Below are 52,643 nucleotides of genomic sequence, written 5' to 3'. Positions count from 1 at the left end.
GCCGCGCTAACGTTTGCACTCCATCCAGATTGGAGCCGCGTCTCCGACATTCCGTTCTAGGGGAAACCTTATGACCATCTCAGATACTGCTCAAATAATTGCTGCTCTAACTCGACAAACTGAATTGCTGAGCGCAATCGTTAACCACCTCAAACAGCCGCAGTTAGGACTGACTGAAGCGCCTGCACTCATGCGGATTTATGCAAACCGATCGAACAACTGCTTGTGGTACATCGTTCATAATGGCGAAGTTGTTCCTGTCACTGCCACAGCTTTGACGGGATACCTGCAAGAGTTACGCTTTGAGACGGTGGATCGACGCGGTAAGCCGGTGGTCAAACTCCAGGCTTATTTAAAGGGCGATCGCCCCTACTGTGTGGAGTCTGGCTATGACTCGCATTTCAGCAAAGGCCTCTTATCGGCGGTTGCCGCCTTGGAACCACAGCAGCTCCAGCAACCCATCACCTTGTCCCCACAACCTGGCACTGACGAATCAGTTCTGTTCTGCCGGATGTATGCGATGGGCAATCCGGTGAAAGCACCCTACGATGACCAGACGAACTGGAAGATGGTTGCTCGACGGGCGATCGCCAATGTAGAGGCGGCAACAGGGGAGGCGTTCTAGGGGACATAGCTAGCTGATGAGGGGGCGATCGAACGAATGGGTATCGAATGGGTTGATAGTCATTACTTCAGTTGCTGGGAACTTAGGCTCAGTCAATTAGAAGACCTATGCATCACTTCACTCGCCGTGCAGATGTTGCGATTGTTGTTGCACTGCTCTTTAATCTGAGCATTACGTCCGAAAGCAGATCAAAAATACCTTCGCAGCTTATATCGTCTGTAGAACATTATCGAAGGTCCAGCTCAGGGTAGTCTTCAGGATTGGACAGAAGTTCTTTGTGTTTCCAATACCAATCTTCTAATTCGTGTAACACATCACCTAAAGTGGGCCATTTCTCAGCCCCTACCCACAGTGGACTTTCAGATAATTCATTTCCCGTACACCAATCGAAAGTATGCTTGTGGTGCGGATCAGCATGTCCAAGACGAAAGTTAAAGTCTTCATCCTGGTTGTCATATCTAAAGATATTGTGATTGTTGCGAAGTGAAGCATTATAGGCATACCATTCAGTTTGTACTAAAGGCTCCTGAGGATCTTGGCTAACAATTCGTATCAACTTCTCTACTCTTATAACAAGACCCCCTAAGCAACCTATTTCTCCATCAAGCAAGAAACAGCAATTAGAGGGTCGAAATTCCAGGGTGTCGTTACCAACAAATCGCCGGGACTTGAACTGCTCAAGAACCGTCTCGTGGGTCTTAAAGTAATTTTGAAAGCGATTGGGTTGGTGTCTCATCAGGTCGCATCTTAAGGTTGTTTTTCACTTTCAAAAGCAACAACCAGGAACAAATTTCAGCTGTTTCCTTAATCAACCCTTGAGAAAGTTGCTGTTTCATTGCATCGGACGACATTTCGTAGCGACACTCAAACTCTTTAATCCGAGCATCCACTTCATTACACTGTTGCTCGAGATGTTGTTTGTCTGGGTTTAGGGCTGCATTGATTAAGCTGTCTATCTCAGATGCCTTTTGTTCTGGTGAAGTTGCTGCAAGCTGCGATAGCTTGATGCCTTTAGTTAGAATTGCCATAACCACCACTGCTAGTGTTTTTGCTAGATTCTGCACACAAGCAAATTCTTGCCTGTGTACAAAAGATAACGCAGTGGCAATTGCATAGCGCTATCCCACATGAAAGTTTTACGGGATAGTTAGGGCAGTCAAAAACTCTGTATTGCTTTTTTGACGTATTTTTTGGTGCTGTTTGACTTCTTGCTATGTAGAGCAAAAATTTAGAGACAGTTGGCAGGAAAAGATGCCCCCTCCAATTTGGAGCTTGGTATGTAGGCCTAGAACCACGCATCCCCAAGAAACAAATCAGTGGAAGAAAGTCACCGCTCTATGTTGTCTGTGTCAGTTTCACCAACGAGAAATCGCGTTACTCGATCGAAAGAGTTAAGCCATTTCTCTTGAAATTGTTCTGGCCAGTTTTGATTGAATGTGGGAAGTTTTTCCATGATTTCCATGAGCTGTTCAGCTGGAGTCAGGGACTTGGCTTGCTCTGTCAAATGCTGAGCGTTAGAGGAGTTTTCAGAGAGAGGCATATCTGCTACCAGTTGAATTGTTTTCGGCTCGGTGTCTTTAAGTTGAGTGCTGATTACAGGCGAATCTTGATGAGCATCTTCATAGAAAAGCTTTTCAACTAAGCCTTTATCCAAGCCTGGACAAAGAAAGTAGTGATACTCTCCAGATCGTTTTTCTCGACAACTCAATCCGAGACCCCGAACCCGTTCTAGCTGAGCATTACTTGTAGAAGGCCTCTTTCCAGTTCTCTTGGAAACCTCTTTAGCTGTAGTATCGCCAGACTCAGCTATCCACTTCAATATCTGAATGTGAGCGGCTCTGTAGGGTGGGTTAATAGCTAGAAGAACGCTTCTCAGCTCTTCTAGCGTGTTGGGAACTTTATTTGATTGCAGAACTGTATGAGTAGTGCTGAATTGCCCTTTCTGGTCAACCCTTTCGTCATCCTGCTTGTTTCCAGGGCCATTCCCTGCCAATATCAATCGAAATTGTTCCACGTCAACCCAATCAGCAAAGCTATAAAAGTGTGTAGCTTGCATATTGGGGTAGCGTGAATTTAGTCTTGAATTAACGACTACTGTGCCTTTTTTTTCAAAAGGCTTCACTCGATTCTTTGCTTCTGTGTAAGATAAGCCTGTTTTTTGTCTTAGATCTTTTAAGGTGAATTCACCTTGATCTTGAGACAACTGCATCATTCCTAACAAAGCTTGAATACCCTTCTCATCTAATTCTTGGACTAAAGCTTGATAGTCCACGTCAGAAGAGTTGTTGTCAGGAGGTTGAGAAACCACATCAATCTCCTTACCTAGCAGAATTAATGGCTCCCTGCTGGGCGGTGAAGCTGTCCCTGAACGGTGCTTACCATTCAAAATTGCTGTATAATTAGACATACTGAGATGTTCTCCCAATTGGGAGTTCAAATTAGTTAGCATTGAAGCGGCTATTTCCTTTGTCCGAGGGTAGTCGCTTCTGGTCTTTAAATTAACACAAATTCTTTTTACGAGATCTGCAAAGATCTTAGCTTAGAAAATCAAGCCAGAAGCAATTGCCCATCCTACAGCAACAACAAAGCTTTTTCTTCAATCATGTCTAAGCGATAGGGTTCCAGCATCACATCAAAGTCACCCATTCTTGTCGCTGTGGTTTTACATTCAGTTTTGCTTCAAAAGCGCATTAGTAAGGGGCGATCGCCTTCTACCCCACCAGCCGCCTAACTGAAATAAAAGCATCAGGGAATGCTAACGGAGCAACATCACCTTGGGTTAGCGTGTTCTCTGATGTGTAATCCCCATTTGCAGGCGATCGAAAGACAATCAGTTGTTTGTTTCGCAGATCAGCAACCCAATATTCTTGAATTTGGGCACTAGCGTAAATCTTGGTTTTATCTTCTAGATCCTTAGTCAAGCTGGTGTTTGAAAATTCAATCAACCAGAACACATCCTCCGCATGGGGATGACGCTCTGCATACACCTCTCCTAACGGCTGAACGATAGAAATGTCTGGCTCTGGCTCTGAGTCGTTAGGCAGGGTGATTGGCTTCCCTTCACGCACCTTTGCCCGATCGCCTAGTAGTCGCTCTAGGTAGTCGGCAGTTTCATCGCTGAAATAAGCATGAGGTGGTCCCTCTGGCGGCATTTCAATAATTTCCCCATTCAGCAGCTCGACCTGGCGACCTTCCAAGATACCAGCAGCAATCATGCGGTGATAGTCTTTAACTGTCCATTTTGCAGCAATCAGCGCCATAGCGATCGCTCCTCCGTTACTGCTGTAAAGCTGGCAAGCTGTCATACAGTAATTATGTCCCACGGGTTAACCTGTAGGTCAACATGCGTCTCCGCGTTGTTCCAACTGATGAAGAGAAGCATCAATAAGGGCTAGAGCCGATTTTCTAACAACGTAATCAGCACTGCGACATGTTCAGCTTAGATGGGTGGCAGCATCATCCATGCACAATTCGATCGCCAAACGCCGCGTTCCTACCCCATCGGGTCAGGCCGACCAATGCCTAATTGCTGAAGAGTTTGCCTGATGTCGCTATGGTTTTCACCACAGAAGTAGTAGCTTTTCTTTCGTAAGTTCGCGAGATAGTAACCAGGCTTGCCGCCATTGATGCGGAACAACTCAATGATGACTTTAGCTGGAGTGAGGTGGTAGCAATACAGCCGATCTTCCATAGTGGCCGCTACAGGTAGGTTCAGAGGGTTGTAGAACGGCGTGCCCATACTAAAATGCCAAGTCCTTCCTTCCCGCCGGACGATGAGGTAATAAATGGGATGAATGAGGCTGTCCGACATGGGGTGAAACAAAGTCTTCTAACAGCGGCGTTCTAAGGAATATATTACCAGGCTGATTGGAGGGCGATCGAACCCTCATTGGCACCGATTGCGCTCTGTTCAAGATGGGCGATGGGCGATCGCTAGAATGGGTTGAGACTTTAGTGAAAAGGTGCTAAATGGAGCGTTTTATTGAAGCTATTGAAAGTGCTTTGGAAAGCAAAAACTGGTATGCAGCATTATCCCTTGCACTGCTTCTTCCAGATATATGTGGAAAGCTCCAATTTCCAGCGCAGGCGACAGGCCCAAGATATAAAGCATGGTTTGATAAGTATGTTTGCCCCACCTATACCATTGGATCTCATGTATTTTTAGGTTCTGGCGATTGCTATGCACTTCGATGCTCATTTTTGCACGAAGGTGGAGATGATATTACAGCCCAACGTGCCAGGGTAGCGTTGGATAAATTCCGCTTTACCGTCCCTGATTCTCAGGGTAATCGTCGGCATTGTAATCATCTCGACAATGTTCTGGAATTAGAAGTAGGCGAGTTCTGTCGTGATATGTGCAAAGGAGCAAGGGTTTGGGAAGTAGATGTAGCTGAAGACAACGACGTGCAGGAGAGGAAATCTACACTACTGTCTATTCAAACAGTTAATACTCACCCTTTTTCTTGGGAGCCACCTCGATTCAACTAATCTAGCTGGATGCTGTCTTCAATGTAGTGCGCTAACCAGTTTAAACAGTAGCAACGCTTCAAGAGACAACCAGAATCCGTAGCACGATCGCAGCATCCAGGCGTTAACCGGGCGGAATGCCGGGAATACATCTTTAAGCCAGGTCAAAATAGCGTGAGTCACTCGGTTGAGAGGCACAATATCGCGCATCGGCAGTTCATGCCCCAGATTTCGATAAGTCAGGTGCTCAGCGTGGTGAGCTGGCAACAATGGGCAAACACAGTCACGCCCAAACAGCAGAACAAAACAAAGCCATCGGCGGAACATCCATGATGGCGATCGCCCTTCAACATGCTCCCGATATGCCGGCGAGAACTGCTTTACCTTGCTGCGTTGAGCAGTGCGGCTGCGTCGTCTTCCCATTTGTCGTACTCCCTTGGAAACGCGGAATTCTGCACTTTCTGAGCTGCGGCTCCAAGTGATTTGGCTGCGCGATCGCCATCCTGCTGGAGCGCATTAAAAAACAGTTTGGAGCTGCATGAGGGTTCCATGCGGCATTCTTTAGACCCCCATGAATCGCGCTGCTGGAACAAACCAACCGAGTCGGACTTACCCCAGCCCATCTTCTGAAACCACCAATCATCACCGTGATCCAGATTCTTCAACGACGACTCTTGCAGCGCCGCCATGAGTGCGATCTGGATATCGCGATCGCTCATGCCCATTGCAGTCCCCGTTGAGATGATGGCAGCCGCATTTTGCCGCTGTTCTGCACTCAATCCTGAAACTTCCCCGTCGATCGCAACATTTCGAATTTGGCGAACAGTTTCGGCAGATGGCGCGAAGCTGGTCACAATGACAGTCCCGGCTAGCAGGAATAAAAGGCTATCTAAACTGACGTAGTGGCGACGTTCCATACTCCTCCTAATTGCTACGGGCGATCGCTGGCTCTGGCAGTTTGCCGGTGAGCGATGCCCAAATTGCCCACTTGGGTGGGGGCAATTTCTCGCCATTTTGGATTTGCTCAATGTGGAAATGTGCCCCTGTCCCTATGCCGGAACTGCCCGACTGAGCAATGATGCTGCCCACTCGCTGTGTTCCTGCGGCACATCGGCTCAGGTGAAGGTATTGCCACGTTGACCCCATTGAGTCATACGTGGCGACATTGCCACCTCCATTTCCATCCCACCAACATTTCACTTCAACCGTTTTTCCAGGTTCGCCAACGGCATAAAGTTGGGTACCTGTTGGGGTACCCAGGTCAACGCCTTTATGCTCCTCAGAGCAGGTAGGGCAGGGGCGATCGCGCTTCCCAAACGGACTGGTGACGCGATACCCGGCAATGATTTCTCCCACCTTGGGAGTCGCTTTGAGATCTGGCGCAAAATAATTAATGACGCTGCCAGCGGTGTCAACCGCTTGACCTGCAATTCCAGCCGCTTGCGCTCCTACATCCCATGCCGCCTGGAGCGCTCCGCTGAAGGGCGGAACCAGATAGACAGTCGAGACCACTACCCCAACGGTGAGAGTGATTAAATTCCAACGTTGCTCAGCCGTCAGGGATTTATCTAAATATTCTCTGGTCTTGAGCCGCAGCTCCGCTTGACGCAATCGCACCCATTCTGGGGTCTCTTCTGCTTCTCCCGAATCGTAGGAATCAGAGGCTAATTCGTTGGCTTGTTTCGTCTTGGATGGAGGCTTCGCTTTAAATCCGAATCTAGAGCGACTTGCTTCAAAGATGCGTTGCGCCTCCATGTCGGGCAATTGCATCGTTCTGCCGAGAACGTGTCCGCCAAGCGAGGTGTAAAAAACTCTCCCGGTTGGATCTTCAGCAAACAGTTCTTTGTAGGTTACCTCTAGCTGTTCTCGCTGAAACCGGTTGGGAATCAGATCAGCATCGGCGATCGCACTCTCAACACTGGAATTGTTACCAGCACCACCCAGCGCAATCACACCAAAATTGTTTCGCAAGTCGCCATCTAGATGCAGCGTCTTACAATGATGGCCCTGTGCCCAGAGCCAGATAAATACACGGTCTTGCCGTCCTTTGAGAGCGATCGTCTCAACCAAGTCAATCAGCTCTTGATAAGCTTCTTTGCTATGGCGTTTGGCTACTTTGAGCAGAATCAGCCATTCATCCAAAACAACATAAATTGGCTTGGGGTTGACCGTTTTCCCCCGTCTGCTTTTGTCCAGCCGTTGTTGCTCTCGTTTCTCTTGCAGAGCAATGGCGAACCGTAACCGCGCTAGTAGCGGCTCAATCGATTCAGGCTTGGAGGTTGAAGCGGTGAGGACGCGACTGAGGCCGTCCTCACCGATCTGATCCTCTAATCCCATCCAGAATGAGGCTTTGCCAGAGCCACACAGCCAAACTGCTTGACCATTGGTGAGGTGATCAATGGCCGCGATCGCCGCCAGCATGGTTGTGGTTTTGCCGCTCCCAGTCATGGAAGCGCCAATGATGTGCCCATCGTGAGCGGCAATCCGTTCAATCAGGTCGAGCGTTCTAGGGGGAGCAGCGGTAGTCATGAGAGCTTCTTATTTTGACTGTTTTGCAGATTTGCCGTTTTGATACACATTATTGATGGGCACTGCGTTATATCCATTCACTCCATCAATACGCTGATGTCCTGTTGCCTCGGTGTGCAAATCAGCGTCTCCGTCCTGCGAAACGAATAAGGTTTTGTAGTTCTTAGTCATGGCTCAATCTCCCTGAGTTGAAACGAAACTGGGTTGTAGTAAAGCTCTAGAAATGCCGACAGCCAGAGTTCAACAGTTACCGTCCCTCGTCTTCTTCATCAAGAAGGCTGTCATCGTCATCGTCGTCAACATCGTCAGACCAGACTGGTTCATCTGGAGGCGGCTCATGATACACATCGTCAGACCACACAGGATGCCAGGTCTCCAGACGCATCACTTTCTGTCGTCCGAATAAATTTCTCAACAGATTCACTGTTCAACTTCCCTTAACTGAAATGAAACTGGACTGTAATAAACTTCCAAAAACTGACTAGCGCCAACCAGCCAAATATCCGCTCCGGTTACAACTTGGCAGTAGGGTTGCTCTAATCGGGCGATCGCATCCTCTCGGCTTACTGGCGGATTGGATAGCAGAGAGGACAGTTCCCCCGTTTGCAAGACCTGGCTGGATTGTGGAGCGGTGACACATTCTGATGAACGAGGCTCGATCGGGTCATAACCGTATCGCTGCTGCGATGCCCGATCAAGTTGCTGCGCCACCTCTGTCTGCTTCTGCCACAGACCTTGACCTCCCGCCGTTAACTGCTGCCAACTCTTAGAGGCAATCTGCCAGTTGAGCCGGTAGGCCCCCTCTGCCGTTGCGGTCATAAATAACAGCAGTAGGAACAGACACATCCAGCCGATATGTCGCCACCGCAACCCTTGAATCATTGCTCAACTACACCAGGGCGCAGGGAATCACGCTGCTCATCTTGCGTTCCGCCAGTTATCCCAGGCCGGAATCCGGTGCCGGATGCACCGTTTAGCAGCGATTCTCCGACTGGACGAGTTTCGTTGATAAATGCACCTCCAGCTCTACGGCCAGAGATGCCGAGGACGCTGAATAAGTTGTCTGGGTTGTAGATGCCCCAGACAACGGCAACCATAAACGGGATGCCAACCATCAACCATCCAGCAATTTTCCAAGACGCTTCAATTGGATTGAGAAGGTTGATACTGAATACGTCAAATTTGGTGCGATCGTTCTGCTGACTCATGAGATTCTCCTGTAGATTGGTTGAAATTTATGCCCACACATCACTCAGCGGCTCTGGATTAAATCGTCCTTGAACCACATTGGATGGGGCTTGACGAGCAAACAGACGTTGTTGCTTGATACCGGGCAAATGCGGAACTTCTAGAACCTCATGCCCGTGCAAGTTGCTGTAGATAATCGTCGTTTCTGGGCTAGCTTCTGCAACCCGCTCCGCCTCTTGCAAAATCTCCCTGCCACGCGGTTGACCAACGATAGCCGTCCTCCCCGTGAGTGCTTGCTCCATCCCTTGCATCGACCCAAGCCGACCGGGAACTACAATCCCAAAGGATTTTTGGTAGCCCGTATTGATTTTGGCGTTTTGGACTTGATGATCCTGCCCAAACAGCCAGACTGCAAATTCATCCTCCCGACCCATGAGCAGAAAGGTCTCAACTAGCGCAATCAGCTCATCTTCCGCTCGAAGCCTGGGTTCGTCGTCGCTGTTGCCGGAGTTGAGGCGATCGAATTTTTGAGCCAGCGCTAAAGTCTTGTTCCACTCATCCAGCACGATCAGCGTGCGGACTTTGGGAACATACACTTGCCCTGCTTGCTCAGCTCGATCGCGCTCTTGTTGAGCTGCAACCAGCTTGCGCTCAAGCCAACGCAGCCGTTCCAACAGTTTGATGATTTGATGTGGGGCATCAATCGTCAGTTTCAAAACGTGTGGCTTGCCGTCGCCAGCTTTTAGATCCTCCAAACCCAACCAGGGGCTAGGCTTGACCGTGGAGCCGTACACCTCCAGCTCTCCGCCTGTGCGGTGCCAGAAGTATTCGATCGCCCCTAACAAAAACGTCGTCTTCCCCGCGCCCGTTTCGGCAGGCACTAACAGATGACGTTTGCGATGGTTGAATAATCGCTCAAACAGAACCGACTCTTCAGGAACAGAGGCTGTCGGCTGCTCTTTGGCAATGGACTGCGATCGAGCCGAGCGCGCCGGGGTAACCCGTTCTAGGGGAACTGCTAAATCCTCTTCATCGAACGACTGCCTGATAGCAGGAGCCGTTTTGACTGGCAATGCCGTTTCGCTACTTTGAGCAGAATCCCCCCGCATCCCCATCCATAAACAACCAGCGGTGCTGCCAGCCGCGACCAGGCTGAGTAGCTTACCCTGGGCTGGATTGGGTTGGGCAAACTCCACCACGATTTTGCCTGGATGCGATTTATCGACCGCATCCGGGATATTCATATGAAGCGATCGCGCACCGAAAAACCCAGCAACGGCGATCGAACCACCCGCAACAAACCAAGGTAAACGTGTCATTGCAGGCACCCAGGATCTAAAACTCGTTCCTCTTCTGGCATCGACAAGCACCGCTCGGTTCGAGCGGATTTCTCCTGCGAACCGTTTAGAATTTGCTGCCGCTGGTCACGCACACCCCCTAGCAGATTGGCGAGGGTTTCGGGTCGAGGCTGCATTTCTTCCGGTGGGATGCCGGAAGCCAGTAGCGGATAACGCAAATCCAACTCATCCTGCATCCATTGAGGACGCGAGGTGGAGGGGATTTCCAGGATTACCGCCAGGCGCAGCCCTTCAACTTTGTCGGCCTCTGCCGCTTTGGTTAACAGCGGAAGGAGGACGTTGTTGGGGTTGGCATCTACGGCTGACCAATTTCGAGAGGACAGCGATCGCAGTTCCGCTATCCGGTTTGGCTCAAACGTCCTCAGGCATTCCAGCACCGTCCGACCATTGCAGGGATGGCCGCCGCTGGAGATGTACATCGTGGCAAGCGCTCGGTAGGCTTGGGCAAGCGCAATCAGGGTGCGCTGCCGTTCCTCATGTAGGAATGCCGAAAGATTACGCTCCCTCTGCTCCAGCGCACCCATTTGCTCAACGATGAGCTGAGACTCGTTGTAAGCCGGAATCACCCGTGCATCAGTCGGGTTGTCTAACTGTCGGGGCGATTGCTGTTTTTGCCACTGCGATGTGTACACCAGCATCAACACAGAGAACCCAGCACCAACGGCATAGGAGCGCCAGTGGCGTTGAAGGTGGCGTGAGACATTCAGTGCGGCCACCGCTTTGGGATTGGCGATCGGCTGAGTTTCCCGGCGAACAGGCTTGCTCTCACCTAACGGAATCTCGTAATCGACGGGCACCGATTCTGCCTGCCTCATCACTGTCCCTCCTTATCGGGTTGATGGTCATTGGCAATGTTGAAAAGTCCAACCTCAAATCGCAGCTCATCAACCTTGAAATTGAGCTGAGAGAGCAAGTCTTTCAATTCAGTTGAACCGGTTGATGGAGGCTGAGGAGTTCGCAACAGCGATACACCATAGGCGATCGCAGTTGCGCCAACCAACCCAACAGCTAATCCAGTAAACACCCCATCTCTGGCCGTAGACAACATGGTTTGCTGGGCATCCTCCCCGATGGGTGACAGCATCCCGTTCAACCCCTGGCGATCGATTAAGTCCTGAGATTCTTCAAGGGCGTGATGCCTGATTGATAGAACAGACCCCCCAGCTAAAAGCAGAGGGACGGCGATCGCAATGGCAGCTTTGATGATTCGGCTCATGGTCATGGTCTGTACCTCGTTGTGACATAAACAACTCTGGGTTCAGGTGCGGACGCTTGAGCCAACCCGCCGAGCATCGCAGCGGTGAGGACGATCGCTGGTGGGAATAGCACATTGGCGATCGTGCCAACCGCGATGACAACACTAGAAGCAATCATTCCGCCCTGAAGAAATCTGTGGAACATCAGTAATTTGCCCTGCTTTACTCGTTGGTCAATTCGTTGGTTGATGCTGCCGATAAGCTCAGTTGTGGCTGCATCGAGGGCAGCGCAGATCTCATCTGAAGCCCCGTAGTCAGCAAGTTCTTCCCGTCGCCCGCAGTCGTCTCCTTCAATCTCCGCCGCAATGTGGCAAATCCCTTTTTTAGGTGGGAGTTGTCCCCACTCAGCTCTTTATTGAAATGAATAGCGAATAGGGGTGCAGCAATCTGGGCAGCTTCTTGTGCCTTCCCTTTCATCAGATCGTTGACGGTTTCAAAAATCTCCATGTCTAACCCAGTTGCAGCATCTTCTTCAGAGGAGTTGGTGTAAGCATCTGCACTTTGGGTGTCAGCGGTTTGATGGTGAACCTGCTTCGCTTGCGGCTGATAGTGCTTGCGAACTTCGTCATAACCACCCTCAGCGACCAATTGCTGAGCGTGTTCAAACTTGGGCAAAAACTCGTCAGGGTAGCTCGACTTATTGCTAACCCCCATTGCTTTGCAAATGTTGTAAACGGTATTGGGGTGAATCTCGTACAACTTCGCCAAATCTTGCTTGGAATAGGGCATTTTTCCTCCAGTTTTGGGGTGTTGTGTACACAGGTTGGGTACAACGTTGTACCCATGTTGTGTTGTTGTATAGGCAAAACATAGCATATCTCCGTTCTAACGGTGATAGAACGGAGACTTAAAGGAGTAAAATTTTTCTATCGTGTCAAGGATTCCGGTAATATGAGTGCGATAGAACACCCTTCTAACGTAGATTCGATGTCTCCACAGACCAACACACCCAAAATGATCGAGGTGAGAACGTCGTTACCTCCTCAGTTTTTAGAGCAGATGCAGGAGATCGCGGATGCGGACGGGTGGAAGGATGCAGAATTCATCAGGCTGTGCATTGTTCTTGGATTTCATGCTTATTCCAGCGGCAGCAACAGTGTGCTAGTCAACAAGAAGGTAAGGACTCGCCTCAAGAAGTGGGAGGAGTCAGGTGAGCTGGCAGACGACAAAGAGTGAATCTCTTTGAGATAGGTAGCAGTTGAGACAGGTAGCAATGCCGCTCTAGTTCTCAGGGCGGCATTTTGTTGGGTAAAATCATCCGCTCCACTAAACTAGTGTGGACGTGCTCGCGAACGTGTCCATGAGTGCAGAAGTGATTGATAAAATCCCCGTCGCCAGCCTCTACCCCGATCGCTACACCCTTGGCAAAACCAAGGTGTACGAATACATGGGCATCCTGAACATCAAGCCGTTCAGGGTTGGTAAAGCAGCATTTATCACCTTTGAGCAGCTAAAAGCGCTAGATGAGTACTGTCGGCTCTTGGCTGAGAACCCAGCAGCGGCAGCAGAGTTTGCAGTAAGTTATGCTCAATCCAGTTCTCAAGGTGAACAAGTTCGTGAACGCAACGCACCCGTCCATGAACTTGTTCACACGTCGGCTGATTTGTCCACATCCCCAGCCTGGCTCCTATTTGTAGAAGCGATCGCCGCCCGCCTCCAACCTCCGGCTTCTGATCCCCTTGCTCCACAACGTCAGCTCCAGGAAATTTGCGAACAGGGTTGGACTGTCAGCAGTTCGCAGCTCCGCCAGATTCTGGGCATTGCCCCAAAAGCAGGCGATCGCTATGGGTTCACCTTTACCAAGGCAGGTCGGGTTGGCAGGCAGTTAGCGTGGCGAATTGGCAAAATCACGTTCTAGGGGGAAGGAAATGCAAGATTATTCGCCCAAGGCAATCGCATCTCTAATTGAGCAAGTTCGATCGCACACCCTGCTGTCAGAGGGACGGCTGAAAAATTTAATTCGGATTTGCCAATACTTGAATAATCAGAGGATTGAAGGCGACATTGTCGAATGCGGTGCGTTTAAAGGAGGATCGGCGGCAGTCTTGTCGCAATTTATGGGCGATCGCCGCCTCTGGCTGTATGAAGGGTTCCAGGGGATGCCCCAGACCACAGAGAGAGATGGAGAGGACGCTAAACAGTACATCGGTGAGTGTGCTGCCAGTCCCAATGACGTGCATGAAGTAATGCAGCGCGTCGGCACATCATCTGAGCGCTACATCATTAAAGCAGGATGGTTTAGTGACACATTTCAGGAAGATGGTCCAACCAAAGTTGCACTCCTGCACTGTGATGCGGACTGGTACTCTTCCGTAACAGAAGTACTGGAAAAGTTTTACCCGTTGGTTCCCAATGGCGGCTGTACCGTTCTAGACGATTTTGGTTATTGGGAGGGATGTAGAGAGGCTTTCTACGATTTTTGTGTCAGGCATAGTGAAAAGCCACTGCTTGAACGCATCGAGACAGATCAAGCCTATTGGGTGAAAGGAAAAACGAGCAACCGGCAAGCGATCGCTGAATTTTATCAATCTCTAGATGCTCCAAATCCCGTAACAGCAGAAGTAGAGCAGATGCATCGTGAATTGAAGCAGGTGCGTAATCGCCTCAAGCGCGCCGAATCCAGAGTTGATGCGATGGAATCTAGCAAGTTCTGGTGGCTACGCAGCCAATGGATGCGGTTAAAATCACGGTTTTCTAGTTAATCAGAAGCACCACTTTACGGGAACTACACAGTATCTTTTGCAACTCAATATGAAGAGTTTCCGTTGAATCACTAGTACTACTAAATTTAGGACAGGGCAGATTGTAAATACGCCTTTCATTGGTTCTGCTCAGACGGCGATCGCCTTCTCTTCGGTCTGTAGCGAGAAATGACGGCCCCCACCCAACTCGCCACAGATTCATCATGAATGCCGCCATAGCCGATCGCGCCTGCCTATTATTTCTTCGGGGTTGGACTGTCAGAGCGCTGGAAAAGCATCTTCAAACTCCCCGCTCCACGATTCACTACAACCTAAAAAAACGGCTTGGCACTAAAAGTAAAAGCCGCTCTACCCGCCAGGGAGCATTGCGAATTGTCGAAGAGCATCTCAAAGATGGGCAGATGTCGTCTCGACAGAAGGCTGAAGTTCGGCGATGGATGGCGGCGAATATGCAGCGGATCATCGAAATTGACGAAGCACACGACACCCGTCTGCTGACTGCCAAAGCAGAGAAAGAACTGGCTCGCCAAGAATGTGGTTCCCGTTCCGATTTCCGCGCCAACCTCTTCAGTATTGATGGAGGCGGACATGCTTGAAACCCTCACCCTGGAAGATGCCTTCGTCTCGGTTTCAGATGCGATCGACGAGATTGATACGGTCACAAGCTACGCTGACCTGGCTGAACTGGAAGATTGCCTAGCTAAATTTTGGGCAGGAACACTCGACGAGGTCTACGATCTCTCCCGTCTGTACCTTCCCCTAGAACAACTCATTCCTGGTCGCCCATTAGAGAGCCAACTCGACAGCGACACGATGCGGAAGGCACTCTATCGGCTGCCAGAACCCTACAGCAGCGCGATCGCCCAACACTTCGAGCCAGACTGCCCGGAGCTGGGTCAACTGATGGCACATTACTTTGCCCATTCAACCCTGACTGATAGCTTTGAGCGTTACTTGCAAGAGACGTACTACGAAGCCTTGTTGCGGTTGGCTGAAATTGTCAGAACCCTACTCTAATTGGACGCGCCCCATAGATAGAGAATTACTGCCGCCATGTTGACCAACGAAGATTTTAGTAAGTTGGAGCGATCGCGCTTCAGCCGGTTTGCTGATGACATTCTGCAAGTGGGCAAAGTCGGTCTGTACCGGGATGCGGACAACCAAATCCAAATTCACTGCTTCGATCTAGAACAGGTGAACGAGTTAATGGTAAGACTGGAGCACATTCGCCGCATGGCATTTTTGGTGCTGGGAGGCGATCGATTGCTAATTTGCTTTGCGAAAGCGGTTCATTGGCAAGGCTCTACCCTTGAGGGTGGTCTAGAATCAGAGTCATCGTTTGATGAAGATGAACTGGAGTCACCAGCAATGGCAACTGCAACGATTGACCAGACCGTAGATCAGGTAATTGACCAGGAAGTAGATAAGGCGGTGAACGAAGCAATTGATCAAGCCCTATCCCAGCGGATGAAAGACGGTTCGCTTGAGCAGCGGGTTCGTGAGCGGGTTGGCGCTCGAATTACGACATTCATAAACACACAGCCTCAAGTTCAAAACGGCGCGACAACGGCAGTTGCAGAACCACCTGTCTCCGAACCTGAATCTGATACGGAAGCATCAAAGCCAAAGGCGAGAAAGTCCAGCAAAATGAAGCTGCCTAAGAACTTTGAGTTTCAGGTGATCAATCGTTACCGCATTTGCCTGGAGCGCCTGATTCCGGAGAAAGATCGTTCAGAGTACCTTGATGAAATTGCAGCTCAAAGCGACCAGGCTCAAGCTTGGCTGACTAAGGTGGCACAGGCGATCGCCCTCAAATACAAGAAAGAGGAGGCCAAGGTTTACAACGGATTGCTGACTGAAGCTCAAAAAATGCACAAATCCTTGCAACCTGCATGATTTCGTAATTTCTCCCCTTCTCAACTCACACAAACCCCGTCATTGGCGGGGTTTTTTATTGCCATTACACGGCGATCGCTGAAACGCATATATATCAAGCATTTCTAACTAACGAAAACGCCCATTATCATTAGCTTCCCCATGAGTGCGATCGCCCCTTCTTCCTCGTCTCCCTTCTTTCTCGATTTGGTAGAGGAGCGAGATCTCATCCAAGAATTACTGGCAGACAAGCGGAGCGAGAGCACCCGTCGCACTTATGCCAGGGGATTAAAGGATTTCTTTGAAGTCATCAGTGGCAAAGAGCCTGACCCGGCACTTGTCGCGCATTTCCTTCAGTTGGAGCGTGCCACTGCCATCAAACTGGTGTTGCACTATAAAGCTCAACTGATTAAACGAGAGCTGAGCGAATCCACCGTCAATGTACGGCTGTCTGCAATTAAGTCACTCGTTGCCTTTGCACAGAAAGTAGGCAAATGTGTTTGGAGCTTAGAAGAAATTGAACTGGAGAAAACCGAGACCTATCGGGATACCACGGGCATTACTCCAGAGGAATTCAAGCTGCTGTTTCAAGTCGTCGATCGCTCAACGCTTAAGGGTAAGCGTGACTACGCCCTCCTACGGCTGCTCTGGGATAATGTGCTGCGGCGTAATGAGATTTGTTCTGCCAACGTTGCAGACTTTAATCCTGAAGCCAAAACTCTAGCCATCCTGGGGAAGGGGAGGGGCACCCAGAAAGAATCGGTTAGCCTGAGCAGTGCCGCAGTTGAAGCCCTCCAGGTGTGGCTGGAAGCAAGGGGCGATCGCGCGCCCAAGTCACCGCTATTTATTGCAGTCGATCGCGCCCACTTTGGTCAACGCTTGACTGGAGACGGACTCTATCACTTAGTTCGGTTTCAGTTGGCAGAGAAGGCGGGTATCAAAAAGCGGTTCTCACCCCACCGCTGCCGCCACAGCGGGATTACGGCGGCGTTGGATGCCAGCAATGGCAATATTCGGGAAACCATGAAGCTGAGCCGTCACCGCAAGCCTGAGGTTCTCATGCGTTACGACGACAATCGCGTCAATGCCCAGGGCAAGGTGACGGAGATGCTAGCAGATCTGATGGATGTTTGAGGTTCTGGACAAATCCCATAGGTGAGAGCGTTTTTGTCCCCTATGTCCAAATCTAAAACCGTCTTTTCTGCTGAAATCGAGTGGCGTCACCCTGACAGCCTCACTCCCTACGCTAACAATGTCAAAAAGCATCCCACCAGCCAGATCGACAAGATTGCAGGAGCGATCGCAGAATTCGGTTTCGACCAACCCATCGTAGTGGATGAGCAGGGCATCATCCTGAAGGGGCATGGACGACGAGAAGCCTCTCTTAGACTGGGTCTAGACCGCGTACCCGTCATCGTCCGAGCTGACCTATCAGAAGCTCAGAAGAAGGCGGCACGGTTAGCAGACAATCGGTCTGCCGAGTCAGGCTATGACTATGAAGCTCTCTCTATCGAACTCGAAGATCTAGATAGCCTGGATTTTGATTTAGGGCTGACAGGCTTCGATCCCGCAGAAATTGACAAGTTCCTTGAAGACGAGGGGGTTGAATTCCAGTCATCCCAGGTGATTGGCGATGGAGATGACAGTGATAGCGATCGCTCTGTTCTAGGGGAAGGAGAACAGGAAGGGGAGGATGATACCGCTGTCTCCAAATCGCCGCAGGAGAAATATCCGTTGGCGATCGTGCTGTCCTCCGCTCAAAAGAAGATGTGGGAAGGTTTCAAGGTCGTGTTGGAGACAAAGGACGACACAAAAACGCTCCTCAAAATAATGGAACTAGGGGTACGGCTGAATGGCGAGTAAGGGCGGCTCTTGGAAGAGCGGGAAATTTGCTGCGGCCACCTCAAAAAGTGGTGGGGCTGAAGCCTTAAATGGCGATCGCCCTCCAACTGACAGCCAAGTTTCCTCATTTGCTGAGCAGACTATTGCAGAGGTGAAGGCGCTACAAAGCACTCCATTCGATCAGCGATCGGGAGAAGTGCAGGAATTGGGCGGCCCAACCACTCGACTGGAGCAAGGATTGCAATATCTAAAAAATCCAGACACTTTTGACCGACTGTCTGCTGAAGGCAAGGCGGATGTCGTCATCGCAGTCATCAGTAATCAAAGTATTCAGGCGATCGCCTCCTCAGATGCGGGTTTGGGGGTTCGTGTCAGCGCTGGGGCGCAGGCGATCGCAGAATCCCTGTACAACCGAATGTCTACCGCTGAAAGAAACAACGAAAGAGTTGTTCAGACGTTCCGATCTGAACTGGTTGGGCGATCGGGCAGGAACCCATCCTTCACAAGGATGGAGCGAGATGCACGGCAAAGAAACGATGCCTTGCAGCAGCGACAGGAAGCTGAACGCAGAGCTGCCAAAGCTGCTCGTCGGGCAGCGGAACAGGGCTAACGGGAGGCGCGAAGCCAAGCCTGTATAAAAGTTTTAGCAAAGGAAAACAATGGCTGGAGATAGCATCAGCGTTTACTATGGGGAGCTTTTGATCTCACCGCTCCCCCTCGAAGCCTCATTCAATTGGTGTAGTCACAATTGTCACTATTGCTTCGCCAACCTTAACCAGCCCGATCGCCGCGCTGACATTAAAGCGACAATGCGGCTGCTCTCTGACTATCACAACCGCCAGACCTTAGAAGCAAAACTACTGCAACAAGGCTACGGTGTGCTCATCTCCAACCGTGTTGATCCGTTCGCTACCTCCAACTTCCAGCAGTCCATCCCAGTCATGCGGACTATGACTGAGCTAGGCATCCCGATCGCTCTCCAGACCAAAGGGGGACGAGGGATTGAGGAAGCGCTAGAATTCCTGCCGCCGAGCTGCTGGTATGTGTCAATTGCCATGCTCGACGATGACCTTCGAGCCAGACTTGAGCCAGGTGCACCGTCGATTGGCGATCGCCTCTCCCTACTCGAAACGCTCACCAGCAGAGGCCACACCGTTAACGTCGGGCTGAACCCGTGGACTCCAGAATGGCTTCCCCTAGAACAAGCGCCTAAATTGCTGAAGCGGTTGAAAGATTGTGGTGTGCATGGCGTCTGGACGGAAACCATCCACTTCAACTACAAACAACTCCGCAATATGCCGCAACGGGGGAGGGAGGCGATCGGGGAGAGCATCATCAAACGGGCGCAGAAACGTAACCCTGACCCGGATGAGTTTCAGCAGTGGCTGGAGCTGCGGCAGATGGTCACCGACGTGGGGTTAGAAGTGTTCAGCGCAGGACAACCCAACCGCTCCAACTACTTCGAGCCGTATCACCAGCTCTATCCCAAAACATTTGGAGTACTTCAGGACTTTGTGAATTGGTGCCATGATCGCCAACTTCAGACCACAGACCTGATCAGCTTCAACGAATTTGCAGACTTTCTCTGCCCCAAATTCCCCAAAGGCAAATTGTGCATCGGGCATTACGTTGGGGCGACAGCTCACCAGGTGTGCCGAGAAGCAGAGAACTGGTCGAACTGGATGACCTATCGAGATCTGCTGCAAATGGTTTGGAGTGATGCCCGAATCAAAGCTTCTCCGGCACGAGCTGCCTGCTTTGCATATGCTGCCAAACGTGACAGCAGCGGGGGCTGGATTCAACTGGTTGACGACCACAATCTGCCCTATCTGGCGTTCAACCCGGACGGGTTTAGTGACTATTACGCCGAGGTTTAAATGGCAAGCAAAGGCGGCAGTTGGAAAAGCGGGACGTTTGCTCCCGTGAAAATGCAAGCTGCCCCCACCCAGACTGCTTCCACCGAGGAATTACGCCAAACCTATCTCAAGAGCATGGAGGGAGGCGGTGCCAGGGAGAGGATGCTGAAGCGGTACATGAGAGAGGGGCGATCGAAGGATTTAGGCAACCTCAACCTGGAAGAGTACGCCGCCCTCCGCTACTACACGACCTATGGCTACAGCAACATCAACACTCTGCTTAGAGGGGGCGACTTGAGCTATCTCAGCGATCGCGCCCGTCGCAACTTTGAGCTAGATGGTCGTTTTGCTGCATCGGCTTTACAAAAGCTGCCACCTCATACAGGAACTGTTTATCGAGGGATAGGGGTTTCTCAAAGTGTGATTTCGTCGATTAGGGTTGGCGAAACCTACACCGACAAGGGATTCATGAGCACATCTGCCAGGGCTGATCGGCGGCGATCGGGTAACTTGCAGTTTGAGATCAATGCAACTGGCAAGAATGCTAGAGACCTCAGCCGTCTTAGCTCCTACAGAGGGGAGCGAGAAGTCCTTTATCCTCCAGGGTCTCGGTTTACGGTGACCGGGAAGAGAACTGAGGGGCGATCGACCATTGTTCAATTAATGGAAATTTAGGCAAATCTGATGGCAAGCAAAGGCGGCTCTTGGAAAAGCGGGAAGTTTGCGCTTGCCGTCAAAAGTTCTAGCGAGGTTAAGGGCGGTCGCCAGCCCAAATTACCAGATGGGGTAACTGCCGAAAAAATAGGTGGCTTTCAAACCTATGAGTTTAAGTCTGGCGACAACAAAGTTAGCTTAAACATCTTGCCTGACTTCTTCGATCCAGATTCACATTCGGTTTCATTTAGCGTCAATGGCAGTTCGACTGCCGGAGCGTTAAAGGGACGAGAGGCGGATTTAGCCGCTCTCAAAATCCGTCGAATCATAACTCACGATGCCTCCACTCGCCCTGATGGATTTAAATATGAATGCAATGCCGTCATTGGAGACAGTCGAGGTGCAACCCGTGCCGTGGCTTATGAGTCTGCTGGCTTTTCTCGACCTGTTGCAGGGCGGGCAGGAGGTACCCAGTACGCGATCGTCCGCAACGGCAAGCTAACGCCCGACAATGCAACGTTGAGGCAATATGAAACAAACACCCCTGCCGGGCAGGTTGCTGAAGGAAATTATCGGCAGCTTCGACGACAGCGCGATCGCGAACGTGCTATCAATCGATAAATTCCCGCTTATCAAAGGCCAGCAGGATTGTTAATACTGGATTAGTGTTTGAATCGCACCATGAACGAAGAGTTATCGCCTCAAGAATCTGAACAGCTTCAGCGGCTGGTTGAGTTTGTAGACAACCAGCCCGACCTGTCAGAAGACGAGTTATTGGATCAAATGGAGCAGCAGTTTCCTCGACGAGTCATCGACGCTTTTACGGGCGCAATGACCGGATTTGCGCCGCCTGAAACGGCCTCATAACAATCCCCTAGAACATGAATAAATCGAGCGACGCGGAACTGGAGCAGCGAGTTCACGCTGTCTATCTTCTGCTGCTCAGGCGCGAACCCAGACAACACATCCTGCGGTATGCCGCTAGTGAGTGGGGACTCTCCACTCGGCAAACGGATGAATATATCTCCCGTGCCAGAGAGCGGATGACCCAGGATATTGCGGTCGATCGTGAGATTGCCCGCGCAGAGCATGTCGCCATCCGGCGAGATCTCTACAACAAAGCTTACAAAAACGAGAAATGGGGCGCTGCTTTCCAAATTGCACAGGACGAGGCAAAGCTACTTGGGCTTTATTTCGACCTGGAAGACCATCTGAAGGCAGTAATGACGGCGGGCTATGACGTTATCGACCCTACCATTGAGGACGAAGAGCCTATCGCCGAAGCTGAAGGCGAAGATCAAGCGTCCGCTTACAGCGAAGCAGCTTAAACTCCCTCCCACAGACTTTCATGAGAATCAGCAACTAGTCTTTGACTATTCGGCCAAGGTTAAACTTGTATTGGCTGGTCGTGGCTGGGGTAAATCAGTACTGCTTCAGACCACTGCGATTCAGTTTTGCCTGGGGTACAAAGGCAAGATCAACCCACGATCGCCACAAGTTGCAGTCATCTTGATGCCGTGGATGAAGCAAGCAATTGATATCCATTGGCAAGCGCTGCTTAATGCTTTTGATGTTGGCGGTTCGCTGCGACACTGGGTTAAAAAGCTCGATAAGTCGCGCTATCGAATTGACTTTATTGGCGATCGCCCATCGCTTATGCTGCGAGGCGTTCACAACGGTGAGGCACTGCGAGGCATTAACCCAGTTTGGGCAGGCTGTGACGAGTTCCAAGACTTTGGGCATGGATTTTGGGATACCGTGCTTTTGCCTGCGCTGGGGCGAAACAGGAACTATTCAGCTACAGTAATCGGCACACCCAAGGGCAAGGGATCTTATTTCCACAAATTCTGCACCGAGGCTCAAGAAGATCCAGACTTCTTCTACCTGCATCAAACTACCGCAGACAACCCACATTTCCCAAAGGAAAACATTGAAAGCGCCCGTCGTAGAATGCCGAAAAAACTCTTTCAGCAGGAGTTTGAGGCAAGCTGGGAGAGCTTCAGCGGGCAAATCTTTGAGCATTTACAAGACCATCACATTGCAGATGAGCTGCCTAAGGCATTCAGAACAACCTGGATGGCTTGTGACTGGGGTGATACACACCCCGCTTTGGTCGTGGTTGGTCAGAGTGCAGATGGAATTTACTACGTGCTAGACGCTTGGCACAGCACAACTGGCTTGACCGTGCCAATTGATGATCACGTCAGCAAAGCGGTTGAATTGGCACGCAAGTGGAATGTCAGGCGTGTTTTTTGCGACCCGTCTAGACCCGCTTCAATTCTGGAATTTCGTAAAGCAGGCAAAAAGCACAGCATTGAAGGATTACAGCGTTCGGTCAAAGCATTTAACCGAATCAAGGAAGGAATTCAGGTTGTAAACAGCTTTTTCTATCAAGACAAGTTGTATATCAGTTCTGAACTCAGCAATGAAGCCGAAGAAGTGAGTTTTGTGGACGAGTTGCGTAGCTATCACAGAGCAGTTGATAAAGATGGAAATGTGAAAGATGAAGTAGCGCCAGGGCAGGTTGACCATAGAAGTGATAGTCTGCGTTACTGTTTGGCCAGCCTGCAATTCAACCATTTAACAGGAGATGGCCACAACCCTTGATGATGATACATTCCAGCCCTTATACAAGTTAAAATGATGATGGGCTAGGGTCGCTCCCGAAAAGGTGGTTGACTACCACTCTGCCCGTTCAAGAAAGGTCGCTGACTTGTCATCAGCAGGAATTATGGATCTCAAACAATGCAATAAATGTAAGCAGTTTCTTGCTTTAAACTGCTTCACGAACGATCGCTCGAAAAAAGATGGATTGCGAACCATTTGCCGCACTTGCCATGCCGATTGGCGGCAAAGCAACCCGGACAAAGTAAAAGCCCAGAAAAAGCGCAATTATTTGCGGCACCGAGAGGAGAAGCTTGAGAAGTCAATCCACTACTACCGGGAGAATTGCGAAGCCCGATTGCAGTACGAGAAGATGCGCTACCAGCGAGATCGTGAGAAGCGGCTAGCCGCAGTCCGTGATTACAATCAGCGAAATCGTGAGAAGCGAAAAACTCAAGCGAGAAACTATTATCAGCGCAATAGAGCAACCTTTTTGTTCAAGCGATCGCTATATCGTGTTGAAAATGCGGAAGCCGTAAGAGCCTCAAATCGTAAGTATCGCCTCAAAAACCGGGATCGAATTGCGGCGTGGATGAAGCAGTATGTTCAAGATAGCCGCAGTCGCATACACAGGCTGAGCAAGACTCGCTACAACACTTTTCGGCAGTCAATTCCTGGTTGGGCTGACTTTGAAGCTATCCAAGCGGTTTACATTGCGGCAGCGCAACAACGAAGCATGGGATTTGAAGTTCATGTCGATCACATCGATCCTCTCGTCAGTCCATTGATTTGTGGAATGCACGTTCACAGCAATTTGCAAATTATTGAGGCTCAGCAAAACCAACAAAAATCCAACTATTTCGTTCCTTATGGCATTGATGCTAACGGCGATCGCTACGATCTCTCATTCAACAAAGTTGAGCTTAGGAATCTGGTGAAGGCATTTAAGTCTCAACAGTTGCAATGAAAACGGCTACACCGACCCATTTTTTCAGGAAGGTCACTGGTGGGCATTTCCGCCAAATGGCGTAATCCCAGTGCATATCCGATCGCTACCTGAATGAGATATGGCATTTGCAGCGTCCACGACACGCGCAACGATGCCCGATCGCCACCACTTCATCAATTCCCACCCAGCCAAACGTCTGATACTCAACGCATTGCTTGCAACTGCGAGCAAGTGCATTCAGCCGTCTCCAGGCTTGAGTGTGGCCTTGTGATTGGCGAGTGAGAATGGTTGCCCTTGAGTAGGTCAACGCCAAGGCGGCAGCGTATAGCCCTGCTCTTTCTAGCGCAGTGTAGCGAACCGGGCTAACTTCTTCGTCATACTGCCCACTGGCAAGGTCATCGGCGAACTTGCTCAAATAATCCAACTCTTCCGCTAACACCTCATCCACGATCGCCTCATACGGCGGTGTCAGCGTTCCATCAGCGGCAATTTCAGCGGCACTCAGATGGGCTGCTCTGAGCGTGTCGGTGAAGCGGGATTGCCATTGTTCTAGGGGAAGGCGATCGGTTCTTAGTTCCGACGTGAGACGACGGAGTTTTACCGTCGTTTGAGCAGTTTCACGCTGGAGTGAGCTGGATGTAAGCATTTAGCGATCGTCCCCTAGCCACTGGGTCAACCTATCAATTACATCCTTCGATGTGTGCCCATCCCATTCAGGAGCAAGCTCAACCTCGTGGCATCGGCACAAGTTCCACATCCTGTCTGGCAGATGGTAGGTCACGGCTCCGCTTGGGAGTATTAGCCCTGCAATAAACCAACCTTCAAATACGCTGCCATCATGATGTTTCCTGGATTTCCAGGACTGGTGGGGGTGCGATCGCATCAGTGCCAGAAACAGCAAGCATCGATGCTCATACAACTCATCAAAAGTATGGTAGCCATCTGACACTTTTCCAGTCTCACACGGAATGATTAGGCTGCCCGTGAATTCCTGCTCTGTCATTGATGCCATCCTCAACTGGACATTTCCAACTATTAGGCTACCCAGACACCGAGGCTGACCGTGGATTTTCCTGATTTTCTCCCGCTTAAAACCCTGGAAACACAGCATCCAGACTATATGGCGATCGCTCCTACCCTGACTCGCATTGATGACCTCGCAGCCGGGGGCCATCAACTTGAAGCAAAAAAGCGGCAATATCTCAAGCCGAGAACAGGTGAGGAGCAGGAACTGTATGAACTGCGGTTGCAGAAATTCACCTACACCAATGTTCTAGGGGGCGCGATCGCCCAACAAGCCTCAAAACTGAGCAGCAGTAGCCTTTCTGTCACCGGACTGGAATCCCACGATAAGTTCTGGCAAAAATTTCGAGAGAATAATAATCGTAAGGGACGCAGTGAAAAGCAACTGCTCACAGAAACGTTCAGGGACGCGCTCAAATTCAAACGGGTATATCTACACGTTGAAAAACCCTATTTAGAAGTCTCCCCTAGAACAAAGCAGGAAGAGGAGGCATTAGGGGCAAGTCCATACATCTGCCTCTACACGCCACTGCACGTCACGAATTGGGGAGAAGGGGATACAACCGCGCTGGATTGGATCAAAATCCGGCAGGTAACCACGGTTACCAGTCCGTTTGCGAAACCTGCCCTCAAAGCAACCTGGACATTCATAACTGGCACCCATACTGCCAAATACGAAGCGTTTGTCAAGCTGGGGAAGGGTGGGGCGATCGCCGAACTCGTTAACCAGAAAGGCGACACGCTGGAGACAGGTGAAGATGCCAAAGTTTCCCTCTTGCGGGCAGTGCCCCATCGGGCGGGGAAGCTGCCTGTGGTGATGATGGAGGTACCAGACGACCTGTGGGTGACCAACCAGGCGTATCTCAAAGCGTTAGAACATCTGAGGCTGGAAAATTCCAGGTCAGATACCGCAGAGATGGTGGGCTATGTTCAGCGCACCTGGAAGCCACATGTCGTGGCAGACACCGACCTTGACCACACCTTTGTCGATACAGAAGAGGAGCTAAAGACCGGGAATCAGTACGTCATCAAGGGAGATTTTTCGTTCAGCGAAGCTCAGGGAACCTCCCTTGCCTCAGTTGGAGGCGTACTTCAGGAAATTCGCGATGTCATTCAGGACATGATTGGCATGGCACGCGCATCAGCGACCAAGGGAGCAGTTGAGCAATCGGGTATCAGCAAGAAGCTCGACTACGTGGTGCAGGAGCTGATTCTCAAAAGCTACGGCTCACTGGTTTGTGATGCTTATCAAGACCTCCTACAACTGGTGGCGATCGTTGCGGGTCATCGCAAAGAGGAAGCTGAAACCATTTCGGTTACAGGGCTTGACTCATTCGATGTTGATTCACTAGAGACCATGCTGGCGATCGCGATTGAAATCACCCAGATTGAAGATCACCTCCCGATCACGGTGCTAAAACTGTTCTACCAGCAGCTCTCTAACTTGCTGGTGAAAAATGCCTCAGCCGAGCAGCAGGCACAGATTGCAGAAGAAATTGAGCAACTGTTCGATCGCTCTGCCCTGCTGAAAGACGCGGTGGAAGCAGTGAAGATGAAGCAAATTCAGCAGGCAGGAGACGATCCCCTGCCTGCTGCGGCATAGACTACGCTACCACCTCAGCCTTACGAGGTCTGCCGCGCTTGCCCTTGGGTTGAGCTGGAGCCGCCTCCGCTTTGCGGGATCTGCTGCGCTTGCTCTTGGGTTGAACGAGTTCCGCTGCGGCTGGCAAGAGCAACAGAGGTTGAGGAGAGGGTTGAGGAGAGGGTTGAGGAGAGGGTTGAGGAGAGGGTTGAGGAGAGGGTTGAGGCTGAACGATCGCCTCTTCGATCACAGCCTGTTCTAGGGGAAGACTCCAGGGATCAGAGACGGTAAACCCACGGCCCATCATGGCTTGAGCCAAGGCGTTCTGCTCTGCTCTAACTTGCGCCGCTCTTTCGGGCGAAGCCGCAATGGTGTACCCGTTCAGCAGCATTACGAACTCGCAACGCTCATGGGGTTCGCTTACCTGTTGAGGCTCTACTACCTCGATCGCAGGCTGCTCCAGGCACGATTCAACGTAGGCATCAGCCCATTGCCGGAAGACCCGGACAGCTTCACGGATAGACGAGCCAAGAGCGATCGCCGTCAGTCCAGCGATTTGAAGCGCTAACCCAATGCAGCGGTAGGTTTTGATAGCGCTTGGGCTTTTCAAAATGCGGTAGGTTGAGCGGGTGAAGCGGCCAACCTTAGCTGCATCTTTGCGGGCTTGGCGATCGCAGATGAGTAGCGTTGACCAGGCAGACTGAGCGGTGATTTGAAATGAAGCGATGGTGGATTGCATGGATTGAATTCTCCGTAGTGGTTTGCAGATGCGGCGTTGTAGCGAGGCCGCGTGGACTCCCCTCTCTCTTTATCCAGACTTGGGACTGGCACCGTACCGTTGCGCGGTGGTGAGATTAGAGCCTCAACCAAGGGGTTGAACCTGTCCCCATCTCCTGGCTGGGGCTACCGGAAGGCTTTTTTAATGGGGTGCCGCTCCCCAACTGAATCAGTTATAACTACTCACTAGTTTCTATGTCAAGAGGGACAATCAAAAAACTTTTTCCCGCCAAGTCAGACACCTGCCCTCTCTTCGCTATGAGATCCAGCAACCCTCCAATATTGCCACCTTCACCATATTTTAAGCCGACTGAGCGAGCGATCGCATGAAGGCGATCAGGCGTTTCAGGAGCAACATTGGCTTTGAATTCCCTTCGGTCTAGCTTTTTGCGTCCCATGTTTCTACTCACTAGTTTTTATCTCAGTCTACCAGTTGAGCACTCTTTTGCAAGAAGCGCTCAAATTAATTTGGACAAAGCCAATAGATAGATTCTTCAAATTTCCCTTTGGCGATCGCCCCTTCCTACTTCTGTATGGGCGATCGCTTTTTCAATGCCAACCGGGAAGGCGTAAACCGGAGAAGCCCGAACCCCAGGGATGTTCTAGGGGATATCCAGCAAGGAATTTAAACAATTTATGGATGAAGCACAGATCCGCGCGTTGGTGCAGCAAATGCTGGAAGCCAACAACACGACCCTAAGCACAACCTTGATGAATCAGGTCAATACTGCGAACAGTGGCCTTGCCGCCAGTTTGGAACGGCAAATTAAAAAGCTAGGTGAAACCCCACCTGCACCTCAACCGCAACCGCAGCCACCCCAACCTGACCCTACCAACCCAACTTCTGAAACCGACAAAGGTAGGCTCAGCCTCAAAGCGCTCGAAACCCAGTTACAGGAGCAGGCAAAGCAGTTTGAAACACTGCAAAGTCAGCTCAAAGAGAAGGAAGTTCAGGCATTCGAAGCTCGGAAACGCAGCTCTGTGTCGGAGGCGATCGCCAAAGCTGGAACTATCAATCAAGGGCTGTTGCACACAGCATTTCTAGCTCGCAACGGCGGGCAGCTCACTGAGGAGAACGGCATTTGGTATGTCAAAAATGGCGAACAGGTTGCCACCTTGGATGATGCGATGAAGGGTTATTTGGGGACTGACGAGGGCAAGGTATTTGTCCCTGCCAGCACAACCCAGGGCGCGGGGTCTACTGAATCCAAAACCACCACTCCCACTCCAGAGCCAACTACGAAGGCTGGAGAGGCATTAGCTGCCGCATTCTAGCGATCGGCAATTTCAACGAATCTAATCCGGGGCAGGAGTCCCGGTTTTTTCGTGCCCACTTTTTATTTCATCAACAAACATGTCAACTCTTGCTCCCGTTGAGGCACTTAGCCTCCTGATCGAAGAAGAAATCGAGAAAGTTGAGTTTCGTCCTTTTACGCTACTCAGCAACTTGCTCAAAGAAGACGAATACCAGTCCCAGGTGAAGTGGGACGTAACGCTAGGAGGCGGGCAAGCTCACGGACGAGCAACGACTGCTGATGCTTCCACCGATAATGCAGATGCAACCAAGCAAGCAAACCTACCCATCGGCGATCGCGTTCTAGGGCATGGATTTCAGGTGCTTCGCAACAAAATTGCAGAGGCAAAGCGTACTGGTCCAGGCGCTTTGAAGGCTCTGTTTGGTATGCACATCGAACGGGCATTTGAGATTATCCCGTTTGAACTGAATAAAGCTATCTACACCGGAGACGGTACGGCAGCATCGCACGGAATCTATGGCCTAAACAACGTCTTGACCAACCCTGCCTATGCAGGTATTGCGACGGCAACCTACCCTGATTGGGCGGCAACCGTAATGGCAAATGGCGGCACGGGTCGCAACCTGTCTAAGGCACTGATGGATGGGGTTGATACAGCGGTGAAGCGTCGCGGCATGACCTACACCCACATCTACACCACCCCTGAAATCATCAAAAAGTACGAAGATACGTTCAATGCCGAGCGATCGCTCACGGTGAACCAGCTCAACGGTATTGCTGACGTGGGTTTTAGCGGTCACGCTTATCGGCGTGTGCCCATCATCGAAGATACTGCCTGCCCTGATGGGACGGTGTTCTTCCTCGACTTCCGCAAGCTCAAGCTCAAGACCTATGCGTTGGGCGAAGTGAAGGACGAAAATGGGCGGGTAGTCGGCGCAATGACCAATGCTCAAAAGACGATGGGCATGAACTTCCTGGTTGCTGAACTGAAAAATCGTAACCCTCATCTACTTGAGATGGAGATTTCGCTCCAGGCTCAATTCCAGATTCGCCAGCCCAAGTGCGTAGCAGCCCTGAAGGATATCAACCAGTAGCCGCGCTATGCTCTGGATAACGATTTCAGAGCATAGACATGGCTACACCACGCACAGAATCCGCCCAACCTCAAACTGAAGTTGCTCAACCTAACAGCGATCGCCAGCAGCTAGAGCAACGGATTTTTGTTGAGGTTTTGGCACAGCTCGCCGCTAGAGGAGTTCCAGCTTCAGAGGCGGCAGAGCAAGCCAAAGCCTATGCTGCACAAGGCATCACCTATTACTACCCCGACTAATGGCAACGTTTACCCCAGATCAGATTGACACCCTCAAGATTGTTCTGGGGTATGCGTCAATGCCCAATTTGCTCACTACTGAACTCTCAGAAGCGCGATCGCCAGCCATCATTGACCGGGCGATCGCGCTTCTGGATGAGCTGGGTGAAATTGATGGGCAGCTATCGGCGGCTCGTCAAGACAGCATGGCTAAGCAAGTTGGGCAGTTGAGCCTGTCCTACTCTCAACACGTCAGCCACCTTAAATCAGAAGGTTCACGCCTGATGAAGGAATTGAGCCATCTGTTAGGTATCAGCATCGCCTACAACAAATACGGCGGGCGATCGATCTCTGTCGCGAACTATTGGTAATGGATTTTAAAGGACGAGTTCGGCTTGAAGGGCTACTGTTTGAAGCAGGAGCTGTGGAGCAGGCGATCGTGCAGGCCACAAAAGAGACCTTGGAGCCTGGAAAGGAAATTGCTCAACGTTATACACCAGTTCGCACGGCCTACCTCCAGTCCAACTGGGAAGACAATGATCGAAACACCATCTTCAACGCCACTCCCTATTCGGCTTGGGTAGAGGAGGGCACCTCCAAAATGGAGGGGCGCTTCTACGCAGAGAAGTCCGTTCCTGAAATTGGTGAACTCTACGAAGAGTCACTCTCTCGGCACCTGAGGAGTTTGGGCTGATGGCACTAATCGACCGCATGACAGCGCTCAACGCCCGTCTTACATCCATTCCCGTCAGACTTGGGGTTCCTCAGCACAAAACGCTTTTGATCCGACATGTTGAGCTAGATGACGATCTTCTGGCAACATCCCATACGGATGCTCTGATTGAACCCAAACCCTATATCACGCAGGTTCCAGCCAAGCTTGTCGGCTTAGAAATTGGCAGCAGCGGTGCATTTCAATCATCGAGTGGCATCACCATTAGCCAGGAAGATTACCAGGTCACGGGTATCCCCCGGAGTTACAGCCTCCAGTTCCTTCAAGAAAATGTTGATGTGTATGTGATTGACCCGCCAATGGATGCTCTGGGAGCGATCGCCTATGACAGCAAAGGGAATCCGGCTAGCGGCGACTTTTGTAAGCTGCTGACCGTGATGGATAAGGAGTTGCTGACCTGGACGCTGATTCTGCGGAAGGTTCGCGACCACTACGTTGACCAAACTGTGACGGTGAATTATTAGCCCCTAGAACATGAGCATCCGCCAACTGAGAACAGGAATTCGATCGTGGATTGAAAGCACGGTCAGGGTTGACGCTTGGGATCTAGATGTCCCTGCCAACGTGCCCACCATCATCAATGAGCAGCGCTATCCATCCAATTGCGCGGTTGAATTGCCTATCAAAGACTTTGGTGTTCGCAAAGCAAACGGATATCTTGAAGCCTCAGGCCGCTTTATGTATGGCATCCTCTATCGATATACTGCCCGAGCTGCCAAGGAACAGTTGCCTGTCAAACTGGTTGAAAACCTGATTCATTATTTGGCTGAGCAGGCGGTTGCCTATCCCCAAACCCTGTTTGACGACATCGTTACCCTTGATATCGATTCGATCGCCAATCCCGTCTCGATCGCCCGGATTGAGGGGGAAGACAAAGACTGGCTATTGATTGGTCGAATTGAACTCAATATTGAGTTTGTCAGCAACGCTGAGGCTGATTTTGGATCGCTTCAGCCTGGAACCGACTCCGAAGAACCCTTTACACCTACGTCAATCCAAGTTGGGCTGAACCGTTCCTACTACCCAGTAAACCCGATTGATCCGGGCAGTTACACGCTCGATCGCCTCCTGAATATTTCTTTAGAACAATAAAGGTAACCAGAATGGCATCAAAAGGAGGGAGCTGGAAGGGCGGCAAATTCAAACCCACCGGGAAAACCGTTGAGCGCCTGACCGGGGATAACAACATCGTCCCGTTCACGGTTCGAGAACGTAAGCGTCTGCTGGGGCAACTTCAGTCTCGCATGGACGAGTTGCAGGGATTGGGGGCGCAGGCAACAAAGGCGATCGATCGCCAAAACGCCAAAAATGTCATCGAATCAACGCTTGGCTCAACCAGGCAAAGCCGAGAGAGGCAACGCCAACTGTTTCGTGAAAGCCTGGAGCAATCGCTGAATCCAAGACGGGTTGGACGGACGGAGGCGAAGATTGCCGCCATCAACAAACAAATATTCGAAACGGCAAATCCTCGAAAGTTAGTGCGAGTTCCCAGGGGAACTACCCAACGGGAATACGCCGAAATTGTTAGCCGCCTGGCGAGTGGCGATCGCGCTGCGATCCGGCAGTACACAGTCCCTAGACCAAAAGGCTATCGAACAGCGGGCGATCGACGAATGCAGCGCGATCGCCGAAATTCTAGCCAATAAGCGGCCACCCAATTCTTCTCCTATCAACCCGCCCTGAGCGGGTTTTTTATTGCCAATGGTACTACTCAATATCAACGCCAACCTTGCTCCAGGCGTTTACGTTACTGAAGACACAGCAGGATACATCCCCACGGAACTGTCCTCATTCAACACAACCTACATGGTTGGCAGCTCTGCTACGGGAGCGGAAAACGAACCAGTGCAAGTGGTCAGCGTTGAAGACTTCACCAACGTTTTCGGCACCTCTGCCAGTCTTAACCCGGTCAAGCTTTACTTTGCTAACAACCCCAATGGGGTGCTGTTCTTTGTCCGGATTACAGCCGTGGATGACGCAGCCCCAACCGCAGCGGAGTTTGTTGCCGCAATCCAAAACAGCTTTGACGAGGAAATGCCTCAGGGCTTCCTGATTGCGCCACAGGCATTCAGCCAGCTCACAGTGCAGGGCGATCGCACCTCTGTCGCAACCGCAATGGAGAATTTAGCCTCCAAAGAAGGGTTTGACTGGATGGCACTCGTCGATTCTGGCCCCAGCGGAACAATCGATACTCATGCTGAAGCCGTGACAGAAGGGCAGCTTTACACCTCAGAACGGGGGCATCTAGCTTACTTTTTCCCGTATGTGATTGACCTGTTAGACAACGTAGTGCCCCCATCGGCAGCGATCGCAGGTTTGGCGATTCGTCGCTACAAAAAGCAAGGCTTCCAGGAACCACCAGCCGGGGCAAAATTCCCGCTCAAGGGAGTGAAGGATGTGGCCGTGAAGGTGACAAAAGCTCATCAGGAAATCGGCAATCCACTTGGTATCAACGCCATTCGCAAGCTGCCCAACAAAGGCGTGGTGTGCTGGGGGTCTCGCACTCGCAGCAGTAGTGAGTATTACCGCTTTGTCACCACTCGCGTGATTTTCAACGTGCTGTCCGGTACAGCTCGCGGGGCATTTGACAGCGAAGTGTTCAGCTCTGTCGATGGACAAGGCGAATACTACACCCGCATCAAAGAAACACTGAACCAGATTGGCTTCTTGATGTGGCGTGGTAAGGCGTTGTACGGTCAAACGCCCAAGGATGCCTATGAGGTCAAATGCGACCACGAACTGAATCAGGGCATCACACTAGAAGCCGGAGCCGTTATTGCGGCAATGTGGGCAGCTCCTTCCCCAGTGAGCGAACGCATCTTCATACAGCTTTACAGGACAACGATCGGGCAAGTTCAGGTAGCAGCAGGCTCTGTAGAGGGTTAAACAAGCAATGGCAAAGGTACTTCGACCAATTACTAAGAGTGCGTATTTAATTACGATCGCCGGCATTAAGGGCACTTGGAGCAAGTGTGCTGGCGGTGAAGAGGAGTTTGAGACGGGTGATTACGTTGACCCGAACGATCGCAAGAAAAAGACCGTTCGAGGCGTGAGCAAGGTTGGCAACCTGAAGCTCGCAAAACCTTACCATCCCGAAGAGGATGCCCCCATCGTTGATTGGTGGCAAAACTACCGGGATAACGGTGAGCCAGGGGATGTGTCAGTCACAGTTCAGTCGATCAAGCAGGACAAACAAAGAACGCAGTTTGGTAAGCCACGCACCTATTACGGCTGCCAGGTTATCAAATTCAAAGACCCGGAAGCCGACTTGGATTCGAGTGATGCGGCAATGCTGGAAGTTGAATTGTCCGTCGATCACCTCGAACGTGCCTGATATCGGGTAGGAGCCTGCCCAAATCTGCAACGGTTGCGAAATCAACTTGCCACTTTCTCTTTAAACAGCTTTCCGGCTGAAAAGGCTGGAATCTTTGTTGCAGGAATTTGCATGACTTCTCCGGTTTTGGGGTTCCGTCCCTCACGCTCCTTGCGCTCGCGGGATTCAAACGAACCGAAGCCAACAAGCGTCACTTTTTCGCCCGTCGAAACCGCTTCCATTATGGAGTCGATCGCAGCCGTTACGACCGCATCAGCCTGCTTCTTTGTAACGCTGGCTGTTTCTGCCACCTTGTCGATCAGTTCACCTTTGTTCATATAAATCCCCGCAAACTCGCAAAGGCATTGTAGCAGGGAACTTCAGAACCCTAAAAATCCCCGCAGCCAGAACTGCGGGGATTTTTTTATTGGACGTTTCCCATAGTTGAGGGCGATCGCGTGATGTGGCAGACCGATCGCTCTTACCTGCCACCTCTGCCCTCAGAAATCTATGAAAGTTAAACCAGTTGAAACCAACGGCACTGCTGATGCGATCGCTACTCCTCAGCAATCAGCAACGATGGAAATTTCTGTGAACGATGACGGCTCGATCGCCTTCTTCCTGGAAGACGGGCAAGAATGTGTATTTCGTGAGCCGACGGGAGAAGACGTCACCCGAATCGAATCGTTCGTACTTCAGCGGCAGCAACGAGAAGAAAGTACCGGGATGAATGCCTTGATCTACAAGGCGGTCGAAATCTTGTGCGTGCAGCATGGCGATCGCCCTGGCATCACCTACAAAGATTTAACTTCAATGCCGCTGTCAAAACTGGTTCCAAACCAGCGACGCTACAAGGCAGCCCTGGACTTTTTTCGGTTTTTCGATTCGGTTACCCAGCTCGGACAGCTTTACGGAGTCTGATCCGGTCTTTGCTCTGCAAGGACGCGTATTTCGGGTCGGTGAGCTGACAAAAGCAGTTCTAGCCATGTGTGGAGGGCATTACAACAGCTTCTTTTCTGAGGCTCAGCGTAAGCCCCTTGCTGAAGTTTTGTACCTATTTGAGACCTGGCTGGAGTTCCACCAGGAAAAGAAGGATAGCTAATGGCTAGAACCAACCGTGTCACCGTCATCCTGGATGCGATCGACGAGCTGACTCCTGCTCTTAAAGAAGCCACTGGCAAGTTCGTTGGGCTGGGGGCCGTTACCACAGGAATTGGCGCAACAATTAGTGCGGCGCTGGGGATGTCAGCCAATGCTGCTATGACCTTTGAGTCTGCAATGGCAGATGTTAACAAGGTTCTAGGGGTTGAGGAAGTTCAGGCGTATAAAGTCGATGACGCCTTACTCAAACTCAGCCGCACGATTCCCAATACAGCGGTTGATCTGGCTAACATCGCGGCATCAGGCGGACAACTCGGCATCGCAGCGGGTGACATCACTGCCTTCACCGAGCAGACTGCCAAAATGGGCATTGCCTTTGATATGGCAGCAGGGCAGGCGGGTGAGTCTACCGCCAAACTGATGAACGTGTTCTCACTCTCGGTTGACGGAGCGGGAACCGTTGCAGACGCAATCAACCACCTGAGCAACAACAGCGCCTCCACGGCAGCGGACATCGTCAACACGATGACCCGGATCGGGGGTGTGGCGCGATCGTTTGGCCTGAGCAGCACCGAATCTGCGGCGCTCTCCAGCTCAATTATTGCGTTGGGGAACGCCCCAGAAGTTGCTGCAACAGCGATCTCCAGCATGTTGCCCAAATTGCAAACCGCCACCAGCCAGATGCCCAAATTCCAGGCAGCGCTGGATGATATCGGCATCTCTGCGGCAGGTATGGAACAGGCAGTACAGCAGGATGCAGCCGGAGCGATCGTTCTACTGACTCAGCAGCTCAATCGGTTGGAACCAACCATGAGAGCATCTGCCATCAATCGCTTGTTTGGCGATGGGGGTGATGCGCGGGTGATGGCAACATTAGCCAACGATGCTACCGGCTTAACCAAAGCGCTGGAAATGGTTGCAGATGAGTCGCAGTACGCAGGCTCGATGCAGGCCGAATTTGAAGCACGGGTGGGAACATCCGCCAACGGCATCGCCCAGCTAAGGAATGCATTTCAGGAAATTCAAATCCACGTCGGCAGAGCACTGCTCCCCAGCATGAACTCTCTAGTGGGCACATTTGTGCCGTTGGTGCAGGGAATTGCCAGTTTTGCCGCTGAACATCCTGGCGTCACTCGCATGGCAGCGGCGATCGCCGCTGTTGCTGGGGGAGTTCTAACATTCGTGGGCAGTGCAACGCTGGCAGTTGCCGCCATTACGCCACTGTTGCCAGCCCTCACAACCGTGGTTGGATTCGTTGCAGGCATTTCGTTTGCCCCCATCCTGTTGGGGCTAGGCGCAATTGCCGCGATCGGAGTCGTCATCTACAAAAACTGGGCCACCATAAAAGAATTCTTTACTGGCTTTGCTGAAGGCTTCAAGACTGGAGTTGAGCCAATCATCACGGAAATGATGCCGCTGATCGTCTGGTCTGGTGAGCAGATTCAGCAGACTCTGCAAATGATCAGCAGTTGGTTTGGGCAGGGTGAAGCGGCAGCCGGTGCCAGAAATATTGGGGAGGCATTCGGGTTGATGGCTGCTTCTGTTATCGGCTCAGTCGTTCACCTTCCCGGCCATTTGACTCAGATTTTCACCTCGATTGGGGCGATCGCTGGCAGTTGGATAACGAACATCAAAATGATGTTTGTCGATGTAGGGCTAAATATTCGCATGATTTTCACCTCGATTGGGGCGATCGCTGGCAGTTGGGTAACGAGCATCAAGATGCTGTTTGTCAACCTGGGACTAGACATTCGCATGACCTGGCTGGAGACAAAAGCGGCTGTCGTCTCAGCGATCGAAGGGGTTATCTCGACGGTCACAGCGATGGGAGACAGCATCCTTGCCACCATTCAAAACGTTGGCTCTCGTATGTTCCAGGCTGGGGCAGATCTAATTGGAAATCTCACCAAGGGCATTCAGTCTGGAGTAGGGGGCGCTTCGGCCGCGATTGGCGGGTTTATGTCTCGCATTCCAGTGGCGGGAGGTCTCTTTGGCGGAGGGGTTCCCATTGCAGGCGTAGCCGGAAATGCAGCAGGCGGCTCTTTAGGTAGCTTGCTGGGTGCAGCGATCGCCGAAACGCGCCGGATGCCTAGCGGCTCTCGCTTAGTCGTTGCCAACAGCTCGGAAGCGATTTTGAACCAGGGTCAGCAACGGGCAGTTGCCGCATCAATGGGCGGTCGTGGAGGTGGCACGTTCGCTCCGCAAATCAATCTCTACCAGCAGCCTGGAGAGAATATGGACTCTTTACTCGATCGGCTGATGGCGCGGATGGACGAGCAATATCAAGCGTATGAGGCCGGGTTCCTAACATGACCTCATTTAACAATCCGGCTGTTCTAGGGGAGTTGCCTGAGGTTCCTAAAAGTGGCGATCGCATCTGGGCATCGCTGATTCTGGAATCACAACTTACTGGCACGGGTCAGGGTGAGCAAACGTCGTTCACCTTCCTTGCCAATCCTGAGGAGCTGAACTTTGACCAGCAGGCGGTGTACTCCAAGGCAACCGCCGCCGCGACGAACGTGCAGGATCAGCAGTGGTATTACACCGACGGGGAAACCTTGCAACTCAATGACCTGCTGCTGGAGACCTGGTTTGCCCGCCGCAGCCTGCAACCCATCATCAACAAGTTGCGATCGCTCCTTTCGCGTGACTACCAGTCTCAAAACCTCAACCCACCGGTACTCTACTTTGTGTGGGGTTCAAGGCAGTTTGGACCATGTGTTCTGACCAGCATCAAACGGCGAGAGTCAGCATGGCTTAGTGACGGACAGCCTGCCAGCATTCGGCTTTCACTAACCCTGGTCGAAATTCCTAAAGAGCGTCCTCCCTCACGGCCAGAACCAGAGGGTGACGGCGAGAAGTTAGCAAGCCCTTTGACCGATCGCCAACTCGAAGAGGCCGGAGCCGAGGCGCGAAACTGGCTACAGGCCAACCTCAGTAAACTACCGGCTGCGCTACAAGATCGGATCAGGGCAAGCCGTTATCGATTTTCGAGCGACCGGGAGACGGGGGCTGTGAGAATCACAGATGAGCAGGGAGAGGCAATTGGCACAGTTGGCACATGGGACGGGCGCACGTTCGATGTTAGCGAGCAATCGCTTGACTAAGGTGCGTCTATGGTGCGAGCGAATTCCACGCCCGCTGCCATTTCGTCACACCCTTGAAATCGTAGGAACTGAGTACGGACTGATTTATGGAATAGAGTTTCTGGCTGTTGACCCGGATGCGGCGATCGCCATAGCTAGAAAGCATGGGGTCAATCCCCAAATGATTGAGTTTAAAGGCGGAGTTGGCTTAATAACGAAGTGGGTATATGGCGCGTTCTGCGAGATTTGAACTGGGAGAAAGCTTGGCAACGATCGCCCATCGGGAACTGGGTATCGTCGATCGTTGGCGTGATTTGGCAGATCTGAACAGCATAGACATCTTCTCTAACATCCCCATCGGCACCGAGCTGCAAATCCCGTCAGTGCAAGATATTGAACGATTGGCACGCGATCGCATTGGATCTGTTCTAGGGGAAGCAGATTTGAGCAGCCTCGCCCGTGGCGTGAATGGGCAAAGCCTCAACCAGGCCATCAAGTTAATTAGCTTTTTGTATTAGGGCGCTCCAAACCTAAGCCATGCCACAACTTCAGAGCCTCAACAATGCCGCAGGGCTGCGGCTAATTTGCCCATTCGTTAAATGCAAAATTGGCAATGATCTGTTCTCCAGTGGCGATGGCTATTTGATGGCAGCCAGCGTGAGCTTGGGAGAGGGAGAGCGATCGAGCCGTTGCAATTTCGAGATTTACGATCCGCTCCAGAAATGGGCAGATCAGTATATGACTGCTTCCTTTAATCAGGGTGGGTTGACCGGGCTTCCCTCACCCGTGAACCAGGGTGCAGTAGCGGGTTTGTCGGGCTTTGGCGGAGGTAACAGCGATGCTACAGCAAAGGCCATCGTCGGCGAATGCTTGCGCCAAGGGGTAACCGATCGCGCTCAGATTGCCTACATTCTGGCAACGGCTCAACACGAATCCAACATGGGGCAACTCATGACGGAGATTGCCAGCGGTGCTGCGTATGAGGGAAGGGTTAACGATCTGGGTAACACCCAGCCTGGAGATGGGCAACGCTTTAAAGGGCGAGGCTATGTGCAGATCACCGGACGGCGCAACTATACCCGCTATAGCGAACTGACCGGAGTTGACCTGGTTTCCAATCCGACAAGAGCAGCAGACCCCGATATCGCTCTGTACACCCTTGTTCATGGAATGAGCAACGGCGTCTTTACTGGCGCAAGGCTCGATCGTTATGTGGGCGGGAATCGACGCGACTTTCGTAATGCTCGGCGGGTGGTGAACGGCACCGATCGCGCGGATTTGATTGCTGGCTATGCTCAGCAATGGTTGGGGCAAATTGATGGGCTGATGCAAGGCCAGCCTACATCGCCACCCGCTCAACCCCCAACAACAGAAGCACCGACCCTGATAGAAATTGCCGACAAGGGGGCACAAATCACGATTTGGATGGGCTATGAACCCGACCAACTAGCTGAGTTTTCGTTCATTCACACGGGCACCCGATTCAAAGGGATGGATCTCAGTACCACAACCTTTGAGGGGCAGAGCGTTCGCTGGACAATGACGCGGCGACTGAAGAACTCAACCTATCAAAACCTCACTTTAAAGCAGCTCGCGCAGCGGGTAGCTAACGCTTATGGTCTAACACTCCAGATGGAAGCGGACGGCCCCACTTACGAGCATTTGGATCAAACCGGTATTTCAGACTACGCACTGCTGCGGCGGGAGTGCGATCGTATTGGATACCGCATTTACGATGAGGGGCCGAAGCTTTGCATTGAACCCCGCAAAAACCGTCCATTGGGGTTTGTGCTGGAATACGGAGTCAACATGGACTCGTTCGAGGTGAACGACCAGGCGCAAACCGATCAGGGCGGAGGGGCGATCGCTTCACAACCAACGACCGCCAGCACAAGCGGAGAGCTGAAAACAACGATTGACCCGCTTACGGGGCAGATCAACGAAGAGCAACCCGAAAATCAGGGAGCAACGGGCACTGCCACAGCAGGAACGGTTGCTACTACCGGAGCCGCAACGCCTCCCCTATCCCCTAGAACAACTGGAGAAACCGACGTTGCCGATGGTGCAAATCGAGATGCGGCGCTGCGAGTCAAAGGGTTTCCCGGTTCAGCGACGTTTACCACCACCCCTGCTGCTTTGCTACTCACACCCGACACACCGTTTATCACAGCGGGACATCATGCTGATTTCTTGAACCGAGCATGGGCGATCGAAACCGTCAGCCATGACTACCAGCAGGGAGGTCTCAAATCCAGCATTCGCTTCTACGCGCCAATGGCACCCAAAATCGGAGAGGCGATCGGTGAAGCTGGAGCAGGTGGAACGGTTGATCCAGCCAGCCCCTGCGCTCAACGCCTTTATCAGGCAGCAATATCAATGCAAGGATTCAGCACGGCCAATGGCCCAGGCAATGGCAACATAGCGTGCGTCTATGCCGTGAACCGCGTTTTAGAGCGTGCTGGAATCAGCAATCCCTGGGGCGGCTCTGATGCTGTGGCGGCGGCGGAAGCAGGCTTGCAAAATGGCGGCGGAACGCAAGTAGCAGAAGCTGCTTCTCTGCCTGGAGACATCGTCGTCTGGAAGGGCAACGGTGGCTCTCACATCGGCATTGTGCTGGCATCAGGTGCGACGCAGGTTATCTCCAACTCATCCAGCCGCGCCCGCTTTGCTTGGGTCGCGCCAAACTCTGAAATGAACCGTTATTACAGGGTTCAAGGCCGCTTTTATCGCCTCAAGTGCTAGCCACTCAGCCATCAATCCTCCCCCAGAACATGAGTGAAATCTTTAAACTGCTGCGATCAGGCAAACAAGCCAGCCAGATTGCCAACGACCTGAAAGGGCGGCTCCCATTCACCTATTTAGGTATTGTCACCCGCAATGATGATCCATTGGGGAAACGGCGCATCAAATGCACCCTTCAGCATACCGGGGGCAAGGTTGAAACGGACTGGCTATGGCGATCGACCAATAGCCATAGCGACGATCCGCAGATACCTAAACCAGGAATGACAGTTGAAGTCCGCTTCATCAATGGAGACCCACATCAAGGGATTTACGGGGGGGTGATCACCAACCTACCCAACCCTGAACGCGAGAGTGACGATCCAATCAATGATGATGCTCGGACGATTGAAGGCGATCGCGTCCTCAAAATCGGCAAAGATGACATTCTCACGGTGGGTGAAACTCAAACCATTGAGGTAGGGAAAAGCCTGACTATCAAAGCAGGAGAGCGCATCAAGCTTCAAGTTGGAGGGTACACCCTAGAGCTGACCAGTAGCGGTGTCACCATCAACGGCAAGGATGTTGCCACGATTGGCGCAGTTGATTCCGATGGGGACGTTTTGGAAACGAGAGGATATTGATGATTCGCACGAAATACACAGATAAATTTGTCCAGAAAGGAGCGCTATCGACCGCTGATGTTGCCGCGCTGAAATCGCAGCAGTGGGAGGATGGAATCAGCAAAACACCAAGTGAACAGGCATTCTCTCACCTGATAGTGAGATTGATGAGCGCTTCACCATCGGATTCACCAACAACAGCTCAGATCGCCACACTAAGCACTCAAATCAGCACATTATCCACTCGGCTGACCCAAATTGAGGGGGCGATCGCAACACTTTGGGCTGCAATTCAAGATTTGGATAAACGCAAGATGAACAAAATCTTATAGGACAAACCCCATTGTTGAGACCTCATTTCATGCTCAACAATGCAACTCAAGACCACAGAACCTACAGCGTTTAAATTTTCCACGGATCAAGCCTCTCAACTTGCCCCAGATCAGAAAGTCTTTGTCGCCAGAGGCGATGTGTTTCAAATTCACTCCTTTGAACCAACCGATAACGGGCACTTACGCGTGGTACTGCTCACTCCGCTTCTGGGGCGACATGAGTGGATCGTGTTTGGTAGGCATGTTGAGGTTGATGGCAAGCCCGTTGAAGCGATCGCCCCCAAATCACGCCAAATCAATCAGGCTGGTTTGAGCCTGATCAAAGAATTTGAAGGGTGCAGGCTGGCGGCATACAAATGCCCTGCGGGAGTGCCCACAATCGGGTATGGCTCAACAAAAGGGGTCAAAATGGGCATGACCATCACCCAAACCGAAGCTGAGGCATTACTCCGTGCAGATTTGGAGCGGTTTGAACGTGCCGTCGAGCGACTGGTTAATGTCAAGCTGACAGGCAATCAGTTCGCAGCGCTGGTCAGCTTTGCCTTCAACGTGGGGGTTGGGGCACTGGAGCGATCGACCCTTTTACGACTGCTAAACCAAAAGCAATATCAGTCAGCCGCTGACCAGTTCCGTGCCTGGAACAAAGCTGGCGGACGTATTCTGCCTGGCCTGGTTCGTCGGCGGAACGCAGAACGAGAACTCTTTTTGAAAGATTGACTGGACAAAGCCTATAGGTGAAGGGCTTGGATTCATTTGTGGCAACTCAACGGGGCATTGCATACCCGCTTCAAATCGAAAATGGAACGCTGAAACTAGCAGAAGATGTGGAGCTGACTCGCTGCCACATCCTCTCCGTTTTGGAGACAGAACCCCTAGAACGGATCATGCAGCCGCAGTACGGCACCCCCGACCTGCTGTTTAATGCAGTTCCTGATGTTCACCTGACGGCACAAACCGTTAGACAGGCACTAGAGCGAGAAGTTTCTAACATCGAGTTCAACGTGACTGGTCGAATTGGTGAAAACGGGGCGGCGATCGTCTCTATCTACTGGACTGTGAACGGTTTACCCCAGCCACCACTCAACTTTCAACTAGCCAATTAGCTTCCCCTAGAACATGGATAGCCAGCCACTTGAATACCCGGTTCTAGATCCGAGGAATGAGCGCCAGCTTGTAGAACAATCGCTAGTCAGAACCTATAACGCCAGCGAGAGAAAGCTCAACGACTTCTCTACCAGCAGCGTGGTGAGGGTCTTTGTTGAGGGGATGGGATTTTGTGCCGCCGAGATGTTGTGGCATGTCAACAAACTGCCCGCAGCCCTGCTCATTGCGTTTTTGAGGAATGCAGGCGTTGAACGTCGTCTAGGAACCAAAGCAACTGTCAATGTCACCTTCACCCTGGCTCAGCCTCTATCGACACCCTATACGATTCCTCAGGGGTTTCAGGTCGCTGATAGCAGCAACCGCGTTACTTTTACAACCAATGCCCTGCTCACCATCCCACCTGGTGGAATTAGCGGCACGGTACCAGCTACAGCAGAGGCGATCGGCACAACAAGCAACCTGCCTGCCTACACCATCACCCGCTTCACCCAGCCGTTGACCTATCTGGCCTCGGTCATCAATCTGGAAGCCGCCGCTGGAGGAACGGATGAGGAGTCTCAAGAGAGTGCGATCGCCCGTGGGTTGAATGCCATTCGCCGTCGCAACATTGTCACAGCGGATGACTATGAGCAGGAAGCCAAAGCTGTTCTAGGGGAAGGCTCAGTTGTAAAAGCGATCGGACTCCTATCGGGAGACAAGATCAGCTACCAGCTTGGGGCAGTTCATTTGTTTATGCTCAACCAGAGTGGAGAGGCGGCAAATTCTGCTCAGTTGAGCCAGGTTTATGAAGCGATCGCCCCTAGAACGCAGATCGGCACGTCGCTCTATGTCAGCTCGATCGACCTAGTCAACGTTGATGCAGATTTGGTCGCAAAGCTTGGAGTTGGAGAAGATCCAACCGATGTGGCGCAACGCCTCTGGGAAGCGTACCAAGATTATCTTGCGCCAACTAAGTTCTCTACAGGCAGCAGTGTGATTCACAAAGAGGTGGAGTACGCACTGCGGCTGGCCGGGGGCATCGGCTATATACAGGCATTGACTCTAAACGAGCAAACGACCAACTTGCCAATGCCCTACCCCTACTCGCTGCCCAAGGCTCACAGCCTTTACTGCACGCTGATTGATGACATTGGCAATCAATACGCCATCTTGAAGGGAGCGGGTGAGGACTATGTCTAGCACCTATGAAGCGTGGCAATCCGGTCGCCCCATCTATAGCCGCCTGCCGGGAGTCAATGAGGGTTACCGCAAAGAAGAAGGAGAACCGATCGCAGACTGGTTAACGGTCTACTTTGATGAACTCCTAATTGCAACCAAAACTACCGTTGGCGATCTGCCCCGACAGCTCAATCCCGCGACTTGCGATCCGGCATGGCTGGATTTCCTGAGACTGCTCTGCGGGTTCACTGGCGAGTACTGGGATAAGGCGTGGTCAGACGAGGTGAAGCGATCGCTCATTGCCAACGCCTTCGACGGCGTTGATATCTGGGCAAACAAAGGCAGCGAGGTTGTCTTAGCCTACCTGCTTGAGCTATTTGATATCGATCATGAAGTTTGGCTGGGAGCTTCATTCCTGGTTGGCATTTCTGAACTACCAGGCACGTTGGGCAGCCCGGAATGGGTTTATTATCTCCTGCTGCCACTGAAATATCTGCGGGAGAGTTCCGAGTTCAAGCTGGCAGAGAAGCTGAATCGGCTTTATTCCCCTGCGTTTTGCGATTCGCTGGTCTGTTACGACGCTTTTTACGTGGGTTTCAGCGCCTGCGGTGATCCGGTTTTTGAGGCTTAACAAATGTCCCTTTGCAATATTAAAGGCACTCTTCAGGATTCTGGAGGGCAGCTTCTAGCGGGTCAACTTTGGGTGCAGGCTGATAGCGCAGTTGTGAATTCGTCCACAACGCCTCACACCACTGTCTTGCCGCGCCTGTACAAGTTTGCAATCGCTGCCACTGCTAGCAACCTCAACATCAACCTGCACGAAAGTGAGACGGCGCGAGTCACCTATCATTTCCAGTTTTGGGCAACAAATGCTGCAACTGAAACCGGATTAGACAACGATCCGCTGATTGACTTTCACGCTTTTGTCCCGAATTTGGCATCGGTTGACTTCTCAGAGCTGATTCCCACTGGCGTTAGCACCGATTCCCTGGATACGGCGATCGCTCGGTTGGCGCGGCTGTTGACCACAAATCAGCAATACGCCGCAGCATTACGAGGTGGGCCGAGGTACCTGGGGGAATATAACGCTGCAACTCACTATCAGCTTGACGACTGCGTTTCTTATGCGGGATCGAGCTGGATTTGGATTAGCGCCACTCCAGCCGCAGGCCAAACACCCGCGATCGCTAACTCAAACTGGATGCAATCTGGCGCGAAAGGTGATTCAGGGGGCACCGGGGGGCAGGATACGGCCTTCAATTCAGCCGGGTGGGATGGAGCGCTGTGGGCACCCAGTGCGAATGCGGTGCGAGATTTTCTGGTGACGCTAGCACCCCTAGCCAATGCGGCATTAACAGGGAATCCGACTGCTCCAACACAAACCGTTGGGAATAACACAACCCGACTGGCAACAACAGCATTTACAGTTGCAGAAATCGTCAGTCGGCTGAACAATGCTGCTTTGACGGGCAACCCGACTACTCCCAATCAGGATCAGAACGTGGCGATCGCCACGAATGGAGGGAGGGTTGCGAACTGCAAGTTTGTGAAAGATAGCGTTCATCGCTATTCCCGAATTGTGGATAGTAAGGCATCAGGAACAAACGGTGGGTCAGCATTTGCAGGAATTCAGACTCGAACCCTGAACTCGATTGTTACCAACTCAGGCGATGTCACCAACCTGAGTTCAAACCGCTTCACCTTAAGAGCTGGCACGTACCGCATTTTTGCGTCTGCTCCCGGAATTGCGGTTAACGCTCATCGAATTTTTCTGTGGAATGCAACTAGTTCGACGCGAACGATCGATGGCAAGCCAAGCTACTCTAACTCGACTGATGTAGTAGCCTCCCTTTCCTTGCTGCAAGGCACTTTTACGATCGCTGCAAATACCGACTTTGAGATCCGCCATTACTGCCTTAATGCCTTCGCAGGCAGCGGTTTGGGAGGAGCGTGCGGGGAAGCAACTATTTCCGAAATCTTTACCGAAGTTGAGTTATGGAGAATTGATTGATGGCGAAAACAGTCTACGCCAATGGCTCTAGGGCTTATGCAGCTTGGTTTAATGCCATCCAAAACCTTGTCTTCGACGACCAAGATATCGATGGGCATTACCCTCGACTTACCGACGATGAACTGAGCAATGCGGCAGGGCAGATCAAGCAGGAATGGCGCACGTTCAGGGACGTGCTCAAGGTCACGGCTGGTATCGGTTTAAGCATCAACCATACCGGAGGTGCGATCACGCTGCCTAACGGGGCGATCACCACCATTGCTCCAGGGGCTTTAGCACTGCCTGACAACAGCACCTCTTTTGTCTTCATTTCCACAACTGGCGTTGTCAGTACAGCCATCCTACGTCCTGTCGCGTCTGTACCACTAGCGCAAGTGACGACGGTGGCAGGCGTTGTTACTGCGATCGTCCCTGCTTTTCCGAGAGATGCACAGCCGGTACTACCCCGAGCAGAAGCAATCCGAGTTTTTGGGGGGAGTGGGGATCAAGGCGATTATTTGCTCACCACAACCGCCACGTTTAACCAGGGCGAGTATTACTTTCGCAACTTCACGATTGAATCTGCTGCCACCCTGACCATCTCTGCTGGCGCAAAGATCCATATCAGTGGCACCTGCACTATCAATGGCACGATAAATGTTACGACATCCCTAGCAGGAGCCGGGGCAAGAACACTCGCCTACGCCAACACAATTATTGTTGCCAACCCTGGCTTAGGCAGCGGTTTGGGTGGCGAGGTGTTTGGTGGTAGCGCCTACAACTACTTCCTCAATCCAATTGGATCAAGCGGCGCAAACGGCACGATCTTCTTAACTGCCGTCGGAACAGGCGGTTCTGGTTCGAAGGGGGGAGATGCGGGCGGAACATTGATTTTTGATTGCGCTGGAGCATTCATCCTGGGATCAACCGGCTCGATTCTCGCTAGAGGCGGCAATGCCGTTGTTGGAACGCTAGGCACGTCATCTGGAACCCTTGGCGGATCAGGAGGTGGTTCTGGTGGGTTGGTGCTTGTAAAATCGCTCATCTCGATCACGCTGCAAGCAGGCTCAACCGTTGACGTGCGCGGTGGCAATGGCAGCAACGCTGTTGGCGGAACTGGCAGTTCTGGCAGTTTTGGTGGTGGCGGTGGCGGTGGTGGGCATGGCGCTTTTCTGTCGCCCAACAATTCTCCATCAGGAACAATTCTGCTGACAGGTGGGACTGCTGGCACAAGCACGGGAACAGGCTATGCAGGCGGTGGTGGTGGTGGCTTTGGTGGGGCAGGTGGCAGCCACCAAGGAGCTGGAGTCGCTGGCCTGCTAACAAATCGAACTCTCTTACCGGTGGGCTGATATGTGGTATTTCATTGCTGATAATCAGGTGGTAAGTCCGCCGATGGACACCAAGCCTGAGGTGCTGCCTGTGGGATTTGCTTTAGCAGAAGGTGAAGAGCTAGAACCCGCAGAAGCTTATTTTGACGGCACGGCAGTTGTTGCAAAACCGCCTCAACCCAGCTCACTACACTACTGGAATGAGAGCAGTTGGGAATTGCCTCCACTTCCGGTTCCTATGCCTTTACAGAATTGGGATGGCCTAGTTGAGGATCTGCGACGATCGATGCCTTGGGCAAAGGTCTACGAAGGAGCGGGGCGAACTTTAAAGGCGAATAAAGCGTTCACTTTGCTCTATGGCACCCTGACGACCACCCATCATCTGAGCGATTTCGCGACTGCTATTGCTGATGTTCGTGATGGATTGCGAGGCATTGCGGGCATTGGAGACTTCACAGCCGAAGAGCTGGAATGGCTGCGATCGCGCCTCGAAATCCACGGCTTCAATCCAGACGATTTTGATCTCCAACCTATCCCCTAGAACAATGCGTAAATTTCTCTCAGTGGAGTCTTTTGGGGTTGTAGCAGGATTGCTGATCATCGCGCAAGCCCTGCACAAATCCAATCTGGTTTCCGACTACGACCCGTCGGCTCAAATCTCGCTTGGCCTGACGGTTATGACGGGCGCGTGGCTTGCTCCAACCCGCTCATTGGATGAAAAAATTGCACAGACGATCGCCCCGGTCGATCGTGCCATCTCAAGCCCAACCATGCCCGACGATAGTGGCACAACACAACAATGACTGGCTCACGCGACTACTCCGATGGATTAAGCGACTCGCCAGACGATCGCAACGAGAAACTGTCTCCGTCGAACGAAGCTGGCAATCCAATCTCGGAGTTCTCCATCGACTCAAGCGATCGGTGGCGGGAGCTGCGGCCACTTACCGATTCATCCCAGCCTATCAAGGGCAATATGACCTACTCCTTACCTGCGATCAGGTTAGATGGACGGCATCACCTAACGGAGCTGGAGAGCGCCGATCCCTTGAGCCGGGAAGTGTTAGAGCATCTTGGGATGTCGCACTTTCCGCTCGTCGCCATCCGACACCGACGCATATTCTTGCATTGGTTGAGGTGGCAAGGATTCCCGATCCCCTCACAAAGACCATTCGAGTTCGCGTTCGGTTTGCTTATCTCTGCGATCTTGTTGGGATTCAGACCCTTAAGCATCCCAATCATTACGCTCGATTCATTGCCGCCGATCTCGCTCAACAGCTTCTCCTCTTTCACGACGATGAAATTAGGTGGGAGGAACTGATTAATGCGATCGCTGACAAATATGTGCAGAGCAACCATCAAATTTTGTTGTAAGCTTACCCGGCCTAGAGCGGCGGAGCGATCCGCTCAATTAGCTCGACTAGCGCCCCACACCCCCGAATAGCGACAGATGTGAAGGGCTTAAAACACCCTATTTGGGGGAGAAATGGGGGAATTTGTTTTTTGGCAATTTTCACAAGGCTTCTGCATCAAGCCTTAGAAGAATTGTTGAGTAGATTGCTAATCTGTTGATGCCTTTAGGGGTATCCGAGGGTTCGAATCCCTCCCTCTCCGTTTCTAGGTTTTAGCCTTAAGCTTGCCTCAGACAGAATAGGTTTTTAATCAAAAACTAGGTCTGTCTGAGGTTATTTTTTGGGCAAATTTTGGGCAAATGGGAACTGGATTTGATGAGCGTCTGGCCGAAACCAACCAACTCTTGTCGTTGGTCAGCATTCGCATTAGAGGTAAACGGCTATCGATTCGTGGCACATTTCCGCCAAAGCCAGGGGACGGTAGTCATGCTAAATCTTACGAGATTAGTGCGGGTAAGCCAGCTACGTTTGCTGGGTTGCGGATGGCGTTCGCCATTGCTCAGGAGATGGAAAGTCAACTAATTAAGGAGAAATTTGACTGGACGCCCTATCTCAAGGGCAAGCAAAAACCCTCCGAGACAGTAGGGGAGTGGGTTGAGAAGTTTACAGATCATCATTGGAACAATACCAAACAAACTCCTTCCACGCTCAATTCGTGGCACAAGGATTATGAACTGAAGTTTCGTCACCTACCGCTAGATGAGCCGTTGAGCCTGGAGCTGTTGAAGCGAATTATTTTGGAGCGCAGCGATCCAGGAACTCGAAGCAGGCAGGGATATGCAATGGCGTTTCGACTGCTGGCAGAGTTTGCTGAGCTGGTAGGGGCGGATGACCTGAAGGAGATGGGTAAGGGATATTCTGCGTCTAGATCGGTTAATCCACGAGATCTGCCTAGCGATCGCCTCATCGCTGCGGCTAGAAAAAAATTTCAATCTTACGGCTGGGTGTGGCTTTACGATGCTTTGTGCGTTTATGGTTTGCGCCCTCATGAAGCGTTTGTGGTGCATACCGACCGACTAGGCCAGGAGCCAGCGGTGTTGGAAGTTCCAGAAGAAACCAAAACTGGACAACATACCGCCTTCCCAATTCCCGCCGACTTTTGGGAATTTGATGTTCAAAATTATCAGATTCCATCCATAAAGATCGAGGGGCGAAATAACAATCAATTAGGGATGTCTCTTTCTCAAAGATTTCGCCAACTTGAGGTTGGATTCACTCCCTATGATTTGCGCCATTGTTATGCTCGGCGCGGGTTTGAGTTTGGTTTCCCGCCAGACTTTCTCGCTAAGTCAATGGGGCACAGCCTTGACACTCATCTGACTAAATATCGGGCGTGGTGGGGAGAACAACCCTATCTGAAGGTGTATCAGGAGGTAATGAGGCGGCGTTCTTAGGGCAGTTTTCGTTCATCGGGTGGGATTGCCAGGAGTTTGCGAAATTCGATGATGTTTGCTTTCCAGACAGGCTCCACGCCTTCTTCTGGATCTCGATCGTCACGGTAATGGACATCATATAGACAATCCCCTCTTTTGCGGACGGCTCTCAACCGCTCGGCGCGGCGGATCTCGCCCATGATGCGATCGCGGGTGACTCCGAGGATGCTGGCTGCCTTACCTGGTGAGAGCCATACTCCCTGTATGCCATACGCCTGAAGAATGGCAGTGATCCATTCTTGTTGAGCTTCCAGCAGGGCTAGCCGTTGATTTAATTCTCCGATGTTGGGTTTGGTCACTGGCGATCGCCCTCCTCTATCCTCTGTTGTTCCTGATTAATAGTGGCGCGGGTAAGCTGGTCTTCCTTCCACCACGAATCCGTCCAATGGTGAAGGTATTTAAGTCTGTAACGCCACCGCGCACCGTCCTTCCAAATGCCAATAACCTCCCCTAGTTCGTTGTGTGGCGTTTTTACAATTTCTCCGAATTCATAAGCTGCTCCTTGCTTAGTCATTGCGATCGCCCTTCTTATTTCTATCGGCCAAAATCCCCACCAATTCCTCAACGGTAGGCAAACCATCGCGATCCACTACCTGCTTAATCTCTAGCAAGTTTTTCAATGCCAATGTTGCAGCGGTCAATGATGCGATTGTCTGTGGCGAAGGATCTTCAAGCGCTTTTGCTTGAAGGGTTTGGATAATTTCTGCTTGTTTTTCAATTAACGTGTTCATTGAATCGTCGTCCTCGTCGTAGTGGTCTTCAGCGTAGTAGTAGCCTGGATCTAGGTCTTCGTTGCTTTCAGGTTCCTCCCAGTATCGGGAGTCTGAGGGGTCATATCTGGAGTTCGGCATGGCTGCGGCTAGAACGGGATGTCTTCAAGGTCAGGCTTGTATCCTTTGGCTCCGAGATAGGCGCTCTGGACAGTCCAAGGAACGTAGGTTGAGAAAGTTTGCAGCCTGAGTTCTAACCTCCATGTGTGTGGCTGTGCCTGATAGAACCGAATGGTGATCGGCAGAATCAGATAGCAGTATCGGAACTGCTCATGATGAAGTGCGGCCCATAGAAAAATTCTGAGTTTATGCATATCAGTCTTCAACCTCCAGAAATTGGCCGTGTAGGTATTCATAAATCGCATCAGCCGCGTTGCTGGCAGCAACCTCATCGGCCTCAATTCCGTTGAGGTTTAGCCATTCCCAAACCGCTTTTTGAATGGCTGGCATCCCAGCGCAACTATTAGTGGTGGCGATCGCCATAGTGGGCTGAGTGCCACCTCCGCTGTAGTTTTTGCACCCTTCGTTTAGCTCAAACCAGTTTTCTTTGAGCGAGAGAGTTTTGATTCCCTCACCAAACTCATCCATCTCGCAGCGGTAGCGATCGCCGCTGCCTGCCAGCATCCGGTGCCTACAGCTATGGCAACCGCTAAAACAGTTGTCTGCTGTCATCTCTCGGTTAAACTCCTCCGGTGTGATAGAGGGTTTGCAGACCAGCGGTTGTTCCGGTTCGTAGTGTTCAGGGTTTAGCGATCGCCCTTCTTTGGTTTGTATCCAGCCGGAGTGAGTGACGCTGACGATTTGCTCGGCTGGCACCACCTCTTTCTTCAAATCCGCAACCATCGACACTTCCGTTGCGGATTTGGAAGTGGATTTATTTACAGATGATGAGAGTTGGCGATCGCTCTTCAGCAGTGCAGCCGCATCTCTAAGGGTTTCGGCCTGCTCAACCTCCTCCCAACGTTTGGCGATGCGCTGGTAGAGGCTGGCCGTGGAGCTGGGGAGCGGCTTGCCAGAGCGGGATGAAACGAGTTGTTTGCGCCATTCCTCCCAGTTGCCGTGCCCACATTGTTTCTTAGCCTCTAGCAGCTTTTGCCCCATCTCACGGGCAAAGGTGAGAGCGCTACGGGCGGCGCTGCTGGCGACTTCCTCCGCTTCCTCTAACTGTCCGTAGAGGGCGTTGATTTCGGTGGCGAGGGCATCAAGCCTTGTTATCGATTCAGTAGGGCTTTCAATAATAGTTAGGGGCTTATTATCGGTAGCGATCGCTCCCACTGGCGCTTTACCTTGCAAATCAAGCTTCCAGCCTTGACGTAGCGCAAGTTCGTCGCCGTGACAGTTAGAGGGAACAGTTGCTAGTCGCGCAATCTGTTGATGAATTGGCTCTAGAGAGGATACAGGGTCTTCAACTGTGGCAGGGCGATCGCTTAATTTAGGAATCCCTAGCAACTCCCTCACTCGCGCCACCAGCGCTTTGCCTTGCAAATCAGGCTTACCCTGGGACGATGATCGGTTCCAAAACCTGGGATTTTTACCGCCTTTGGCGCGCCACCAGTGTGGGCTAGAGCTGCCTACTTCAATCCCAAAATGGTCAGCGATCGCCCACTTCAATTGCTCATCGCTAGCTCCTTGATCCTGAAATTCCTTCCACTTATCGCTTTTTAGTGCTGCCAGCAAAGCAGCG

Annotated in this window: 75 protein-coding genes and 1 tRNA gene (2 of these 76 only partly in view); 49 read left to right on the top strand and 27 right to left on the bottom strand. The window is 51.7% G+C overall.

Annotated features, from left to right (window positions below):
- Positions 1–60, top strand: partial view of a hypothetical protein gene (locus IQ268_RS09130; RefSeq protein WP_193877688.1) — the final stretch only. 195 nt of this gene lie to the left of the window's left edge; only the last 60 of its 255 coding nucleotides appear in the window; its start codon lies off the left edge, out of view; the stop codon is at positions 58–60.
- Positions 61–70: 10 nt separating this feature from the next.
- A complete protein-coding gene (locus IQ268_RS09125) occupies positions 71–625 on the top strand; it encodes a hypothetical protein (protein ID WP_193877686.1) in 555 nt (184 codons plus the stop codon).
- A 226-nt stretch (positions 626–851) separates the two neighbouring features.
- Here the strand turns inward: IQ268_RS09125 and IQ268_RS32190 are convergent, their stop codons facing one another.
- The 5 genes from IQ268_RS32190 to IQ268_RS09100 all read right to left on the bottom strand — a co-directional run bounded on the left by IQ268_RS32190 (position 852) and on the right by IQ268_RS09100 (position 4,436).
- The gene (locus tag IQ268_RS32190) at positions 852–1,181 is read right to left on the bottom strand and encodes a DUF6516 family protein (protein ID WP_228035211.1); all 330 of its coding nucleotides are present in this window, start codon (positions 1,179–1,181) and stop codon (positions 852–854) included.
- 142 nt (positions 1,182–1,323) lie between these two features.
- Positions 1,324–1,653 (bottom strand): hypothetical protein, encoded by a 330-nt coding sequence (locus IQ268_RS09115; RefSeq protein WP_193877684.1) that lies wholly within the window; start codon positions 1,651–1,653, stop codon positions 1,324–1,326.
- Between the two features lie 299 nt (positions 1,654–1,952).
- Positions 1,953–3,032, bottom strand: coding sequence for a helix-turn-helix transcriptional regulator (locus tag IQ268_RS09110; protein ID WP_193877682.1), 1,080 nt, complete (start codon positions 3,030–3,032; stop codon positions 1,953–1,955).
- Between the two features lie 304 nt (positions 3,033–3,336).
- Positions 3,337–3,885 (bottom strand): Uma2 family endonuclease, encoded by a 549-nt coding sequence (locus IQ268_RS09105; RefSeq protein WP_193877807.1) that lies wholly within the window; start codon positions 3,883–3,885, stop codon positions 3,337–3,339.
- A 233-nt stretch (positions 3,886–4,118) separates the two neighbouring features.
- Entirely contained in the window at positions 4,119–4,436 is a 318-nt protein-coding gene (locus IQ268_RS09100; RefSeq protein WP_193877681.1) for a hypothetical protein, read from the bottom strand.
- A 158-nt stretch (positions 4,437–4,594) separates the two neighbouring features.
- Here IQ268_RS09100 and IQ268_RS09095 point away from each other — a divergent pair, with 158 nt between their 5' ends.
- Positions 4,595–5,113 (top strand): hypothetical protein, encoded by a 519-nt coding sequence (locus IQ268_RS09095; RefSeq protein ID WP_193877679.1) that lies wholly within the window; start codon positions 4,595–4,597, stop codon positions 5,111–5,113.
- A gap of 18 nt (positions 5,114–5,131) precedes the next feature.
- On the opposite strand, the gene IQ268_RS09090 is transcribed toward IQ268_RS09095, so the two are convergent.
- From IQ268_RS09090 to IQ268_RS09035, 12 genes are all read right to left on the bottom strand, one after another.
- The gene (locus IQ268_RS09090; RefSeq protein ID WP_193877678.1) at positions 5,132–5,515 is read right to left on the bottom strand and encodes a hypothetical protein; all 384 of its coding nucleotides are present in this window, start codon (positions 5,513–5,515) and stop codon (positions 5,132–5,134) included.
- On the bottom strand, positions 5,473–6,009 hold the full coding sequence (locus tag IQ268_RS09085; RefSeq protein WP_193877677.1) for a hypothetical protein: 537 nt from the start codon (positions 6,007–6,009) through the stop codon (positions 5,473–5,475). Before IQ268_RS09085 ends, IQ268_RS09090 begins: the two co-directional genes overlap by 43 nt.
- 7 nt (positions 6,010–6,016) lie before the next feature.
- Positions 6,017–7,621 (bottom strand): M23 family metallopeptidase, encoded by a 1,605-nt coding sequence (locus IQ268_RS09080; RefSeq protein WP_193877676.1) that lies wholly within the window; start codon positions 7,619–7,621, stop codon positions 6,017–6,019.
- 9 nt (positions 7,622–7,630) lie between these two features.
- On the bottom strand, positions 7,631–7,792 hold the full coding sequence (locus IQ268_RS09075) for a hypothetical protein (protein WP_193877675.1): 162 nt from the start codon (positions 7,790–7,792) through the stop codon (positions 7,631–7,633).
- Positions 7,793–7,868: 76 nt separating this feature from the next.
- On the bottom strand, positions 7,869–8,045 hold the full coding sequence (locus IQ268_RS09070) for a hypothetical protein (protein ID WP_193877674.1): 177 nt from the start codon (positions 8,043–8,045) through the stop codon (positions 7,869–7,871).
- The gene (locus IQ268_RS09065) at positions 8,042–8,503 is read right to left on the bottom strand and encodes a hypothetical protein (RefSeq protein ID WP_193877673.1); all 462 of its coding nucleotides are present in this window, start codon (positions 8,501–8,503) and stop codon (positions 8,042–8,044) included. Before IQ268_RS09065 ends, IQ268_RS09070 begins: the two co-directional genes overlap by 4 nt.
- A complete protein-coding gene (locus IQ268_RS09060) occupies positions 8,500–8,829 on the bottom strand; it encodes a hypothetical protein (RefSeq protein WP_193877672.1) in 330 nt (109 codons plus the stop codon). The genes IQ268_RS09065 and IQ268_RS09060 overlap by 4 nt, the downstream gene beginning before the upstream one ends.
- A 27-nt stretch (positions 8,830–8,856) precedes the next feature.
- Positions 8,857–10,128 (bottom strand): hypothetical protein, encoded by a 1,272-nt coding sequence (locus IQ268_RS09055; RefSeq protein WP_193877670.1) that lies wholly within the window; start codon positions 10,126–10,128, stop codon positions 8,857–8,859.
- Positions 10,125–10,982: a hypothetical protein gene (locus tag IQ268_RS09050; protein WP_193877668.1), complete on the bottom strand. Its 858-nt coding sequence runs from the start codon at positions 10,980–10,982 to the stop codon at positions 10,125–10,127. The genes IQ268_RS09055 and IQ268_RS09050 overlap by 4 nt, the downstream gene beginning before the upstream one ends.
- Positions 10,982–11,389 (bottom strand): hypothetical protein, encoded by a 408-nt coding sequence (locus tag IQ268_RS09045; protein ID WP_193877666.1) that lies wholly within the window; start codon positions 11,387–11,389, stop codon positions 10,982–10,984. Before IQ268_RS09045 ends, IQ268_RS09050 begins: the two co-directional genes overlap by 1 nt.
- Positions 11,386–11,541, bottom strand: a complete 156-nt coding sequence (locus tag IQ268_RS09040; protein ID WP_193877664.1) for a hypothetical protein — start codon at positions 11,539–11,541, stop codon at positions 11,386–11,388. The genes IQ268_RS09045 and IQ268_RS09040 overlap by 4 nt, the downstream gene beginning before the upstream one ends.
- Positions 11,542–11,585: 44 nt before the next feature.
- On the bottom strand, positions 11,586–12,152 hold the full coding sequence (locus IQ268_RS09035; protein WP_193877662.1) for a hypothetical protein: 567 nt from the start codon (positions 12,150–12,152) through the stop codon (positions 11,586–11,588).
- Between the two features lie 198 nt (positions 12,153–12,350).
- On the opposite strand from IQ268_RS09035, the gene IQ268_RS09030 reads away from it, so the two are divergent.
- From IQ268_RS09030 to IQ268_RS08955, 16 genes are all read left to right on the top strand, one after another.
- Positions 12,351–12,599 carry a hypothetical protein gene (locus tag IQ268_RS09030; RefSeq protein WP_193877660.1) on the top strand — a complete coding sequence of 83 codons (249 nt, stop codon included), beginning with the start codon at positions 12,351–12,353 and terminating at the stop codon, positions 12,597–12,599.
- A 124-nt stretch (positions 12,600–12,723) separates the two neighbouring features.
- Entirely contained in the window at positions 12,724–13,281 is a 558-nt protein-coding gene (locus tag IQ268_RS09025) for a hypothetical protein (protein WP_193877658.1), read from the top strand.
- 10 nt (positions 13,282–13,291) lie between these two features.
- A complete protein-coding gene (locus tag IQ268_RS09020; protein ID WP_193877656.1) occupies positions 13,292–14,125 on the top strand; it encodes a TylF/MycF/NovP-related O-methyltransferase in 834 nt (277 codons plus the stop codon).
- Positions 14,126–14,328: 203 nt separating this feature from the next.
- The gene (locus IQ268_RS09015) at positions 14,329–14,721 is read left to right on the top strand and encodes a hypothetical protein (protein WP_193877654.1); all 393 of its coding nucleotides are present in this window, start codon (positions 14,329–14,331) and stop codon (positions 14,719–14,721) included.
- Positions 14,714–15,142 carry a hypothetical protein gene (locus tag IQ268_RS09010; protein ID WP_193877652.1) on the top strand — a complete coding sequence of 143 codons (429 nt, stop codon included), beginning with the start codon at positions 14,714–14,716 and terminating at the stop codon, positions 15,140–15,142. The genes IQ268_RS09015 and IQ268_RS09010 overlap by 8 nt, the downstream gene beginning before the upstream one ends.
- 36 nt (positions 15,143–15,178) lie before the next feature.
- A complete protein-coding gene (locus tag IQ268_RS09005) occupies positions 15,179–16,021 on the top strand; it encodes a hypothetical protein (protein WP_193877650.1) in 843 nt (280 codons plus the stop codon).
- A gap of 141 nt (positions 16,022–16,162) precedes the next feature.
- Positions 16,163–17,134, top strand: coding sequence for a tyrosine-type recombinase/integrase (locus tag IQ268_RS09000; protein ID WP_193877648.1), 972 nt, complete (start codon positions 16,163–16,165; stop codon positions 17,132–17,134).
- A 42-nt stretch (positions 17,135–17,176) separates the two neighbouring features.
- A complete protein-coding gene (locus tag IQ268_RS08995; RefSeq protein ID WP_193877646.1) occupies positions 17,177–17,863 on the top strand; it encodes a ParB/Srx family N-terminal domain-containing protein in 687 nt (228 codons plus the stop codon).
- Positions 17,853–18,452 carry a hypothetical protein gene (locus tag IQ268_RS08990; RefSeq protein ID WP_193877643.1) on the top strand — a complete coding sequence of 200 codons (600 nt, stop codon included), beginning with the start codon at positions 17,853–17,855 and terminating at the stop codon, positions 18,450–18,452. Before IQ268_RS08995 ends, IQ268_RS08990 begins: the two co-directional genes overlap by 11 nt.
- A gap of 49 nt (positions 18,453–18,501) precedes the next feature.
- Positions 18,502–19,719, top strand: coding sequence for a radical SAM protein (locus tag IQ268_RS08985; RefSeq protein WP_193877641.1), 1,218 nt, complete (start codon positions 18,502–18,504; stop codon positions 19,717–19,719).
- A complete protein-coding gene (locus tag IQ268_RS08980) occupies positions 19,720–20,373 on the top strand; it encodes an ADP-ribosyltransferase (protein WP_193877639.1) in 654 nt (217 codons plus the stop codon).
- 9 nt (positions 20,374–20,382) lie between these two features.
- Positions 20,383–20,973, top strand: coding sequence for a hypothetical protein (locus tag IQ268_RS08975; protein ID WP_193877637.1), 591 nt, complete (start codon positions 20,383–20,385; stop codon positions 20,971–20,973).
- Between the two features lie 60 nt (positions 20,974–21,033).
- On the top strand, positions 21,034–21,219 hold the full coding sequence (locus tag IQ268_RS08970) for a hypothetical protein (protein WP_193877635.1): 186 nt from the start codon (positions 21,034–21,036) through the stop codon (positions 21,217–21,219).
- A 14-nt stretch (positions 21,220–21,233) separates the two neighbouring features.
- Positions 21,234–21,680 (top strand): hypothetical protein, encoded by a 447-nt coding sequence (locus IQ268_RS08965; RefSeq protein WP_193877633.1) that lies wholly within the window; start codon positions 21,234–21,236, stop codon positions 21,678–21,680.
- A 70-nt stretch (positions 21,681–21,750) separates the two neighbouring features.
- Complete coding sequence (locus IQ268_RS08960) at positions 21,751–22,959, top strand: hypothetical protein (RefSeq protein ID WP_193877631.1); 1,209 nt, start codon at positions 21,751–21,753, stop codon at positions 22,957–22,959.
- Between the two features lie 124 nt (positions 22,960–23,083).
- Complete coding sequence (locus IQ268_RS08955; RefSeq protein ID WP_193877629.1) at positions 23,084–23,923, top strand: hypothetical protein; 840 nt, start codon at positions 23,084–23,086, stop codon at positions 23,921–23,923.
- A gap of 85 nt (positions 23,924–24,008) precedes the next feature.
- Here IQ268_RS08955 and IQ268_RS08950 read toward each other — a convergent pair whose 3' ends face one another.
- On the bottom strand, positions 24,009–24,551 hold the full coding sequence (locus tag IQ268_RS08950; RefSeq protein WP_193877627.1) for a hypothetical protein: 543 nt from the start codon (positions 24,549–24,551) through the stop codon (positions 24,009–24,011).
- Positions 24,552–24,908: a hypothetical protein gene (locus IQ268_RS08945; RefSeq protein ID WP_193877625.1), complete on the bottom strand. Its 357-nt coding sequence runs from the start codon at positions 24,906–24,908 to the stop codon at positions 24,552–24,554.
- A 60-nt stretch (positions 24,909–24,968) separates the two neighbouring features.
- Between IQ268_RS08945 and IQ268_RS08940 the strand changes: the two genes are divergently transcribed.
- A complete protein-coding gene (locus IQ268_RS08940) occupies positions 24,969–26,531 on the top strand; it encodes a hypothetical protein (protein ID WP_193877622.1) in 1,563 nt (520 codons plus the stop codon).
- A gap of 1 nt (position 26,532) precedes the next feature.
- Here IQ268_RS08940 and IQ268_RS08935 read toward each other — a convergent pair whose 3' ends face one another.
- Together IQ268_RS08935 and IQ268_RS08930 are read right to left on the bottom strand one after the other, a co-directional pair.
- A complete protein-coding gene (locus IQ268_RS08935) occupies positions 26,533–27,249 on the bottom strand; it encodes a hypothetical protein (RefSeq protein ID WP_193877620.1) in 717 nt (238 codons plus the stop codon).
- Positions 27,250–27,466: 217 nt separating this feature from the next.
- Positions 27,467–27,685, bottom strand: coding sequence for a hypothetical protein (locus tag IQ268_RS08930; RefSeq protein ID WP_193877618.1), 219 nt, complete (start codon positions 27,683–27,685; stop codon positions 27,467–27,469).
- Positions 27,686–27,793: 108 nt separating this feature from the next.
- Between IQ268_RS08930 and IQ268_RS32805 the strand changes: the two genes are divergently transcribed.
- The 11 genes from IQ268_RS32805 (at position 27,794) to IQ268_RS08880 (ending at position 33,919) form a co-directional block, all read left to right on the top strand.
- Positions 27,794–27,916: a hypothetical protein gene (locus tag IQ268_RS32805; protein ID WP_255527159.1), complete on the top strand. Its 123-nt coding sequence runs from the start codon at positions 27,794–27,796 to the stop codon at positions 27,914–27,916.
- A gap of 7 nt (positions 27,917–27,923) precedes the next feature.
- Positions 27,924–28,562, top strand: coding sequence for a hypothetical protein (locus IQ268_RS08925; RefSeq protein ID WP_193877616.1), 639 nt, complete (start codon positions 27,924–27,926; stop codon positions 28,560–28,562).
- 79 nt (positions 28,563–28,641) lie between these two features.
- Positions 28,642–29,637: a phage major capsid protein gene (locus IQ268_RS08920; protein WP_193877614.1), complete on the top strand. Its 996-nt coding sequence runs from the start codon at positions 28,642–28,644 to the stop codon at positions 29,635–29,637.
- 38 nt (positions 29,638–29,675) lie between these two features.
- Complete coding sequence (locus tag IQ268_RS08915) at positions 29,676–29,873, top strand: hypothetical protein (RefSeq protein ID WP_193877612.1); 198 nt, start codon at positions 29,676–29,678, stop codon at positions 29,871–29,873.
- On the top strand, positions 29,873–30,223 hold the full coding sequence (locus tag IQ268_RS08910; protein WP_193877610.1) for a hypothetical protein: 351 nt from the start codon (positions 29,873–29,875) through the stop codon (positions 30,221–30,223). The genes IQ268_RS08915 and IQ268_RS08910 overlap by 1 nt, the downstream gene beginning before the upstream one ends.
- Positions 30,223–30,546, top strand: coding sequence for a hypothetical protein (locus tag IQ268_RS08905; RefSeq protein WP_193877608.1), 324 nt, complete (start codon positions 30,223–30,225; stop codon positions 30,544–30,546). The genes IQ268_RS08910 and IQ268_RS08905 overlap by 1 nt, the downstream gene beginning before the upstream one ends.
- Positions 30,546–31,049, top strand: a complete 504-nt coding sequence (locus tag IQ268_RS08900) for a hypothetical protein (RefSeq protein WP_193877606.1) — start codon at positions 30,546–30,548, stop codon at positions 31,047–31,049. Before IQ268_RS08905 ends, IQ268_RS08900 begins: the two co-directional genes overlap by 1 nt.
- A gap of 10 nt (positions 31,050–31,059) precedes the next feature.
- Positions 31,060–31,677, top strand: a complete 618-nt coding sequence (locus tag IQ268_RS08895; RefSeq protein WP_193877604.1) for a hypothetical protein — start codon at positions 31,060–31,062, stop codon at positions 31,675–31,677.
- An 11-nt stretch (positions 31,678–31,688) separates the two neighbouring features.
- Complete coding sequence (locus IQ268_RS08890) at positions 31,689–32,231, top strand: hypothetical protein (RefSeq protein WP_193877603.1); 543 nt, start codon at positions 31,689–31,691, stop codon at positions 32,229–32,231.
- Positions 32,232–32,286: 55 nt separating this feature from the next.
- On the top strand, positions 32,287–33,471 hold the full coding sequence (locus IQ268_RS08885) for a phage tail sheath subtilisin-like domain-containing protein (RefSeq protein ID WP_193877601.1): 1,185 nt from the start codon (positions 32,287–32,289) through the stop codon (positions 33,469–33,471).
- Between the two features lie 7 nt (positions 33,472–33,478).
- Positions 33,479–33,919 carry a hypothetical protein gene (locus tag IQ268_RS08880; protein WP_193877599.1) on the top strand — a complete coding sequence of 147 codons (441 nt, stop codon included), beginning with the start codon at positions 33,479–33,481 and terminating at the stop codon, positions 33,917–33,919.
- A gap of 41 nt (positions 33,920–33,960) precedes the next feature.
- Here the strand turns inward: IQ268_RS08880 and IQ268_RS08875 are convergent, their stop codons facing one another.
- Complete coding sequence (locus IQ268_RS08875) at positions 33,961–34,236, bottom strand: HU family DNA-binding protein (RefSeq protein ID WP_193877597.1); 276 nt, start codon at positions 34,234–34,236, stop codon at positions 33,961–33,963.
- A gap of 172 nt (positions 34,237–34,408) precedes the next feature.
- Here IQ268_RS08875 and IQ268_RS08870 point away from each other — a divergent pair, with 172 nt between their 5' ends.
- The 3 genes from IQ268_RS08870 (at position 34,409) to IQ268_RS08860 (ending at position 38,106) form a co-directional block, all read left to right on the top strand.
- On the top strand, positions 34,409–34,819 hold the full coding sequence (locus IQ268_RS08870; protein WP_193877596.1) for a hypothetical protein: 411 nt from the start codon (positions 34,409–34,411) through the stop codon (positions 34,817–34,819).
- A gap of 180 nt (positions 34,820–34,999) precedes the next feature.
- Entirely contained in the window at positions 35,000–37,312 is a 2,313-nt protein-coding gene (locus IQ268_RS08865) for a phage tail tape measure protein (protein WP_193877595.1), read from the top strand.
- Positions 37,309–38,106 (top strand): hypothetical protein, encoded by a 798-nt coding sequence (locus IQ268_RS08860; RefSeq protein ID WP_193877594.1) that lies wholly within the window; start codon positions 37,309–37,311, stop codon positions 38,104–38,106. The genes IQ268_RS08865 and IQ268_RS08860 overlap by 4 nt, the downstream gene beginning before the upstream one ends.
- Positions 38,107–38,113: 7 nt before the next feature.
- Here the strand turns inward: IQ268_RS08860 and IQ268_RS08855 are convergent, their stop codons facing one another.
- Entirely contained in the window at positions 38,114–38,251 is a 138-nt protein-coding gene (locus IQ268_RS08855) for a hypothetical protein (RefSeq protein ID WP_193877593.1), read from the bottom strand.
- Positions 38,252–38,312: 61 nt separating this feature from the next.
- On the opposite strand from IQ268_RS08855, the gene IQ268_RS08850 reads away from it, so the two are divergent.
- The 15 genes from IQ268_RS08850 to IQ268_RS08780 all read left to right on the top strand — a co-directional run bounded on the left by IQ268_RS08850 (position 38,313) and on the right by IQ268_RS08780 (position 50,150).
- The gene (locus IQ268_RS08850) at positions 38,313–38,603 is read left to right on the top strand and encodes a LysM peptidoglycan-binding domain-containing protein (RefSeq protein ID WP_193877592.1); all 291 of its coding nucleotides are present in this window, start codon (positions 38,313–38,315) and stop codon (positions 38,601–38,603) included.
- A gap of 19 nt (positions 38,604–38,622) precedes the next feature.
- Positions 38,623–40,827: a hypothetical protein gene (locus tag IQ268_RS08845; RefSeq protein WP_193877591.1), complete on the top strand. Its 2,205-nt coding sequence runs from the start codon at positions 38,623–38,625 to the stop codon at positions 40,825–40,827.
- 29 nt (positions 40,828–40,856) lie between these two features.
- On the top strand, positions 40,857–41,450 hold the full coding sequence (locus IQ268_RS08840; protein WP_193877590.1) for a phage baseplate assembly protein V: 594 nt from the start codon (positions 40,857–40,859) through the stop codon (positions 41,448–41,450).
- Positions 41,450–41,761, top strand: a complete 312-nt coding sequence (locus tag IQ268_RS08835; RefSeq protein WP_193877588.1) for a hypothetical protein — start codon at positions 41,450–41,452, stop codon at positions 41,759–41,761. Before IQ268_RS08840 ends, IQ268_RS08835 begins: the two co-directional genes overlap by 1 nt.
- A gap of 39 nt (positions 41,762–41,800) precedes the next feature.
- Positions 41,801–42,478, top strand: coding sequence for a lysozyme (locus IQ268_RS08830; protein WP_193877586.1), 678 nt, complete (start codon positions 41,801–41,803; stop codon positions 42,476–42,478).
- 38 nt (positions 42,479–42,516) lie between these two features.
- The gene (locus IQ268_RS08825) at positions 42,517–42,864 is read left to right on the top strand and encodes a hypothetical protein (protein ID WP_193877584.1); all 348 of its coding nucleotides are present in this window, start codon (positions 42,517–42,519) and stop codon (positions 42,862–42,864) included.
- Positions 42,865–42,877: 13 nt separating this feature from the next.
- Positions 42,878–44,044, top strand: a complete 1,167-nt coding sequence (locus IQ268_RS08820) for a baseplate J/gp47 family protein (protein WP_193877582.1) — start codon at positions 42,878–42,880, stop codon at positions 44,042–44,044.
- Complete coding sequence (locus tag IQ268_RS08815) at positions 44,037–44,654, top strand: phage tail protein (RefSeq protein WP_193877580.1); 618 nt, start codon at positions 44,037–44,039, stop codon at positions 44,652–44,654. The genes IQ268_RS08820 and IQ268_RS08815 overlap by 8 nt, the downstream gene beginning before the upstream one ends.
- 3 nt (positions 44,655–44,657) lie before the next feature.
- Positions 44,658–46,034, top strand: coding sequence for a hypothetical protein (locus IQ268_RS08810; RefSeq protein ID WP_193877578.1), 1,377 nt, complete (start codon positions 44,658–44,660; stop codon positions 46,032–46,034).
- Positions 46,034–47,365, top strand: a complete 1,332-nt coding sequence (locus IQ268_RS08805; protein WP_193877576.1) for a hypothetical protein — start codon at positions 46,034–46,036, stop codon at positions 47,363–47,365. The genes IQ268_RS08810 and IQ268_RS08805 overlap by 1 nt, the downstream gene beginning before the upstream one ends.
- Before the next feature lies 1 nt (position 47,366).
- Positions 47,367–47,885, top strand: coding sequence for a hypothetical protein (locus IQ268_RS08800; RefSeq protein ID WP_193877574.1), 519 nt, complete (start codon positions 47,367–47,369; stop codon positions 47,883–47,885).
- 4 nt (positions 47,886–47,889) lie between these two features.
- Complete coding sequence (locus IQ268_RS08795; protein ID WP_193877572.1) at positions 47,890–48,147, top strand: hypothetical protein; 258 nt, start codon at positions 47,890–47,892, stop codon at positions 48,145–48,147.
- On the top strand, positions 48,128–48,718 hold the full coding sequence (locus IQ268_RS08790) for a hypothetical protein (RefSeq protein WP_193877570.1): 591 nt from the start codon (positions 48,128–48,130) through the stop codon (positions 48,716–48,718). Before IQ268_RS08795 ends, IQ268_RS08790 begins: the two co-directional genes overlap by 20 nt.
- 104 nt (positions 48,719–48,822) lie before the next feature.
- Positions 48,823–48,958: transfer RNA gene (locus tag IQ268_RS08785), tRNA-OTHER, on the top strand.
- 97 nt (positions 48,959–49,055) lie between these two features.
- On the top strand, positions 49,056–50,150 hold the full coding sequence (locus tag IQ268_RS08780; protein WP_193877568.1) for an integrase: 1,095 nt from the start codon (positions 49,056–49,058) through the stop codon (positions 50,148–50,150).
- Here IQ268_RS08780 and IQ268_RS08775 read toward each other — a convergent pair.
- The 4 genes from IQ268_RS08775 to IQ268_RS08760 all read right to left on the bottom strand — a co-directional run.
- Positions 50,147–50,488: a hypothetical protein gene (locus tag IQ268_RS08775; RefSeq protein WP_193877567.1), complete on the bottom strand. Its 342-nt coding sequence runs from the start codon at positions 50,486–50,488 to the stop codon at positions 50,147–50,149. The two genes, IQ268_RS08780 and IQ268_RS08775, sit on opposite strands and share 4 nt — an antisense overlap.
- Positions 50,485–50,703, bottom strand: coding sequence for a hypothetical protein (locus IQ268_RS08770; RefSeq protein WP_193877566.1), 219 nt, complete (start codon positions 50,701–50,703; stop codon positions 50,485–50,487). The genes IQ268_RS08775 and IQ268_RS08770 overlap by 4 nt, the downstream gene beginning before the upstream one ends.
- Entirely contained in the window at positions 50,696–51,040 is a 345-nt protein-coding gene (locus IQ268_RS08765) for a hypothetical protein (RefSeq protein WP_193877565.1), read from the bottom strand. Before IQ268_RS08765 ends, IQ268_RS08770 begins: the two co-directional genes overlap by 8 nt.
- Before the next feature lie 234 nt (positions 51,041–51,274).
- Positions 51,275–52,643, bottom strand: partial view of a hypothetical protein gene (locus IQ268_RS08760; RefSeq protein WP_193877564.1) — the 3' portion only. The gene runs 644 nt beyond the window's last position; the window shows 1,369 of its 2,013 coding nt (coding positions 645–2,013); the start codon falls outside the window, past its right edge; the stop codon is at positions 51,275–51,277.

The sequence above is a fragment of the Oculatella sp. LEGE 06141 genome, assembly GCF_015207605.1.
Lineage (GTDB): Bacteria > Cyanobacteriota > Cyanobacteriia > Elainellales > Elainellaceae > Oculatella.
The sequence above is the reverse complement of the archived record's forward strand: the minus strand, read 5'-3'. Positions and strand labels throughout refer to the sequence as shown.

Bases quoted from the DNA above. Each gene is read 5' to 3' on its own strand.
- IQ268_RS08995 (WP_193877646.1), top strand. From the start codon at position 17,177: ATGTCCAAATCTAAAACCGTCTTTTCTGCTGAAATCGAGTGGCGTCAC.
- IQ268_RS09115 (WP_193877684.1), bottom strand. From the start codon at position 1,653: ATGGCAATTCTAACTAAAGGCATCAAGCTATCGCAGCTTGCAGCAACT.
- IQ268_RS09030 (WP_193877660.1), top strand. From the start codon at position 12,351: ATGTCTCCACAGACCAACACACCCAAAATGATCGAGGTGAGAACGTCG.
- IQ268_RS08840 (WP_193877590.1), top strand. From the start codon at position 40,857: ATGAGTGAAATCTTTAAACTGCTGCGATCAGGCAAACAAGCCAGCCAG.
- IQ268_RS09085 (WP_193877677.1), bottom strand. From the start codon at position 6,009: ATGGAACGTCGCCACTACGTCAGTTTAGATAGCCTTTTATTCCTGCTA.
- IQ268_RS09050 (WP_193877668.1), bottom strand. From the start codon at position 10,982: ATGAGGCAGGCAGAATCGGTGCCCGTCGATTACGAGATTCCGTTAGGT.
- IQ268_RS08870 (WP_193877596.1), top strand. From the start codon at position 34,409: ATGAAAGTTAAACCAGTTGAAACCAACGGCACTGCTGATGCGATCGCT.
- IQ268_RS09040 (WP_193877664.1), bottom strand. From the start codon at position 11,541: ATGATTGCTTCTAGTGTTGTCATCGCGGTTGGCACGATCGCCAATGTG.
- IQ268_RS09075 (WP_193877675.1), bottom strand. From the start codon at position 7,792: ATGACTAAGAACTACAAAACCTTATTCGTTTCGCAGGACGGAGACGCT.
- IQ268_RS09080 (WP_193877676.1), bottom strand. From the start codon at position 7,621: ATGACTACCGCTGCTCCCCCTAGAACGCTCGACCTGATTGAACGGATT.
- IQ268_RS08920 (WP_193877614.1), top strand. From the start codon at position 28,642: ATGTCAACTCTTGCTCCCGTTGAGGCACTTAGCCTCCTGATCGAAGAA.
- IQ268_RS08830 (WP_193877586.1), top strand. From the start codon at position 41,801: ATGCAACTCAAGACCACAGAACCTACAGCGTTTAAATTTTCCACGGAT.
- IQ268_RS08780 (WP_193877568.1), top strand. From the start codon at position 49,056: ATGGGAACTGGATTTGATGAGCGTCTGGCCGAAACCAACCAACTCTTG.
- IQ268_RS08820 (WP_193877582.1), top strand. From the start codon at position 42,878: ATGGATAGCCAGCCACTTGAATACCCGGTTCTAGATCCGAGGAATGAG.
- IQ268_RS09010 (WP_193877652.1), top strand. From the start codon at position 14,714: ATGCTTGAAACCCTCACCCTGGAAGATGCCTTCGTCTCGGTTTCAGAT.
- IQ268_RS08800 (WP_193877574.1), top strand. From the start codon at position 47,367: ATGTGGTATTTCATTGCTGATAATCAGGTGGTAAGTCCGCCGATGGAC.
- IQ268_RS08885 (WP_193877601.1), top strand. From the start codon at position 32,287: ATGGTACTACTCAATATCAACGCCAACCTTGCTCCAGGCGTTTACGTT.
- IQ268_RS08980 (WP_193877639.1), top strand. From the start codon at position 19,720: ATGGCAAGCAAAGGCGGCAGTTGGAAAAGCGGGACGTTTGCTCCCGTG.
- IQ268_RS09065 (WP_193877673.1), bottom strand. From the start codon at position 8,503: ATGATTCAAGGGTTGCGGTGGCGACATATCGGCTGGATGTGTCTGTTC.
- IQ268_RS08875 (WP_193877597.1), bottom strand. From the start codon at position 34,236: ATGAACAAAGGTGAACTGATCGACAAGGTGGCAGAAACAGCCAGCGTT.
- IQ268_RS08835 (WP_193877588.1), top strand. From the start codon at position 41,450: ATGATTCGCACGAAATACACAGATAAATTTGTCCAGAAAGGAGCGCTA.
- IQ268_RS08770 (WP_193877566.1), bottom strand. From the start codon at position 50,703: ATGACTAAGCAAGGAGCAGCTTATGAATTCGGAGAAATTGTAAAAACG.
- IQ268_RS08855 (WP_193877593.1), bottom strand. From the start codon at position 38,251: ATGCTTTCTAGCTATGGCGATCGCCGCATCCGGGTCAACAGCCAGAAA.
- IQ268_RS09105 (WP_193877807.1), bottom strand. From the start codon at position 3,885: ATGGCGCTGATTGCTGCAAAATGGACAGTTAAAGACTATCACCGCATG.
- IQ268_RS09000 (WP_193877648.1), top strand. From the start codon at position 16,163: ATGAGTGCGATCGCCCCTTCTTCCTCGTCTCCCTTCTTTCTCGATTTG.
- IQ268_RS09110 (WP_193877682.1), bottom strand. From the start codon at position 3,032: ATGTCTAATTATACAGCAATTTTGAATGGTAAGCACCGTTCAGGGACA.
- IQ268_RS08965 (WP_193877633.1), top strand. From the start codon at position 21,234: ATGAATAAATCGAGCGACGCGGAACTGGAGCAGCGAGTTCACGCTGTC.
- IQ268_RS08970 (WP_193877635.1), top strand. From the start codon at position 21,034: ATGAACGAAGAGTTATCGCCTCAAGAATCTGAACAGCTTCAGCGGCTG.
- IQ268_RS08865 (WP_193877595.1), top strand. From the start codon at position 35,000: ATGGCTAGAACCAACCGTGTCACCGTCATCCTGGATGCGATCGACGAG.
- IQ268_RS09045 (WP_193877666.1), bottom strand. From the start codon at position 11,389: ATGACCATGAGCCGAATCATCAAAGCTGCCATTGCGATCGCCGTCCCT.
- IQ268_RS08805 (WP_193877576.1), top strand. From the start codon at position 46,034: ATGGCGAAAACAGTCTACGCCAATGGCTCTAGGGCTTATGCAGCTTGG.
- IQ268_RS08815 (WP_193877580.1), top strand. From the start codon at position 44,037: ATGTCTAGCACCTATGAAGCGTGGCAATCCGGTCGCCCCATCTATAGC.
- IQ268_RS09025 (WP_193877658.1), top strand. From the start codon at position 12,724: ATGAGTGCAGAAGTGATTGATAAAATCCCCGTCGCCAGCCTCTACCCC.
- IQ268_RS08845 (WP_193877591.1), top strand. From the start codon at position 38,623: ATGCCACAACTTCAGAGCCTCAACAATGCCGCAGGGCTGCGGCTAATT.
- IQ268_RS08930 (WP_193877618.1), bottom strand. From the start codon at position 27,685: ATGGGACGCAAAAAGCTAGACCGAAGGGAATTCAAAGCCAATGTTGCT.
- IQ268_RS08900 (WP_193877606.1), top strand. From the start codon at position 30,546: ATGGCACTAATCGACCGCATGACAGCGCTCAACGCCCGTCTTACATCC.
- IQ268_RS08860 (WP_193877594.1), top strand. From the start codon at position 37,309: ATGACCTCATTTAACAATCCGGCTGTTCTAGGGGAGTTGCCTGAGGTT.
- IQ268_RS09005 (WP_193877650.1), top strand. From the start codon at position 15,179: ATGTTGACCAACGAAGATTTTAGTAAGTTGGAGCGATCGCGCTTCAGC.
- IQ268_RS08985 (WP_193877641.1), top strand. From the start codon at position 18,502: ATGGCTGGAGATAGCATCAGCGTTTACTATGGGGAGCTTTTGATCTCA.
- IQ268_RS08880 (WP_193877599.1), top strand. From the start codon at position 33,479: ATGGCAAAGGTACTTCGACCAATTACTAAGAGTGCGTATTTAATTACG.
- IQ268_RS08905 (WP_193877608.1), top strand. From the start codon at position 30,223: ATGGATTTTAAAGGACGAGTTCGGCTTGAAGGGCTACTGTTTGAAGCA.
- IQ268_RS09095 (WP_193877679.1), top strand. From the start codon at position 4,595: ATGGAGCGTTTTATTGAAGCTATTGAAAGTGCTTTGGAAAGCAAAAAC.
- IQ268_RS09055 (WP_193877670.1), bottom strand. From the start codon at position 10,128: ATGACACGTTTACCTTGGTTTGTTGCGGGTGGTTCGATCGCCGTTGCT.
- IQ268_RS08895 (WP_193877604.1), top strand. From the start codon at position 31,060: ATGAGCATCCGCCAACTGAGAACAGGAATTCGATCGTGGATTGAAAGC.
- IQ268_RS08935 (WP_193877620.1), bottom strand. From the start codon at position 27,249: ATGCAATCCACCATCGCTTCATTTCAAATCACCGCTCAGTCTGCCTGG.
- IQ268_RS08890 (WP_193877603.1), top strand. From the start codon at position 31,689: ATGGCATCAAAAGGAGGGAGCTGGAAGGGCGGCAAATTCAAACCCACC.
- IQ268_RS08915 (WP_193877612.1), top strand. From the start codon at position 29,676: ATGGCTACACCACGCACAGAATCCGCCCAACCTCAAACTGAAGTTGCT.
- IQ268_RS08975 (WP_193877637.1), top strand. From the start codon at position 20,383: ATGGCAAGCAAAGGCGGCTCTTGGAAAAGCGGGAAGTTTGCGCTTGCC.
- IQ268_RS08810 (WP_193877578.1), top strand. From the start codon at position 44,658: ATGTCCCTTTGCAATATTAAAGGCACTCTTCAGGATTCTGGAGGGCAG.
- IQ268_RS08795 (WP_193877572.1), top strand. From the start codon at position 47,890: ATGCGTAAATTTCTCTCAGTGGAGTCTTTTGGGGTTGTAGCAGGATTG.
- IQ268_RS09015 (WP_193877654.1), top strand. From the start codon at position 14,329: ATGAATGCCGCCATAGCCGATCGCGCCTGCCTATTATTTCTTCGGGGT.
- IQ268_RS09125 (WP_193877686.1), top strand. From the start codon at position 71: ATGACCATCTCAGATACTGCTCAAATAATTGCTGCTCTAACTCGACAA.
- IQ268_RS09090 (WP_193877678.1), bottom strand. From the start codon at position 5,515: ATGGGAAGACGACGCAGCCGCACTGCTCAACGCAGCAAGGTAAAGCAG.
- IQ268_RS08955 (WP_193877629.1), top strand. From the start codon at position 23,084: ATGGATCTCAAACAATGCAATAAATGTAAGCAGTTTCTTGCTTTAAAC.
- IQ268_RS08925 (WP_193877616.1), top strand. From the start codon at position 27,924: ATGGATGAAGCACAGATCCGCGCGTTGGTGCAGCAAATGCTGGAAGCC.
- IQ268_RS09020 (WP_193877656.1), top strand. From the start codon at position 13,292: ATGCAAGATTATTCGCCCAAGGCAATCGCATCTCTAATTGAGCAAGTT.
- IQ268_RS09035 (WP_193877662.1), bottom strand. From the start codon at position 12,152: ATGCCCTATTCCAAGCAAGATTTGGCGAAGTTGTACGAGATTCACCCC.
- IQ268_RS08765 (WP_193877565.1), bottom strand. From the start codon at position 51,040: ATGCCGAACTCCAGATATGACCCCTCAGACTCCCGATACTGGGAGGAA.
- IQ268_RS08850 (WP_193877592.1), top strand. From the start codon at position 38,313: ATGGCGCGTTCTGCGAGATTTGAACTGGGAGAAAGCTTGGCAACGATC.
- IQ268_RS08990 (WP_193877643.1), top strand. From the start codon at position 17,853: ATGGCGAGTAAGGGCGGCTCTTGGAAGAGCGGGAAATTTGCTGCGGCC.
- IQ268_RS08950 (WP_193877627.1), bottom strand. From the start codon at position 24,551: ATGCTTACATCCAGCTCACTCCAGCGTGAAACTGCTCAAACGACGGTA.
- IQ268_RS08910 (WP_193877610.1), top strand. From the start codon at position 29,873: ATGGCAACGTTTACCCCAGATCAGATTGACACCCTCAAGATTGTTCTG.
- IQ268_RS08945 (WP_193877625.1), bottom strand. From the start codon at position 24,908: ATGACAGAGCAGGAATTCACGGGCAGCCTAATCATTCCGTGTGAGACT.
- IQ268_RS09060 (WP_193877672.1), bottom strand. From the start codon at position 8,829: ATGAGTCAGCAGAACGATCGCACCAAATTTGACGTATTCAGTATCAAC.
- IQ268_RS09100 (WP_193877681.1), bottom strand. From the start codon at position 4,436: ATGTCGGACAGCCTCATTCATCCCATTTATTACCTCATCGTCCGGCGG.